Raw genomic sequence first — 55996 nt, forward strand, 5'->3', positions numbered from 1 at the left:
CAGTAAAAAATACTTGACACTTAGTGGATGAGTTTGTAGACTTATACTAGTTAGGTATCGTATAGAGGAGACTGACCAATATGGATTTCAGACTGGATGACGGTTGGCAGATCCATCCAATTGGCGGCAACACTGGTATGGCATATGTGGGGACGAAAGAGCAGGAAAAGCTTTTTATAAAGCGAAATACTTCGCCTTTTTTAGCAGCTCTTTCATTAGAAGAGATAACCCCACGGCTAGTATGGACCCGGCATATTTCAACAGGGGATACATTAACAGCTCAGGAGTGGCTTAACGGTCGGTGTTTGACTCGCGAGGAAATGAAAGATAAGCGAGTTACAGGACTGTTGCGGCGGGTACATGATTCTAATGTACTTAAGAAAATGCTGCTTCAAGTTGGGGGCTGTTATGTTTTCCCTGAGGATTTGCTAGCAGATTACTTTCGGGGGTTAAGCAGTTCTTTAAGGCAACACCCGTTACTAAAAGATGTCGCTAATAGGTTAAGATCACATCAACCAAAGTTTGCTCACCAAGACTATCGTGTTTGTCATGGTGATTTGAATCATAAAAATTGGTTATTATCAGATTCAAATCGTTTGTATTTAGTTGATTGGGAATCGGCTACTTTAGCTGACCCAGCTATGGATTTGAGTATGTTAATGTGTCAGTATGTCCCACGTAAGGATTGGAAAAAATGGTTGATGGTTAATTTTGAAAAGGATTTAACAGATTCTTTTCAACAGCGTATAACATGGTATTGTATGTTGAATTTATTATTATCAATCAAGCATCAGTGCGAGCGTGGTCATTTCATGGAAATGAACCAAGACATCTTAAAGCTTGCTGACATATCAAAAGAACAGGGATTTATCTAAGCTTTTAAGCAGATTTATCTCCTAGTTAAATTAAGAGTTTTAATGTTATAGTAGGCTGAAACAAACTATTTTTGTTCCGGCTTTTTTATTTTTAAGTAATTAAGTTATAGGAGGTAAGTTATGCGTTTACGCAATAAGCCTTGGGCAAAGCCTTTAATTGAGGCCAACCCACAGTTTATTACCACCAGCCCTCAAGATTACCGCGGTAGGTGGAATAAACGTTTTGGTAATAATGCTCCACTGCATATTGAAATCGGGATGGGTAAAGGTCAGTTTATTATTGAAATGGCCCAAAAGTATCCAGAATGGAATTTTATCGGGATTGAGATCCAAACTTCCGTAGCTGCGGTTGTTTTGAAAAAGCAGCTTGCACTACAACTAGACAATCTACAGTTGATTTGTGCAAATGGAAGTGGTATCAGTGAATACTTTGAAGATGGAGAAGCAGCTACTATCTATCTAAACTTTTCAGACCCATGGCCTAAAAAAAGACAAGCTAAACGGAGATTAACTTATCCAACTTTTCTAAAACAATATCAAGAAGTATTAAAAAAAGATGGTCATCTGGAGTTTAAAACAGATAACCAAAAGTTGTTTGAATACTCCTTGAAGAGTATGAATAATTTTGGGATGATTTTTGATAATATTTCATTAGATTTACACAAAAGTGAAGAAGCCATAGACAATGTTATGACTGAATATGAGAAAAAGTTCAGTCAAAGAGGGCAAGTTATCTATAAATTAGCTGCTCATTTTTAAACTATATAATTCAAAGGCGTTTTAGATCGATTACACCACCAGTTTTAGCATCAGCCCAAAAGCGATACTGAATAAGTTGATGGTCTTCAAAACGTGAGATACCGCCACAGTAAACATCGGTTTTAAGGGCGAATTTTTGAAATGGCTGAGTAAAGGTGTTGATCCATGCACCTTGAATAGGTATTTCTTTTTGAAAGGCAGTTTTAACTTTTTTTAATATTTTTTGTGGAGTAGCTTTCTTTTTCTGGCGCGTAAGTTTATTTATGTAAATACTGGTAGTAAAGCCGAATAACATTCCTAAAGTCAGCGGTAAGCTAAATGCTTGAAAAGTTTTCATTTCTCTTCTCCTGAAATTATTTTTTATGACTAGAGTATAGCACCAACAATGCTGAAAAAAAACGTTTACGATTGCATAATCTAAACAAAGGATTTTTTTTAATTTTAAAACACTGTATAATCATAAACATAGTATAAATTAGTAATTTTTTAAGGAGGATACTATGCAAAACTTAGAAAAAATGGACGTCAAAGAGTTAGAAGTAAAGTTGAGTAAAGGAACCTACGTACTATTCTTCACGGCAGACTGGTGTCCAGATTGTCGGTTTATTAAACCTGTAATGCCACAATTAGAAGAAGAATATAAGGATTATACTTTTATTCAGGTTGATCGTGATGAAAATATTGACTTATGCCAATCACTGGGGATTATGGGAATTCCAAGTTTTGTTGTTTATCGCGATGGAAAAGAAATTGACCGTTTTGTTAATAAAGATCGAAAAACAAAGGAACAGGTAGAAAGTTTCTTGAATCGGATCGACTAAATAGATTATTTTGTTTTACTGTAAAAAAATAATAAATGTTAGCTGATCTAGATAAAACTAAGATAGTTTTTAAATGGGTTAACTTATTGAAGCAGTTTAAAACATACTTAAGTAATAAGGTACTATTTAGGTTGCAGTAAGAAGGAGAAGAAAAAGTTAAATGGTGATTGCAAGTTATAATCCTAATGTTTGGGGGGATATCCTCGTTACAGTTGTTCATGCAGATGCAAAACAACAGAAGGTTGAAAAAAGGGGAAAAATTATTTGTATTAAAAATGCAGATGATGGAACTATACTAGGCTTTAATTTTTTAGATGCATCTAAGATGGTCAAGGGATTAGCTGGTCAAGGACAAGTAATATTAAATGGCGAACAGCTTATGGCATTAAATAGTATTTTGATGAAAGCCGGTTTTGAGTATAAACTTATTGCTGACGAGGCACCTAAGTTTGTAGTCGGTTTTGTGGAAGAACTAAGTAAACATCCCAACTCAGATCATTTGCATATTACCAAGACAAGAGTTGATAATGGCGAACTTTTGCAGATTGTATGTGGAGCGCCCAATATTGCACAGGGACAACTGGTAGTTGTCGCTAAAAACGGTGCTTTTATGCCAGATGGACAGGTTATTTGGCCTGGGGAATTACGAGGAGTAAAAAGTGATGGGATGATTTGTTCAGCAAGAGAACTGAATCTACCTAATGCTCCAGCTAAAAAAGGAATTTTGGTCCTTGATCCTGATAAATACACTACAGGTTTAGAATTTAATTTAAGAAATTAGGATATTTTGTGAGTACAAAAGATAGAATATGTTTTCTATGATAGAATGGGCTAGTAGAGATGATAAAACATTGATACTAGCCCAATTTTTAGTGTTAGGATGAGAAATAATGCAGCATTATGATGGTCCAGCTTTTTACCGAATGAATAAAAAAGCAGTAAAAAAGAAAAAAGATACAAAACGTGTAACAGAAGAAGTTGCTAAAAATAAAAAAATAAAACAAGTTACTAAAAATAAGCTTGGAAAAGAAAATGATCGTTGGTTTGGCGGACATGCTTTTCGACCAACATATGTTCCACCATCAATCACGAAGCTGCAGCTTTTCACTAGTGAAGAGGCAAAATATAACCATCTTTGTGAGCAGTTAAAAAAAGAAAGTGAAACATTTTTCCTTTTTGATGGTGAACCTGAAGTTGATTTAAGCAAAGTAATTATACTCGCTGATGAACAGAACAACGAAACACCAGAAACGCCAGAAACGCCAGAAACACCAGAAACACCAGAAACACCAGAAACACCAGAAACACCAGAAACACCAGAAACACCTAAAAAAGTAGAAAGTGAAAATCAAGTAGTATCAAATAATCTAATAGATAGTGCAGATTTATCAAAAAATCAGCATTTACATTTATTGGATAAAGAGAAAATAGATACTATTGCTATAAATGAAAAGAAACCAACAATCAAAAGTGCTTATCTTCTTCCACGTGATGAGCGGGACGTGCGAGATACTAGTGAGCAGAAAGATAAAGTAGAAAAGGATACCTCGTTTGAATCGGAATCTCTAACTGCTAAAAACAAAATAAATGACAGTGTGGTAGCTCAAAGCAATAATGGTTCATCCGTATTCCTGCAAAATAACCTCCAAGCTGAAGATAGTTCTTCTGGACCAATAGAAGAAACAAAAGAAGTCGAAGTCAAAGAAGAAGGTCAACCAGAAGCAGTTCGACGACTGCTTAGCAGATCGAGTCAAACACCGTTCTCGAACTCTGGTGTTAAGCAGACTGGTAAAGTAGTTGCAGCCGAAGAAAAAGAACATATCAAGGATAAAGAAACTTTTCAAACTGCTCCAATAGTTGAAGAGAGTTTAACCCATGAAACAGTGGGAGCTTCTGCAAATAGTCTTTATCAGAAACCACCAATTTCGTTATTACCATCACCAGTAAAAAAAGAAGACGAATCGATGGATGAATGGGTCCTTACTCAGATTGATGTTTTGAATGAAACTTTAAAATCCTTTAATGTTAAAGCTAGTGTAAAGGATTGGACGATTGGTCCTGCTGTGACCCAATTTGAGATTGTTTTGGGCAGAGGTGTTAAAGTTAATAAAATTACTAATCTTAGTGATGATTTAAAGTTGGCTTTGGCTGCGCGTGATATTAGAATTGAAGCACCTATTCCAGGAAAGAGCAGTGTTGGAGTTGAAATTCCTAATCTCCATTCACGGCCGGTTATGTTGGCTGAAGTCCTAGCAACGAAAAAATTTGATCAAAAAGATTCTCCGTTAACTGTTGCACTTGGAGTTGATCTGTTTGGTAGACCGCAAGTAACAGATCTAAGAAAAATGCCACATGGCTTGATTGCAGGAGCAACTGGATCAGGTAAATCGGTTTTTATTAACAGTATTTTAGTTTCATTATTGTATAAAGCCAATCCGACCCAGGTTAAACTGCTATTGATTGATCCTAAAGCAGTTGAATTAGCTCCTTATCATGATATTCCACATTTGTTGGCACCAGTTATTTCTGATCCAGCTGCCGCAGCCGCCGCATTGAAATGGGCAGTTGAAGAGATGGAAGAACGATATCAACGTCTAGCAGCAGGTGGTGCACGTAATATTGAGAATTATAATGAAAAGGCAGAGGCACATGGTGAGTATGGTTTGAAGATGCCATACATCGTTATTATAATCGATGAGTTAGCAGATTTAATGATGGTCGCATCATCGGAAGTCCAAGACTATATTGCACGTATTACACAAAAGGCGCGGGCCGCTGGAATTCATTTGATTATCGCAACACAGCGCCCAAGCGTCGATGTAATAACGGGGACAATAAAGAACAATATTCCAACAAGAGTTGCATTTATGGTTTCCAGTCAGGTTGATTCGAGGACAATTTTAGATTGCTCTGGTGCAGAACGCTTGTTAGGTCGGGGAGATATGTTGTATCTTGGGAATGGCGCAAGTCAACCAGTGCGGTTGCAGGGAACATTCGTTGAAAATGAAGTTGATCAAATTGCAGATTTTGTTCGTTCTCAAGGAAAGCCAAAATATGCCTTTGATCCGGACAATTTAAAAAAACAAGTTGAACGTAATGAACAAGAAGATGAGCTTTTTCCCCGTATTTTAGACTATATCGTGAATGAAGAAAATATTTCAACTTCTAAACTGCAGCGAGTCTTCTCAATCGGTTATAATCGTGCTGCTAATATTATTGATGAACTTGAGCAAAAGAGATATGTTTCACCTGCGAGAGGATCAAAACCGCGCGATGTCTTTTTAACACAGAGCGGTCTTGATAAGTTGAGAGCAGAATAAGATATTCAGAAATTTAAAACAAATACCAGATGTTTTGTGGTAAACTATGCAATGATTGCAATGATAGAAAAGAGGATAATAATAAATGGACACCACTTACTATTTTGTTGGGATCAAGGGTACAGGAATGAGTTCGCTGGCCTTGCTCCTGCACGACCAAGGGCTGAATGTTACAGGCTCTGATATTGAAAAGTATACTTTTACGCAACGAGGCTTAGAATTAGCTGGGATTAAAATATTACCCTTTGATAAAAGTAATATTAAAGAAGGAATGACGATCGTTGCGGGGAATGCTTTTGCTGACGATCAAGAGGAAATTAAGACGGCTCGCGAGATGGGGCTAACTGTAATCCGTTACCCAGAACTTGTAGAAAAACTAATTGAGAAAACAACTAGCATCGGAATTGCCGGTGCACATGGGAAAACTAGCACAACAGGTTTACTTGCACATGTTTTAGGCGGTGTCTCACCAACTAGTTATCTTGTTGGTGATGGTTCCGGTAAGGGTGTACCTAATGAGCGCTTCTTTGTCTTTGAAGCCGATGAATACCGGCGCCACTTTGTTGCGTATCATCCGGATTATGTCATTATGACGAATATTGATTTTGATCACCCAGATTATTTCACGGGTATTGAGGATGTTTGCGATGCTTTTTCAACCCTGGCTGCACAAACTAAAAAGGGAATCTTTGCTTGGGGTGAAGATCAAAATTTACGGAATTTAAAAGCAGAAGTGCCTATTCATTACTATGGGACTGAAGAAAATGATGAATTTAGAGCTATTAACATCAGACGAACAACTAAAGGATCATCTTTTGATGTTTACCGCCATGATGAATTTCTCGGTAATTATCAGATCCCATTATTTGGTGAGCATAATGTGTTAAACAGCTTAGCAGTTATCGCTGTTTCATATTTTGAAAAAGTTGATCAAGAGGAGATAAGACGTGAATTATTGAGCTTTAAAGGTGTTAAACGACGGTTCACTGAAAAATTTGTTGCTGATATGACAATTATTGATGATTATGCACATCATCCTTCAGAAATAAAGGCAACTCTTGATGCTGCCAGACAAAAATACCCTAAAAAGAAAATTATTGCAGTATTCCAACCGCATACTTTTAGCCGGACAATTGCATTAATGGATGATTTTGCTACGAGTTTGAGTATGGCAGATCAGGTCTTCTTAACAGATATTTTTAGTTCAATTCGTGAACATGGTGGGAATGTTTCTAGTGGTGATTTAGGAAATAAGATCACTAAGGGTGGAACAGTGCTGAAACTAGATAATATGTCACCTTTATTAGATTTTCATGATGCTGTAGTTGTATTTATGGGTGCCGGTGATATCCAAAAATATGAGTACGCATATGAAAAATTATTAAGTAGTTTAAGTTATAAAAATAATTAATTTATCTTATTGCATAGATATTGGCTGTGACAACCTAAGATAAGTATAAGCAATACACATATAGATTGAGCCTGTGAAAACGATATGCTAAAATATAGCTAAGACTATATGGAGGTGGCACGATCTATGTCAGAGGATACACACAGAAAGGGTAAAACAATTGATGAAATAACGGAGGGAGACTCGTTAACAGTCAATGAAAGTCTTTCTGATCGCGATATATTACTTTATCTGGGAATGACTAATGATAATAATCCCTTATATATTCAGCATGGATATGCGAAAGAAAATGGATACCAAGGTCCAGTTGTACCTCCAGTATTATTGACTGGTATTATTACAAGTTCTATCTCAAAACTTTTACCGGGACCTGGAAGCGAGGTTGTCAACTTATCAGTTAATTTTATACTTCCAGTGTATCATGAAGAAAATGTGACTTTTAGTTTTAAGGTCATTAAAGTGGATACCATGAAAGAGGTCATTACTTTTTCAATCACAGGGATGAAAAATGAAGATGAGCGTGTTGTTGATGCTATTGTAATGGTAAAACCTCCCAAGAAAAAACAAGAACCGCTTAATGGCGTAAATATTGAAGAGGTGAAAGCATAATGAATAATGAACAACAAGTGGTAAGTAATGCGGGCTTAAATAGTTTCTTAACAAAAATGTACGGTTTTATGGCTGGAGCTGTCGGAATATCAGCAGTAGTAGCGTATCTCATTTCGAATGTTTACTATCAGCAGACCCTAGCTTTTATGGCACAGAACCGTTTTGTGATGTGGATTTTAATCGCAGTTCAATTTGGAATTGCTATCGGGATGTCATTTAAGGCAGATCGTTCACCGGTCGCAAGTGGTGCAGGCTTAGTACTGTTTGCAGTGATCGAAGGATTATTCTTTGGAGTAATTTTAACGGCATATACTTCTCAAGATGTTACGATGGCTTTTGTTTCGGCAGCTGCTGTTTTTGTGGTTCTGGCGATTATGGGAACCGTAACTAAACATGACTTATCTCGAGTAGGAACTCATGCGTTAGCAGCTTTGATCGGTTTAATTATCGTATCTGTTATTAATATTTTTCTCCAGAGTCCGATGATTGCATTTGTTTTTTCATTTGTAGGTGTGATCATCTTTACAGCCTTGATCGCGTGGGATGCACAGAAATTTAAGTTACTATACCATCAAACAGCTGGTCAAGTTAATGTTAATAGTTTAGCTTTAATGGGAGCTTTACAATTATATCTTGATTTTGTTAACTTATTTATCAGCTTATTGAATATTTTTGCGGGATTTGGCAACAAAAACTAAGTTTTTAAAACTAACTGAGGAGGCTAGGGCGTATTATTATTTTGCCCTAGCCTTCTTTTCTTTTTTTTAGATCGTAGTCTTTTTAATGTAAGTTAAGGTGAGAGAAAACTAGTTTAGTGAAGGGGTTTTAAAGTATGGGAGAAAATAAGAAATTATTGTTAATTGATGGGAATAGTGTGGCTTTCAGAGCTTTTTTTGCATTACACCAATCATTAGACCGTTTTGTTAACCATAATGGTTTGCATACTAATGCAGTTTATGGATTTAAAACAATGCTGGATAATATTATTACGAGTGTTGAACCAACACATGTTTTAGTTGCTTTTGATGCTGGTAAGAAAACATTCCGCAATAAAAAATATGCTGATTATAAAGGCGGTCGTGCTAAGACCCCAACTGAATTATCGGAACAGTTTCCTTACGTAAAAAAACTACTGGAAGCGTATGGGATGAAGTACTATGAGCTGCAAAATTATGAGGCAGATGACATTATTGGTACACTCGCAAAACAAGCAGAAGAGCAGGATTTTGAGACAACAATTGTTACAGGTGACCGCGATCTAACTCAGTTAACAACTACTAAAACGATGGTTGCTGTGACACAAAAGGGTGTCACAGAAGTTGAAAGATATACTCCAGAGCATGTTGAAGAGAAGTATGGTCTGAAACCAGCGCAAATTGTTGATATGAAAGGACTAGTAGGGGACAGTTCAGATAATTATCCTGGTGTTACAAAAGTTGGTGAGAAAACAGCAATTAAATTATTAAAGCAGTTTAAATCAGTTGAAGGGATCTACGCTAATATTGATGAACTGAAAAAGTCAAAGATGAAGGAACATTTAGTTGCAGATAAAGATGTAGCTTTCATGTGTAAGGATTTAGCACAAATTAAGCGTGACGTTCCTCTTGAAATTACGCTAACGGATACTACTTGGAAGGGTAGCAATGAGAAAGAACTTATTGCGTTTTTTCAAGAAATGGACTTCAAACGTTTTCTTGAAAAGTTAAGAGCTACTACACCGGAAGCAAAAACTGCGCAAGTTATTGAGCAGATTAAATTTGTTAATTTAACAGCTGATAAGCTCGCTGAAATAGATTTCAGCAATCCAAAAGAAGTTGTTTTCTACCTGGAGATGTTAGGTGATAATTATCATAAAGCACCACTTGTCGGGTTTGCCTTTAAAATTGAGGGGAAATACTATGTAGCACGTAACACAGACTTACTAAGAGAGCCAAAATTGCGTGCTCTTTTAGAAAATGAGAACGTGGTAGTGGATCTTTTTGACGGTAAGAGAACTTTTGTCGGTCTCAATCGGCTAGGAATTCACTTGGCAAATATAGGATTCGATCTACTGCTTATTTCATATTTACTTGATACAAGTGACAACAGTAATGATTTAGGTAAATTAGCACGACAGCACAATTATGATCAAGTTCTTGAAGATGAGCAAGTTTATGGAAAAGGTGTCAAGGTAAAGATCCCAGAAGATGATACTTTGTATTACAGTCATCTATGTAACAAGGTGCGTACAATTCAAGCCTTAAGAAAAACGCTGCTGGAAGGATTGGCTAAAAACCGGCAAGAAGAACTTTACGATAAAATCGAGCGTCCGTTATCTTTGGTTTTAGCTGAGATGGAAATTGATGGGATAACCGTTGATCCACAGAAGTTAGAGGAAATGGGTAGTGAGTTCAAAGAAAGAATAAGTGAGATAAAAGAAATGATTTACCAGGAAGCTGGTGAAAAATTCAACCTTAATTCACCTAAACAGTTAGGCGTTATTTTATTTGATAAAATGAAGTTGCCAGTAATTAAAAAGACTAAGACTGGTTATTCAACGGCCGTCAGTGTTTTGGAAAAGTTACGCGGAATGGCACCGATTATTGATAATATATTAAAATATCGACAGATTGCCAAAATTCAATCAACGTATATTGAAGGGCTACTAAAGGTTATTTTTGAAAAAGACAGTAAAGTTCATACTCGTTATACACAAACATTAACAGCAACCGGTCGTTTATCATCAGTCGATCCTAACTTACAAAATATCCCTGTACGCTTAGCTGAAGGAAAGAAAATTCGGCAAGCGTTTGTGCCGCGAAAAAAAGGCTGGCAGATTTTCTCGTCAGATTACTCGCAAATTGAACTGCGTGTACTCGCGCATATTTCACACGATGACAATATGCAGGCGGCCTTTAGGGAAGGACAAGATATTCATGCCAATACAGCTATGAATATTTTTGAACTAGCATCACCAGAGGAAGTAACCAGTAACATGCGTAGACAAGCTAAAGCAGTTAATTTTGGAATTGTTTACGGGATAAGTGACTACGGTTTAGCACAAAATATTGGTATTACACGCAAACAAGCAAAAGAATTTATTGAGAAGTATTTTAGGATTTTCCCGGGAGTTAAAAAATATATGAAGGATATCGTTGAAAAGGCCCGTGTAGATGGCTATGTTGAGACCCTTTTTAAACGACGGCGGTATCTACCAGATATTAAGAGTCGCAATTATAATATTCGTTCTTTTGCAGAGAGAACAGCTATGAACACGCCTATTCAAGGAAGTGCAGCTGATATTATCAAGGTAGCAATGATTAATATGCAAAAGATGTTAAAAGAAAAAAATCTAAAGGCAAGAATGCTTTTACAAGTTCATGATGAACTTATTTTTGAAGCTCCAAATGAAGAAATACCTATTCTAGAGGAAATAGTTCCTCAAGTAATGGATGCAGCAGTCTCGCTTGATATTCCACTTAAAGTTGAAAGTTCATTTGGAAAAACTTGGTTTGATGCAAAATAAGAGGAAGTGTAGTTAGATGCCAGAATTACCAGAAGTTGAAACAGTCCGCCGCGGTTTAGAACAAATGGTTCTTGGCGCGACGATTCAGGAGGTAACAGCACCGTACCCTAAAATAATTAACGGTGACCTAAACAATTTTTGTCAGCTTTTACGAGGACGAAAGATTTTATCGATTGATAGACGAGGAAAATATTTGCTTTTTAACCTTAGTGGTGAGCTATCATTAATCTCGCATTTAAGAATGGAAGGTAAATACTTTGTCAAACTTAGTGATGAACCTGTTGAAAAGCATACGCACGTTATTTTCTCTTTAACAGATGGAAGACAGTTGCGCTATAATGATGTCCGTAAATTTGGGCGAATGGAGTTAGTACCGACAGCACAAAAATTTGAATTTGCAGGGATTAAAAAACTAGGACCAGAACCAACAGAAGACACTTTTCTCGTCAAAGCTTTTTTTGATAGCTTATGTAAAAAAAAGAAGGCCATTAAGACAGCATTACTTGATCAAACACTAGTAGCTGGTCTAGGAAATATTTATGCGGATGAAGTTTTATGGCTCAGCCGAATTCACCCAGAGACGCCAGCATGCCATTTAACTCAGGATGAAACTAAATTACTACATGATAATATTATTAAGGAATTAGCGGAAGCAGTTGAAGCGGGTGGAACAACTATCAGAACTTATACAGATGCTTTCCAGCACACAGGCTCTTTCCAATTTGATTTACATGTTTATGGAAAAAAAGGTAAACCCTGTGAACGTTGTGGAACAGCTATTAAAAAAATAGTAGTCGGACAACGAGGAACACATTTTTGTCCCTTATGTCAAAAGGTTGAATAGATGACATATATTTTAGGCTTAACGGGCGGTATTGCGAGTGGAAAATCAACCGTCAGTGCTTTTTTAAAGCAAAAGGGTGCAGTTATTATTGATGGTGACGTTATTGCACGTGAAGTGGTTGAACCCGGAACAACTGGTCTGACAAAATTGAAGAGTATTTTTGGTGAGTCGATAATTCGAACTGATGGGACACTGAATAGAAAATTGTTAGGAAAAACTGTTTTTAGAGATAAAACACAACTGGCGCGCTTAAATGCAGTGGTGGGACCTCTAATTAGGGAGAGAATTAAGGCGTTGATTGCACAATCACGCCGGTTAAAATATAAGCTACTTGTGTTGGAGATCCCACTTCTGTTTGAGGGGCATTATGAAAAGTATTGTGACAGTGTAATGGCGGTCTCTATACCGGCAAATATTCAGGTTGAACGGTTAATGAAACGAAATAACCTGAGTAAGGAAGAAGCAGAATACAGGATTAATTCCCAAATGAGCCAAGCAGAGCGTAATAAACGGGCTGATGTTGTGATCGACAACTCTAAACAAGTTGAAGAGACCTTGGCACAAGTGATAGAATGGCTTATAATGAATAAATTTGCATAGAAAAAGAAAAAGAATTCATTTTTAATGAGGTGAAGGATATGAGATGTCCCCATTGTCACCATAATGGTTCACGTGTCGTTGATAGCCGTCCAGCTGATGACGGGCATGTAATTAGACGTCGGCGCGAGTGTGAAGCCTGTGGATTTCGCTTTACGACTTTTGAACGAGTTGAAGCAACCCCTTTATTGGTCATCAAGAAAAATGGTACCCGTGAGGAGTTTAACCGTGAGAAAATATTACGAGGCGTAATTCGTTCGGCAGAAAAAAGACCAGTAGGTATGGATGAGATCACACGAATTGTTGATGAAGTTGAAAATAAAGTTCGTTCGTTAGGTGAAAATGAAGTTTCCAGCCAGTTGGTCGGCGAATATGTCATGGGTTTATTAGCAGATGTTGATGAAATAGCGTATATTCGCTTTGCAAGTGTCTACCGTCAATTTAAAGATATGAGTGTCTTTTTAAAAGAACTGCAAGAGATAATGGCACGTGACAAGAAGAATAAGAATAATACTGATAATAAGAAGAATTCAGAAAAGGGTAAGAAATAAAGGATGTGTTTTGGATGGACACGGGGTGGGAAAGCTTAGCGCCTAAAGATGGATTCATAGTTGTTTCAAATGAAAAAATATTTGATAGCGATCTGGATATTGTCTTGCATCTTTATCAACCGTTGATGGGTGTGGCAGCCTTTGGCCTCTACTCGTTACTGCGAACACAAATTGAAATGAAGCCACAGCTTGCCACACGTCAGATGCACATGAAGTTATTTGATCTGTTAGGGATCGGCTTACAGACTTTTTTTGAAGCCCGTTGTAAGTTAGAAGCACTTGGCTTATTAAGGACATTTGAGCAGCAAGATGAATTAGGCAAGCTTGCTGTTTACGTAATTCAAGCACCACAAAAACCGGCAGCTTTTTTTAATGATGATTTACTGCGGGCAGTTTTGTTAGAGACAGTCGGTGAAAATCATTTTACAGAACTGCAGAAGTTATATTTTCCTGCAAAATTAGCTAACTTTAAGGCTCGGGAGACGACAAAGCGTTTTCTGGATGTTTTTTCACTACAACCACAGGCACTACACAATGCTGCGGCTGTAGTTCAAGATCAGCCTGAAGAAAATAACCCTAAGATAACATTCATGGATAAGAACAGCAATTTCGATATGACATTTTTACAAAAAATGCTTACTAAATCTTTTGTTGATGCTAAACAGGTTTTGGCACAAAAGGAGCGACTTTTAGTAGCGCATACAGTTTATGGGCTCGATGAGCTTGAGGTAATGCGTTTACTTGAAGAGGCGGCTAATGTTCAGACAAATGAAGTTGACTTTAAGCTATTTATGTCTTTGCTACACAAAAAATATAGTAAGCAAGAACAACTACGGTTAAATATAGCTAGTACGCAATCTCAGCAAGAGGACAGCCCTAGAAAATATAAGCAGAATAATAACTTGAGTCAAGATGATGTTGCATTGTTAAATGCATGTCAAGCATACGCGCCTGCAGAATTTTTACAAGTTTTAAAGTCTGAGAAGGGGACGTTCGTTACTACCGCCGAACGAAATACACTTGAATGGGTGGCAGCCAAGCAACTATTTGCAAATGCTGTTATTAATATTTTAATTCACTATATGATAGTTGATCGTGGGATGTCCGTTTTAAACCGAGCTTTTTTTGAAGCTGTTATTGCCGATTGGGCACAGAAAAAAATTAAAGATCCTGAGGAAGCAATGGAGCAAGTTCGATCTTTTAATTCGCAAAAGCGACAAAAGACAGCTGCTTTTACAGGCTACTCTAAAAAAAGACGAGCAGGGATTGTTCAAAAAGAAGAACTGCCAGATTGGGCACAAGATGGATATAAACCCAAAAAAGGTTCGACGGTTAGTGAAGAAGAACGTAGGAAGATTAAAGAACAGTTAAGCCGATTTCGTAAAAATAAAAATTAAACTCGAAAGGAGGTTAGTCGGATGAAAGATGTCGGGGAAGAGTTAGCAGAACGTTTGCGAAAACTTAATTGGAATAAGGATTATCGCCAATTGATTCGGGATGCATTTAATGATGAGGAAGTTAGAGAGTTTATTAGAAAAAATAAAGCTGAGCTTTCACAAGAAGATATTGCCAAAAGTGCTAGTAAAGTATATGAGTTTGTTAGTATTAAAAATAAAATAAAACGTGGTGAAGAAACGCTGGCTCCTGGATATGATCCACAGTTGATTATTAATAATCATTTAATCGATGTGACATATGTCCCGAGTGAAACCCTTCTGTTACACAAGAAGCAACAGGCAATCTATAATCGCGTTCGCTCAATCAACATGCCTAAAGATATTCGCGACGCAGAATTAGCTGACTACGAGCTAGAAGGTCGCGAACTAGCAGCACAGGCAGCCGGTAGCTTTATAGATGAATATACTAGCGCCCCTAAAAAATTTCACCGTGCACTTTATTTGCAAGGTAGTTTTGGAGTTGGTAAAACCTACTTGTTAGGTGCTATTGCGAACGGCTTAGCAGAAGAAGGCTTTACATCGACATTGCTTCATTTTCCAAGCTTTGCAGTTGAAATGAAAAACTCAATTGGGAGCAATGGGACGATGAAGATGGTTGATGAAGTTAAGCGAACACCGGTCTTGATGCTTGATGATATCGGTGCGGATCAGCTATCAAGTTGGTTAAGAGATGATATTTTAGGCGTTATTTTACAATATCGTATGCAAGAAGAACTACCAACGTTCTTTAGTTCTAACTTAGATATGGTTAAGCTTGAAAAACAATATCTGACAACTAACAATCGGGGAGAGGCAGAGCCACTAAAAGCAAAACGCATTATGGAGCGGATTCGTTTTTTGGCGGAAGAGTATACAATTGTAGGGCGTAATCGCCGCCAATTTAAAAAATAATTTTTAGACTTGAACGCTTAGTTTATTAGTGGTTTAATATTAGATAGTTGATGTAGGAGATAAACGGTTTATCAATTCAGGGATGAGTGACCTTGACTGAAAGTCACTCAAGCAGTAAGCTTACCACTTCTATTTTTTTATCTGATGAAAAGTCAGATCGGATAGCATCCGTTAACAGCTTTTTAAGGAGGTTGCAAGCTTACTGCAATCTTGAATTTGGGTGGAACCACGTAAAAACGTCCCTAATGTATTTATTGAATACATTAGGGATCTTTTTTTATCTTATTACAATTTGGAGGAAAAGATTATGGAGAAAATCAAGATTAAATTTCCAGATGGCGCCGTTAAAGAATTTGATAAGGGGATTACAACAGAAGCAATCGCTAAAACCATTAGTACTAGTCTTGCAAAGAAGGCTGTTGCAGGAAACTACAATGATCAATTGGTTGATTACCAACAAGGTTTGTCTGAAGATGGGACATTGAAGATCATTACTAAAGATTCAGAAGAAGGTTTACAGGTATTATGGCAGACGGGTGCTATTTTAATGGCAAGTGCACTATCTGAATTATATCCAAAGATGCATTTTGGTAAAAGTGAAGTAACTGAACACGGTTTTTATTTTGATACAGATAATGCCGAAGGACAGGTTGCTGAAACTGAATTTGATAAGATCTCACAAAAAATGAAAGAGCTTGTGAAGGCAAACAAGGTAATCGAGTACAAAGTACTCAGTGAAAAAGAGGTACTAGCAGCTGTTGATGGTGATCCTTACCGGATGGAATTGGCGAAAGAGATAGCTGATGACAATAATGGGCAAGTTGCAGTACATGTTTTAGGTGATTTTGTTGATGTTTCAAAGGGTGCTAAGCTCGCAAGTACAAAAAATGCCAAAATTTTCCAATTACTCTCAGTAGCAGGTGCTTACTGGAAGGGTGTTTCAAGTAATCCAATGTTGCAACGTGTTTATGGGACAGTCTTTTTCAAACAAAAAGAGCTAGATGCTGAATTGAAACGCCGTCAAGAAGCACGCGAGCGCGATCATCGCGTTATTGGTAATGATCTTGACTTATTCTTTGTCGATCCCAAGGTGGGTGCGGGCTTACCATATTGGATGCCTAAGGGTGCAACGATTAGAAGGACGATTGAACGGTATATTATTGATAAAGAAGTCTCACGTGGCTACGAACATGTTTATACCCCAGTACTTGCTAATCTTGACTTATATAAGCAATCAGGTCATTGGGATCATTACCGTGAAGATATGTTTCCACCAATGGACATGGGGGATGGCGAAATGCTTGAATTACGTCCTATGAACTGTCCTTCGCATATTCAGATCTATAACCGCCATATTCGTTCATACCGTGACCTTCCGTTACGAATTGCCGAATTAGGAATGATGCACCGCTATGAAAAATCAGGCGCGTTGACAGGCTTATCTCGTGTTCGTGAAATGACGTTAAATGATGGACATACATTCGTTGCACCAGACCAAATTGAAGAAGAATTCAAACAAACTCTTCAGTTGATGGTTTCAGTCTACAGTGATTTTGATATTACGGACTACCGTTTCCGTCTTAGCTATCGTGATCCAAAGAATACACATAAGTATTTTGATGATGATGAAATGTGGGAAAAATCCCAAAAAATGCTAAAAGCTGCAATGGATGACCTTAAGCTTGATTACTATGAAGCTGAAGGGGAAGCTGCTTTTTATGGTCCTAAGTTGGATGTGCAAACCAAAACAGCGCTGGGTGGAGAAGAAACCTTATCTACAATTCAGTTAGATTTCCTATTACCTGAGAAATTCGATTTACACTATGTCGGTGCCGATGGTGAGGAGCATCGACCAGTGATGATCCATCGTGGGATCGTTTCGACTATGGAACGTTTTACAGCTTATTTGACAGAAATCTATAAAGGTGCCTTTCCAACTTGGTTAGCACCACAGCAAGTAACTATTATTCCTGTTAAGAATGATCTTCATTTGGCATATTGTGAACAGTTACGTGATCGCTTAGTTGCAAGTAATGTTAGAGTTAATATCGATGATCGCAATGAAAAGATGGGCTATAAAGTTAGACAGGCACAAGTCAGCAAGATTCCATATATTTTAGTTGTTGGAGATAAAGAAGTAGCTGAAAAGGGTGTTGCAGTTCGGCGCTATGGAGAAAATGATACCAAGGAAGTAAGTACAGCTGAATTTTTGGAAGAAATCTTAGCCGACATTGCAAGTTATAGTCGTGAAACAAAGCAAGACTAAGTTATTTGAAAAAAGATTTTAAAAATAAGACTTGACTAAATATCCTTTAGAATGTTATGATACCTAAAGTTGAGGAAAAAGCAGAAGCTCCCGCTTCTCGCCTTGAGGACTATTCGGTTCCCGGGCATTTCTAATGGATTTCGGAATAAATGAAGTGAAGGAAGCGGGGGGCTTAGTAATAAGTCTTCCGCTTTTTCTGTATTTTCTCTGATTATATTTGGAGGTGAAACACCATAGCAGTTGATAAAATGGTAAATGAAGGTATTCGAGCACGTGAAGTGCGTCTGATTGCTAGTGATGGCTCTCAGCTTGGTGTTAAGTCCAAGCAGGAAGCTTTAAGCTTAGCTGAACAGTCGAATTTGGATCTAGTTTTAGTTGCACCAAAAGCAAAACCGCCAGTTGCCAGAGTCATGGATTATGGAAAATATCGTTTCGAACTGCAAAAGAAGCAGCGTGAAGCGAGGAAGAAACAAAAGGTTATTAATGTTAAGGAAGTGCGTTTAAGTCCTACAATTGACACTAATGATTTTAATACCAAGATGAAGAATGCACGCAAGTTCCTTTCTAAAGGGGACAAGGTTAAAGTGTCTATTCGCTTCAAGGGCCGTGCAATTACGCATAAAGAAATCGGTTATGATGTTTTAAACCGTTTCTCAAAAGCAATTAGTGATATTGCAGCGGTTGAATCAAGAGCTAAAATGGATGGTCGTAGCATGTTTTTAATGTTAGCGCCTAAAGCCGAGAAATAGGCTTTATAACATAGGAGGAAAAAAGTATTATGCCAAAACAAAAAACACATCGCGCATCAGTAAAACGTTTCAAACGAACAGGAAATGGCGGATTAAAACGCTCAAATGCTTTTACTAGTCATCGTTTCCACGGAAAAACAAAGAAGCAACGTCGTCAATTGCGTAAGGCTTCAATGGTATCTAGTTCAGATATGAAACGTATCAAACAGATGCTTTCACAAGTTAAATAATAATTAATTAGAAAAGTTTTTTGGAATAATAATAAGATGAGGTCATCTATGTATGATTAGTGATATCTCTTACAGAGAGGTATCTGTTCTAAGGGTCATTCGTGTAGTGCGGATAATACTTTATTTATTAGCCCTTAGGTCAATTTAAGGAGGAATTTTCATGCCACGTGTTAAAGGTGGAACAGTTACACGCCAACGTCGTAAAAAAGTAATTAAATTAGCAAAGGGATACCGCGGATCAAAACATATCCAATTTAAGGTTGCTAAACAGCAGGTTATGAAGTCATACCAATATGCATTCCGTGATCGTCGTAAGACTAAATCTAACTTCCGCAAGTTGTGGATTGCACGGATCAATGCTGCTGCACGTGTTAATGATATTAGTTATAGCAAATTGATGCACGGGTTGAAGTTAGCAGAAGTTGACGTAAACCGTAAAATGTTAGCCGACTTAGCAATTAATGATAGTGCTGCTTTCAGCTCAATTGTTGAAGAAGCAAAGAGAGCTTTAGCTAAGTAAGTAACCTGAACAAGAAGATAGAGTCTAGGACAATTTTGTTCTAGACTTTTGTTATATCTGGGTTATTTTATAGTTGAGACTGTGGTGACAATAATTTTTGCGTAATTTGATAGAAGTAGCATATAATGAATTAGTTAAGAAAAATTAGGAGTGTATTGTATGTTTACACGTTTCAAACCAACTTGGATGCTTGAATCAATATATGATTTGAAACCAGCCGAGTTAAAAAAAAGGGGAATTAAGGTTGTTTTAACCGATTTAGATAATACTTTAATTGCATGGAATAACCCTAATGGGACAGCAGAACTAAAACACTGGTTAGAAATAATGCAGGAAGAAGCAATTCCGGTGGTCGTTGTATCAAATAACAGTAAAAAACGTGTTGCTCAGGCTGTTGCTCCATTTAAGCTGCTATTTATTTCCCGTGCATTAAAGCCATTTTCGTATGGAATAAATAAAGCTAAACGAGAGTTAAAGCTTAAAAACCATGATTTAATATTAGTTGGTGATCAACTAGTAACTGATGTTGCGGCAGCACATGCAGCCGGTATTAGAAGTGTTTTAGTCAAACCTATTATTGAGACAGATGCATGGAATACAAGAATAAATCGCTTTTTTGAAAGAATAATCAAGAAAAAGTTAATTAAAGATAAAGCTATTTCGGCTACATGGAGGCATTCACTAGATGATTAAAGAAAACGAAGAGCTGTATTGTATTGGCTGTGGGGCACCGATTCAGAGTTCTGATCCTAAGGGACTTGGTTATGTTCCGGCTTCGGCGATTCAGAAAAACACAGAGGAAGAGGATCTGTATTGCAAGCGCTGCTTTAGGTTGCGCCATTATAATGAAGTATCTGATGTGGCGCTGACAGATGATGATTTTTTAAAAATTTTGACACAGATTGGCGCAACTGATTCACTGATCGTTAATGTTGTTGATCTTTTTGATTTTAGTGGTTCTGTTATTCCGGGTTTGCAGCGTTTTGTAGGGAACAATCCTATCCTTATTGTTGGAAACAAAGAAGATTTACTGCCTAAATCATTAAAACGTTCCAAACTGCGGGATTGGATCAGACAAAGTGCTAACATGCAGGGGCTACGACCAGTAGATGTTGCGTTAATTAGTGCGAAAAAGAACCATATGATTGATTCACTATTAAAATTGATTGATAAATACCGCGAGGGTCGTGATGTTTATGTTGTGGGGGTTACTAATGTTGGCAAGTCAACTTTGATCAACCAAATTATTAAGCAACAAACGGGGATTTCTGAACTGATTACAACTTCCCGTTTTCCTGGAACGACGCTTGATAAGATTGAAATACCTTTTGATGATGAACATTCATTAATTGATACACCAGGTGTTATCCATCAGCAGCAGATGACACATTTTCTTGTCGGTAAAGAATTAAATATTGCTGTTCCTCAAAAAGAAATCAAACCTAAAGTTTATCAGTTAGGTTCTGGTCAGACCCTCTTCTTAGGGGCGTTAGCGCGTTTTGATTATTTAAAAGGTGAGCGTAAAGGTGTCGTCGTATATGTTGACAATAACTTAATGATTCACCGGACGAAGACGAGTAATGCTGCAATTTTTTATGAAAAGCATGCTGGTGAGTTATTGCAGCCGCCATTTGCAGAAAATATGAAAAACTTGCCACCACTTGTTCGCTTCGAATTTAAGATAGCTCAAAAAAGTGATCTCGTTTTTGCAGGCTTAGGTTGGATTACAGTTAATGCGGATACGATAGTTGCTGGCTGGGCACCTAAGGGTGTTGCGGTTACTTTGAGACGAGCAATGATATAAGGAGGAAATAATGTCACTAACAGGAAAAGAAAAACGCTTTTTAAGAGCACGTGCGCATTCAATGCGACCGCTATTTCAAATTGGAAAAGAAGGTTTAAACGCTATATGGATTGAACAGGTAAAAAGGGCTTTAAATAAACGTGAATTAATAAAGGTCAATCTTTTGCAAAGCGCACCTTTTGAAACAGATGAAGCACGTGCCTATCTGGAAGAAAAAACAGATTTTCAAGTTATTCAAGAAATTGGACATATTCTGGTTCTTTACCGACCAGCAGACAATGTTAAGAATCGCATTATCTCAGATGAATTAAAGAAATTATAGATTGAGATCTCGGAGGTGTAGACTTTGACCGTCCAAACGGTAAAAGAACCACAAGTTTTAACCACAACAGAACTTAATTTTAGTGGAAATAAAAAAAGAATTGGTATTTTAGGTGGAACATTTAATCCACCGCATTTAGGGCACTTGATTATTGCAGAACAAGTTGCTGATCAACTAGGGTTGGAAAAAGTTTTTTTTATGCCGGATGATAACCCGCCACACGTTGACCATAAGGAATCTATCGCTGCAGCTGAGCGGGAAAAAATGGTTGCTTTGAGTATAGCAGGAAATCCACTTTTTCGGATTGAAGAATGTGAATTAAGGCGTGGTGGGGTGAGCTATACTTACGATAGTATTAAATATTTGCAAGAATGTCACCCTGACTATGAGATTTATTTTATTATTGGTGGTGATATGGTAGCCTATCTACCTAAATGGCATAAGGTCGAGCAATTAGTAAAGATGGTCCATTTTGTAGGAGTGGCGCGCCATGGCTATCCACGTCAGAGTCCCTATCCAATTATGTGGATAGATATACCCTTAATTGAGATCAGTTCAACTTTGATCCGACAAAAACTACGGCAGCATTGTTCAATTAAATATTTAGTGCCGGATGCTGTTGAGAAGTATATCAAGGAAAGAGGATTGTACAATGGTTGAGTTAGAGTATCATCAAGGCTATTTTAATGGAACTCGTACTGAGCTTTGTGCTAGAGTTCAGCAAAGTGTAAGCCCCAAGCGTTATCAACATATTTTGGGAGTTGAAGAAGCTGCAGTGCAGCTTGCACAACGGAATGATGTTGAAGTTGAAAAAGCCAGTATTGCAGCACTTGTGCATGACTACGCTAAGGAACGCAGTCCAGAGGAGTTTAAAAGTGTTATTCAGCATAAAAAATTAAATTCTGATCTTTTGAATTGGAATAATTTTATCTGGCATGGTGTTGTTGGGGCTGAGATTATAGCAGCTGAGCTTGAAATAAATGATATTGAAATTTTAAATGCAGTTAGACGTCATACGGTAGGAGCAGTTACAATGACTCAGTTAGATAAAGTCATTTATGTAGCCGATTTTATTGAGAAAGGGCGTCTTTTCCCGGATGTTGCTTTTGCACGGACCATTGCATTTAATGACTTGGATCAAGCTGTTTCTTTTGAGACCAAACACACATTGCAGTATTTGTTAGCTGCAAATAAAATAATTTATCCAGCAGCAATAGCAACTTATAATCGCTGGGTAACTGAATAGTAAACGAAGGAGAATCAAATGAATAGTAAAGATATTTTGAAAGTAGTTGTTGAGGCTGCTGATAGTAAAAAAGCAGAGGATATTGTAGCACTGGATGTTCAAAAAATAAGTTACGTTGCTGATTATTTCGTTATTATGCAAGCTGATTCAGAACGTCAGGTTAAGGCAATTGCTGATGCAATCGAAGAAAAGGCTACGGAAAATAAAATTTCAATCAAACAAGTTGAAGGGAAAAATAGCGGTACATGGATACTGATTGATTTAGCTGATGTCATAGTTCATGTTTTCAAAACGGAAACACGTCATTTTTATAATTTAGAAAAGCTCTGGTCAGAAGCACCATTTGTTGAGATCACTAAATGGTTAACTAATTAGTAATGATTTATACAACTTTTGCTCAATTATATGACGAATTGATGGAACCAGAGATGTACCGCTGTTGGGAGCATTTTATCGAGCAGCAGGTTCCTAAACTTGAGACCGCTAGTATCCTTGACCTTGCATGTGGGACAGGCCGGCTAGCAATTTTACTTGCACAGAAGGGCTATCACGTTACTGGCTCTGACCTATCATCAGATATGTTGGCATTAGCTGAAGAACGAGCTAGAAACGCGCATGTTACTTTACCTTTGGTAGAAGCCAACATGTTGGTTTTAAATGATTTAGCACAATTTGATGTAATTACTTGTTGTCTTGACTCGTTGTGCTATTTAGAAAATAAAAAAGCGATGCAAACAGTATTTGAACAGGTATTTGCTCATTTACATCCCAACGGAACTTTCATCTTTGATGTAATCTCACCCCATCAGACGGATGTCGTCTATCCAGGGTATATGTACAATTATACAGATGAAGAACGAGCCTTCATCTGGGAGTCTTATAGTGGTGAAAAATCTCATAGTGTGGTTCATGACTTAACTTTTTTTGTTTATGACGAGCTAACTAATGGATATACCCGTTTAAGTGAGACCCATCATGAACGAACTTACCCGCTAGCTGATTATATGCAGATGCTTAATGCAGCTGGCTTTAAAGAAGTTAGCAAGTCGGCTTCTTTTGGGCAAAAAGAGATTTCTCAGTCAACAGATAGATGGTTTTTTGTCTGCCATAAAAAGTAGAAAGAGGGATGCCCATGACAGTAGTTGGAATAATCGCTGAATATAATCCCTTTCATAACGGACATCTATACCAGCTTGAGCAAGTTCGAGAACAGTTTCCCACTGCAACAATTGTTGTTGCAATGAGTGGGAATTTTTTGGAGCGAGGGGAACCAGCATGTCTTGATAAGTGGACGCGTACGCGCCAAGCTTTAACAGCAGGTGTTGATGTCGTTGTTGAGCTGCCCTTGGCTTTTTGCGTTCAACCGGCAGATCGTTTTGCATTAGGTGCGGTGAAGATCTTGAAAGAGATGGGAGTTGAGCAGCTCTTCTTTGGTGCAGAACATGCGGAGTATGATTTCAATCTAATGGCGGAAAAAACACTGAATATTCATGGAGACTTTTCTAAATATAATGAATCATATGCAGCTGCATATCAACGGGCCGTCTATACACAATTAGGGTACAGTGTAGATACTCCTAATGACTTGCTAGGATTAGCGTATGCTCGTGCCAATGTCCGTTTAAATGCACGTTTTAGGCTGGTACCGCTACAGCGAATAATTGCTGGGCATCATGATCTTATATTACAGAAAAAGCAAAATATTGCCAGTGCTTCAGCGATTAGAAAACAGTTGCAGGCACGAAAGATAAAAGATGTTAAGACCTATGTGCCTGAAATTACCTATAAGGCAATAATGAAACAGCCGTTGATTTCATGGAATGATTTTTGGCCTTTGCTGCGTTATCAAATTGAAACAAGTTCTTTACAAAAAATAAGAAGTCTGTATGGTGTTGGTGAGGGGCTGGAGTACCGGGTAAAACAGCAATTGGAAGGACTTCCAGAGGATGCTACTTTCGATGACTGGCTTAAAGCCGTCAAATCAAAACGATACACCTATACCCGGTTGGCTCGTTTAGCGGTAGCAATTTTGGTTCAGGTTACGTCTGGAGAAGTTGAAGAAGTTGAGAAAAATCCTTATTTGCGATTATTAGGCTTTAGTTTCCGAGGACAATGTCATTTAAATAAAGTAAAGAAAAGTAGCTGCTATCCGCTAATTACTAAAATAACGAAAGATAACAAAAAGAGCACTCTACAATTAGACTATCGTGCTGGTAATGTGTACGCTTTAGCTACTGGAGTTAAACAAGATTTAAGACACATACCGTTGCGGATCCACTAAAGTGCTGTCAAGGAAAAAACGTTGACATTACTTTGGGAGAAAGGTATAATTACGGTTGTTGCATTAGGAGGAGATTTGTATGAAATGGTCTCTGAGCGAACTGAGTCAGAACAGTTCCGAACCTCTTCAGGTTGATACGATGGTTGATATTGCTGTGTCAATCAAGGCTCGCGATGAAGACATCCTAGCTATTTCACCGGCACATGTAAAGGGTATTTTTTCCCAAGATACCCTTGGGCTATTAGGTTATTTGCGAGTAGCTGTGACAGTGACGGTACCATCAACCAGATCGCTAGTTCCAGTTGAGGTTCCGCTTAAGTTTGATATTAGTGAGTATTATGTTAGTCACCATGATAATAATATAGAACGTTTTGATGAAAATGACGTCGTTATTATTTTAGAAAATGATGTTATTGATTTAAACCAGATCCTTGAAGATAACATCTTACTACAGATTCCGACGAAAGTTTTGACAACAGAAGAAAGACAGCAAGCTGCTGATTTAAAGGGAAATGATTGGAATCTAATCGAAGAAGATCATAAAGCCAAAAACAGCAATGATGTTGATCCTCGGATGGCTAAATTGAAGGATTTTTTTAAAAATGACGATTAAAGCTTAAGGAATAGTTGCAAAACTAAGGAATACAAAGTACAATTCTTCTTGTTGAATAATTTTTAATTAATTTAAAGGAGGTGGCTGTCAGTGGCAGTACCAGCACGTAAAACTTCAAAGACACGTAAGAGATTACGTCGAACACATTACAAACTGCAAGTACCAGGTATGAGTGCTTGTCCAAATTGTGGCGAATTAAGAAAATCACATCATGTATGCTCAAGTTGTGGTTATTATGGTGATAAGGAAGTCGTTAAACTATCGAAGTAAGACGAACTCCAAATGCAATAAAGCAGCAGCATTCCAGACAGCCTATGTCATGGAGTGCTTTTTTATTATGAAAAAAAGTTTTCGATGAAACTTATTTTTAAAGAGTAGAGGGAAAAACTAAATCTGTGGTAAAATTTAACAAGGTCAAAGAGGAGGGACAACAACGTAAATGAAAGTACATAATGTTGAACTAACAATTAGTGCGGTCAGACCTGAACAGTATCCAGTTGAGGGACTTCCAGAAATAGCCTTGGTTGGGCGTTCTAATGTGGGCAAGTCATCACTTATTAATACGCTTATTAACCGTAAAAGCTATGCACGAACATCTAGCCAACCGGGGAAAACACAAACACTAAATTTTTATAATGTTGAGGATTTATTATATTTAGTTGATGTTCCAGGGTACGGCTACGCGAAGGTTTCGAAAAAAGAACGGGACAAGTGGGGCCGAATGATTGAAACTTATTTAACACAACGACCTAATCTAAAGGGTGTGATCGCGTTGATGGATGCACGTCATGAACCGACTGAACTTGATATACAGATGCTGGGGTTTCTTCATTATTATCAGCTTCCCTTCTTAGCGGTTGGAACCAAAATTGATAAAATACCGCGTTCAAAGTGGAATAAAATGGTAAGTAATGCAGTGAAGAAAACAAGTTTTTTAAATCACGATAATTATGCTTTATTTTCTGCTGTTAACAAAACGGGTAAAGAGCTTGTGTGGGATTGGATTGAAAAAATGGTTGAGTAAGATTGAAAGGAAGATGTTTAATGGAATTTAATGAATATCAAGAAGCTGCTAAACGGACATTGTATGGTAATGAGCAGGTTTTAACAAATTGTGCGTTAGGCTTGGCTGGTGAAAGCGGACAAGTGATTGATTTAATCAAAAATTATACGTTTAAAGGTAAGGACCTCAATCGTGCAGAAATGGTCCATGAATTAGGAGACGTTTTATGGTATTTGTCACAGATTGCAGCTTGGGCAGACATTCCTTTCGATGAAATAGCCCAAAACAATATCCAAACACTTAACCAGCGCTATCCACATGGTTTTGCGCAAGATAAGTAAAACGATACCAGTAAAGCTCTTATTAAAATATGAGTAAAATAAAAAAGTCTAAACAAGTAGTAAGTCAGCTTTCAAGGAGGGAACCGTAGATAAAGCCTTGAAAGAAGAATCAGCTTGTTTAGACTTTTTGACTATCATCAAATTATTTTTTTTTAGTCTCTTTTTTTTCAGTTTTAGTAGCGTCTGTTTTCTTTTTAGGTGGTTGAATAGGATCAACGGCAAACTTCTCAAAGAGTTTGTCTAATTGATTTTGGCGGTTGACTGTAAGCCCCATAAGGTAAAATCACTCCTTTGTTTTAAGGTATTAGTCTAGTTACTTCCAACAGGATAACAGATTTTACTGAAAATTTCAATTAACTAGCTTTTGTATAAAAAGAATATTATTAGCTTTTTTATGAATAAACAGTGCTTATTAATGGAATTTATTGCATAATAATTCTAAATGGGTTATACTGCTTCTTGTAGCAACAGATATTATTGTAGAAGGAGAAAATCTGTATGAAGAAAAAAAGCCTTTTTTTATTTATAATTGTTTTTCTATTAGCTCTTATTACACCTCTTACGCATGTGAATGCTGCAAGTGATAATTCTTTACAACAGGTCAAAGATAAGGGGACGTTAGTAGTAGGGACAAGTGCTGACTATCCTCCTTACGAGTTTACAGTTAAAAAAAATGGTAAAACTAAATATGTTGGGCTTGATATTTCACTCGCTCAGAAATTTGCCAAAGATATCGGAGTGAAGTTGAAAGTTAAAAATATGAACTTTGATTCACTTTTAGTAGCTTTAGAAACGCACAAAGTAGATATGGTAATTGCTGGGATGAACCCTACACCTGAAAGACAAAAAAGTGTTTCTTTTTCTAATATTTATTATACTGGTGATCAGTATATGCTGATCAATAAAAAAGATGCAGCTCAATTTAGAAAGATTAAAGATTTTAAAGGAAAGACGATTGGTGCCCAGACAGGTTCACTACAATATTCGCTGGTTAAAGACCAGATGAAAGGCAACGATGTCAAAGGATTGGCAAAATTAAATGATCTAGTCATAGCACTTCAGTCACAGAAAGTTAATGCAGTTGCAATGGAAGAAGCGACGGCTAAAGCTTTTGCATCAAATAATCATACTTTAAAAGTTATCAATCCGGGTTTTGATATTGATGAGAGTCAGACGGGATCAGCAATTGGTTTCTCTAAGGGGGCTGATAGTCTGGTTAACGCAGCCAACAAGACGATTGCAATGGTTAAAAAAGATGATCTTATTAATAAGGAGTACATTCCAACTGCGGCCAAAAATATGACTTCTAATAGTAAGACGAATTCGATGGCAAACTATTGGACGTACTTTGTCAAAGGGATTGAATATACCTTAATAATAACTGTTGTTTCAGTGTTCTTCGGTTTTATGTTAGGAACTTTATTTGCAATTATGCGTTTGTCGCGCAACAGATTGGCACATGCTTTGGCGGTTGCTTATATTGAATTTGTCCGTGGAACACCTTTAATGGTCCAAGTTATGTTCGTTTATTTTGGGATAGGGGCGATTATTCAATCTCTACCAGCGTTGATTGCTGGTATTATAGCTGTTTCCTTGAACTCAGCAGCCTATGTCGCAGAAGTTATTCGTTCTGGGATCGAATCGATTCCGGCAGGACAGACCGAGGCATCAAGAAGTTTAGGGATGTCACAAAGAGAAACGTATCGCTATATTATTATTCCACAGGCTTTAAAAAACATCTGGCCGGCTCTCGGAAATGAATTTGTTACATTAATCAAAGAGAGTTCAATTGTTTCAATTATTGGTGTCACAGACTTGATGTATCAAATGCAGTTAGTTCAGTCAGCAACTTATAAGGGTGTCATTCCAATTTTTATCGCAATGGTGTTGTACTTTATAATGACATTCGGGTTGTCTAAAGTTTTAGGTTATTTTGAAGGGAAGATGAAACATGCCTAATTTAATCGAAGTTCAAAATCTAGGAAAATCTTTTGGTGACAATGAGGTTCTGAAGAACATTAGTGAAGAAGTAACAAAAGGGCAGGTAATCTGTGTTATTGGACCCTCTGGCTCAGGAAAGAGTACTTTTCTGAGATGTTTAAATGTTTTAGAAGACCCTACAACGGGAAAAGTTCTTTTTGAAGGAAGCAATCTTACTGGAATCAGTGAAAATGAGTTAAACAATTTACGTGAAAAAATGGGAATGGTATTTCAAAGTTTCAATCTTTTCCCAAATATGAATGTGATTGAGAACATTAAGCTGGCTCCACTGAGAGTAAAAAAAATGTCTGATGCAGCGGCAACTCAACAAGCTAAGGAGTTGCTTGAAAAAGTTGGTTTAGCAGATAAAGCGGAGCAATATCCGCAAAGTTTATCTGGCGGACAGCAACAGCGGGTTGCAATTGCTAGAGCTTTAGCAATGAATCCTGAAGTAATGCTTTTTGACGAACCTACTTCAGCGCTTGATCCTGAGATGGTGGGTGAGGTATTAAAAGTTATGCAAGACCTAGCAGAGTCAGGAATGACTATGGTTGTAGTAACACATGAAATGGGCTTTGCTAAAAAAGTTGCGGATGAAATTTGGTTTATGGCGGAGGGAACAATTCAAGAAAAAGGTACGCCAGAAAAGTTCTTTACAGCACCTAAAACAGAGCGTGCACAGGACTTTTTATCAAAGATTTTAAGCTAATATTAATGACAAGATGAATGTAGTGACTAGGATAAGAAGTCGTTTCTGAAGTGTCCCATAATAATTAGGTTTTTGTCTAACTATTATGGGGCACTTCATTCTAACTTAGTCACTTTTTTATTTTGTGCTGGTTAGTCACGGTTAATGACAGGTAATCAGAGACTAATTAAGTAATATTTAATGTTTGTAAGTGGGGAGTTACTGTAAGACTTCTTTATTTAATGCTTTTTCATCCTATAAAGTAATTGCAGGCTGTAATATAATATGAGAGTGATTTACACAGCGAAAGGATGTTCTTAAAGTGGCAACACCGCATATTGAAAGAAAACTTAAATTACTACCTGATTTACCCGGTTGCTATGTAATGAAAGATCTTAATAGTCAGATTATTTATGTTGGGAAAGCTAAAAATCTGAAGAACCGAGTACGCTCTTATTTTAAGAGTGCTCATGAAGGGAAAACAGCTAAGCTGGTTTCTGAAATCAGGGACTTTGAAACTATTATAACTTCAACAGACAAAGAAGCTTTTTTATTGGAAATAACGCTCATTCAAAAGCACAAACCATACTACAATATTAAGTTAAAACGCGGAACCGGTTATCCATATATCAAAATAACTAATGAAAAAGACCCAATGATCAAAATCGTTAGTCAGGTAAAAAAGGATGGTGGCTATTATTTTGGCCCATATCCAAATGTATATGCAGCGGAAGAAACAATGCAACTATTGCAGAAAGTTTATCCACTTCGTCGCTGTAATGGTTATCAGAAACGTCCGTGTTTGTATTACCATATGGGACAATGTTTAGGTGCATGTTTTAAAGAGGTCTCAGCTGCTGAATATGATGTGCAGATAAAGAAGATCAAGTCTTTTTTGAACGGGAATGTGGGTCGTATTAAACAAACCCTGACTAAGAAAATGAAGCAAGCCGCCGCTGGTTTGGATTTTGAACGAGCAGCTGAAATTAGGGATCAGATTCATTATGTGGAAATTACAGTCGAAAAGCAGCAGATTATTTCAAATGATAATACTCCACGTGATCTCTTTAATTTTTATATGGATAAAGGTTGGATCTCTATTCAGGTTTTCTTTATCAGACAAGCGCGGTTAATTAAGCGCGAAAAACGTATTTTCCCATGTATTGATACACCTGAAGCAGAGTTGGAGTCCTTTATTTTACAGTTTTATAATCGTAAAAACAATGTTATGCCAAGAGAGATACTAGTTCCAGAAACTTTAAGTAAGGAAATTTTGGCTGATATTTTGAAGAGACCAGTTCGGACACCCTATCGGGGACAAAAAAGAGAATTGTTGAGACTTGCTCAAAAGAACGCTCGCTTGATATTAGAAGAAAAGTTCAGGCTACTAGAATTGGATGATCGTAAAACAATAGGCGCAATGGATGAGATTACACAAGCACTTAACTTACCTAGAGGGCATCGAATAGAGGCTTTTGACCATTCACATATTCAGGGGGCAGACATTGTTTCAGCAATGGTTTGTTTTGTTGATGGGCGACCGCGGAAAAATGAATACCGTAAATATAAGTTGCGGACAGTCGATCATGCAGACGAAGCTGCGAGTACACGTGAGGTTATTAGACGTCGATATACCCGGCTATTAAAGGAACATGCTCAGCTGCCAGATTTGATTTTAATGGATGGGGCAGCGATTCAAATAGAAGCTGTTAAAGATGTGCTTGAGAATGAATTGAGTTTGACTATCCCCGTTGCAGGGATGGTCAAAAACGAATACCATAAAACTGCTGATTTAATGAACGATAGATTTATGAAAGTTCCACTTGACCCCAAGAGTGAAGGTTTTTATTTGCTTCAAAGAATCCAGGATGAAGTCCATCGCTTTGTTATTACTTTTCATCGCAAGACACATTCTAAGAATTCACTAGCATCAAGATTGGACTTGATCCCAGGCGTTGGGCCAAAATCACGAGTCAAACTGCTACGACATTTTGGATCAATGAAAAAAATTGAGCAGGCGACTGTTGTGGATCTTCAAGCATTGGGTATTTCTAAAAAAGTTGCCCAAACTATTAAATTAAGCCTAAAAAATAGTCATTAGTAAATAAAAAGTCCTCCCAAGTTGAACTGAGATCTTGGAGGATTTCTTAGCATAACGTGTGTGCGAAAGTATTAGTGACTATTTAATTCGTTGGGTTGCATAGGTTCATAGTCTACATCCCATGGTTCGACGTGAACATCGGTATCAAAAACACCGTATTGACGGCGAAGTAAACTTTCAACTTTTTCAGTGATATGATGACTTTCACGGACTGACATTTGTGGATCGACCCAGATAATAATATCTACAAAAATGTTGGCCCCGTATGACCGTCCTTGAATGTTGTGAACTAATTCAACCCCAGGGAGTTCATTAACTGCTGCGGAATATTCGGCTAAGAGAGTATCGTCAAAGCCATCAGAGAGTGAAAAAGCACTGTCAGCAAAAATGCTATAAGCTGTTTTTAAAATAGTAAGTCCAATTAGTAAAGCAACGATACTATCCAGCCAAGGCATTTTAAAATTAGCTCCCACAATTGTAACGGATGTTGCAAAACTTGTTAACGCATCATTACGCGTATCTTTGGCAATAGCAAGCAGCGAGGCCGAATCGATTTTTTGTGCTAGGTGTGAATTGTGCAAGTAGACACCAAACATAATAAAACCACTAAATAGACCAACGAAAAGAGCATAGATATCGGGGACTTCATTTCGCCCAAGTATAAAGTCATTAATTGAGGAATAAAGGACACTCAATCCCACTAGGAGCATGATAAATGAAGTTATCAGTGTTGCCAGTGTCTCAGCTCGCCAATGCCCATATTGATGGTTTTCATCGGGAGGACGACGTGCTAAACGCAGTCCAATCATAATGGCACATGAAGAAAAAATATCAGTAACATTGCCTGAACCATCGGCTAATAACGTTTCAGAGTGGCTGAGACGTCCGATAATAATTTTTAAGAGTGCTAATGTAATATAAGCCGCAAGACTAATAAGAACACCTTTTTGGGCGATTTTCAAGTTGTAATATCGTTGTTGCATAGAAAGACTCCCTGATAAGCTGGTTGGCTGACATGGCCAACCATATTTTTTAGATATAGCATCTATATTTACACAAGTTGTTAAGGCTTGCAAGTCTGTTAGATAGTTAATTATAGAATAGTTTTAACTTAAAGAAAATATATAGCTATTTTGTTTGTGAAAAAAGATTTAAAGTACTATTATATTGGTATACAAATTTTGACCAAAAAGGTTAAAACTGGTATAGTGATGCAAGGCGGGAGAATATTTAATGACCGTTAAGAGTAATATTTGACATGGTTAAATTAAACAAAAATAACGATATATTGTTTTTTTATTAAATGCCCCATCTAGAGAAAGGTGAGTTGGTTAAGTGTTTGTAGATCAGGTGAAAATAAACGTTAAAGCCGGAGATGGTGGCGACGGCATGGTTGCTTTTAGAAGAGAAAAATATGTTCCTAACGGTGGACCGGCCGGCGGTGACGGTGGTAAAGGCGGAAGTGTTATATTAAAGGTCGATGAAGGTATGCACACGTTGATGGACTTTAGATATCACCGCCATTTTAAAGCAAAAAGCGGCGGTAAAGGTATGATCAAGGGAATGTATGGCAGGGGAGCGCAAGATTTATATGTTTCCGTTCCTGAGGGAACGACTGTGACCGATGCCGAAACAGATAAGATTTTAGGCGATTTATTACATGAAGGTGATGAATTAGTCGTCGCACAAGGCGGACGTGGGGGACGTGGTAATATTCACTTTGCAAGTCCCCGTAACCCAGCCCCTGAAATTGCTGAGAATGGCGAGCCAGGTGTTGAACTGCTTTTGAAGCTCGAATTAAAGGTTTTAGCGGATGTTGGTTTAGTTGGGTTCCCATCAGTTGGAAAATCAACGTTACTTGCAGCAGTTACTAGTGCTAAGCCCAAAATTGCAGAGTATCATTTTACAACGCTTGTTCCCAATCTAGGAATGGTTCGTTTGGAGGATGGGCGTGATTTTGTGATGGCTGATTTACCTGGATTAATTGAGGGTGCTTCACAAGGTGTGGGGTTAGGGATTCAGTTTTTACGTCACGTTGAAAGAACAAGAGTTATTTTGCATGTTATTGATATGAGTGGTTTAGATGGTCGAGAGCCATATAGCGATTTTCTTAAAATAAATCAAGAATTAAGCAATTATGATCCTAGCCTACTTGAAAGACCACAAATTGTCGTTGCAAGTAAGATGGATTTACCAGAAGCAAGTAAAAACTTAATAGAATTTAAAAAGAAGATCCAAAATGATCGAACCTTAAAGAAAATACCAGAGGTAATCGAAATCTCAGCTGTAACTCATACAGGTTTAAAAGCATTATTGTTGCGGACGGCTGATGTTCTTGAGCAGACACCTGTCTTCCCGACACTGGCAGAACGTGAATTGCAGAAGCAAGAAGAAGTTTCAGAGTATGTTTATCAAGAGGGCCCAGCTGCTGACTTCAAGATTGAACGTGATCCTGATGCTGTCTGGATTTTGAGTGGTGGAAAGCTTGAAAAACTATTTAAGATGACAAATCTTGACCACGATGAAAGTGTTATGCGATTTGCACGTCAGCTTCGAGGGATGGGCGTTGATGAAGCCTTAAGACAAAAGGGTGCTAAACAGGGCGATTTAGTAAGAATTGGCAAATTTACGTTTGAGTTTGTTGAATAGGAATAATACTTTCCGAAATGTTTTAAAATTTTGAGGTTGATTAAAAGAATGAATAGAAATTTAAAAAAGCGCCGTTATATTAACGGTTTTGATGGTATTCGAACTTTAGCCGTAATAGGGGTAATATTATTTCACTTAATGCCCTACAGTATCCAAGGAGGATATTTAGGGGTTCCTATTTTTTTCGTTTTGTCAGGGTATTTGATTACTGATTTATTGAACCAAGAGATGCAGCAAAATGGTCGTATTGATATTATCAGTTTTTATAAACGTCGGATTAAAAGACTCTATCCGGGATTAGTGACCATGGTTTTAGTTACCGTTTCGTATATCACACTTTTTCAGCGGGAACTATTAACGAATATTCGGCAAGTTATGGTAACGAACTTTATATATGTTTATAACTGGTTTCAAGTAGTACACCGTGAGTCTTATTTTGATCGGTTTGGGCCACAGTCACCTTTTACTCATCTTTGGTCGCTTTCGATTGAGGGACAATTTTATTTATTCTGGCCTTTATTGTTGATCCTTTTGTGGACTCTTGTTCGGAGGAAACAGCCAGTTTTTGATATTATCTTCATTGCTGCATTTATTTCGGCACTATTGATGGCACTGCTTTACAAAGAGGGGCAGGATCCATCAAGAGTTTACTATGGTACTGACACACGGATGTTTTCTATTTTACTCGGCGCTTCTTTATCTATTGTCTGGCCAAGTACTTCTTTGAAAAAAGAATTAACGAATATGGCTAAGCATACCTTGAATATTGTCGGAATCGTTTCGCTGATTCTTATCATCTGGATGTTTTTCACCATGCCAGGTGAGAGTAGTTTAACTTATCATGGGGGGATGTTTTTCTTCTCTTTACTTGCGATGATTTTTATCGCTACGGTTGCTCATCCTGGTGCAGATATGAATAGACTGATGACTAATCGCTACTTTTCTTGGTTAGGTAAAAGGAGTTACGGAATATATCTTTATCAATATCCAGTAATGATTTTTTATGAAGCACATGTGACTAATATTGCAGCACACCCGTGGCTGCACGCGTTAATTGAAATTATTATTATCGTCGTTATCAGTCACCTTTCTTATACGTATATTGAGCGTCCACTACAGCATTTTGATTATGCTCATTTCAGGGATTTTGTTTTAGAATTCTTTAAACAGAAGTCTCGCTACGGCTGGAAACGCCTTTGGGCAACAGGAGCAGTAGCAGTTATCTTTTTGACCTTGATTGGAGCAGTTCAGCAGCCTAGTGCAACTGCTTCTAAAAGTGACCAACAGTTGCAAGATGCTTTGCAGGCAAATAAGGAGAAGGTTGCTAAAAATAATAAAAAAGATATCCAAACAGGTGAAAAAAGTCAAGCTTTGAAGCAAGATAAAAAGACTGTGGCTACAGTTCAAGAAAAGGGAAAACAAACTGATAGTAACACAGCTGCACAGACAGACGGTTTGAGTGAAGCAATGGCCAAAAAAGCACAGACACTAAGAGTAACAGCTGTTGGTGATTCTGTACTGGCTGATGGCTCAGTTAAATTGCAGAGCATTTTTCCGCAAATGTATATCGATGCTAAAGTCGGTCGACAGATGCAGGATGCAATTGCAGTTTTACAAAGTCTGGCAAATAGTGGGAAGTTGGCCAATATTATTTTATTGAGCATAGGGACCAATGGACCTTTTACAGATGATCAGTTAGATTCAGTTATGAGTGTTGTTGGTAAGCGAAAAGTTTATTGGATTAACACGCATGTTCCAACACGTCGGTGGCAAGGACAAGTTAATGATTCATTGACTGCGGCTGCAAAGAAATACCCTAATCTAAAAGTTATTGACTGGTATACTTACAGTCAAAACCATCCAGATTGGTTTTACGATGATAACGTTCATCCCAATGAATATGGGTTGAAGTATTACAGTACTTATATAGCTAAGGATATTTTAAAATAAGGGTTGTAGGTTAAAAAGGTAAATTAAAATACAGTATTTTTAAAAGGCTGAGCAATTAAAGGATAATTGCTGGCCTTTTCTATTGTCTAGTAAGTGGCGCCACGGTGATTTAGGAAAGTAGAATTTGAGTGGAAGTCAACCTATAGCCAAAAATAAGCCTTTCTTGATCATTTAGGGTGATAAAAAGCGGGGCATAATCATTTGAAAGTTCAAAAAAGGATTTTCGTAATTCATTTAGGGTTAATGGAGTTCCCTGATCGGTGGAAGTAAAGATAATTTTTTGGTGGATATTTCTGATCGAAACAATGGGTCGTAAGCAGCCGTCTGCTTCGAAAAAGATTCGGAAGGAACCACTTAAATCCATAGATGAAAGTTTAAAATCAGCTAACCGCATATTCAATGCTCCTTAAAAATAATCTTCTTTTATTTATGCTAATATTATAATATGTGTGAGAGAACCAAACAAGTTGCGCGGATTTTTAACAACAGATTAGCGTATAATTATGAATGTAGTATAATCTTTCATGTAGGAAGGTTACTTGAATTAATAAAAAAATAGTCGGTACTTTTAAGAATGAGTCATGACTAATAGATTGGACTAGAGGATGGAATTAGAATTTTTAGGAACAGGTGCTGGATCTCCAGCCAAGACACGCAATGTAACAGGAATTGCATTAAAACTACTCGAAGAGATTAATGAGATTTGGCTCTTCGATGTTGGTGAGGGAACACAGCATCAAATTTTACGGACAACAATTCGTCCACGTAAAATAAGACGTATTTTTATTACACATTTGCACGGAGACCATATTTTTGGGTTGCCAGGCTTTTTGAGCAGCCGTTCTTTTCAGGGAGCACAGAAAAATGAACCTTTAACGATTTATGGGCCAAAGGGTCTCCAAGACTTTGTGCAAGCAAGCCTGCGGGTATCACAAACTAAATTATCGTATCGAATTAATTTTGTCGTACTTAATAGTGAAGAGACTATTTTTGAGGATGATCATTTTCGTGTTGTTACTAAATATCTTGATCATCGAATTGAATGCTTTGGGTTTCGGGTTGAAGAAAAAGATTATCCTGGTGAATTGATGGTCGACAAGTTGCGTGCAGAACATGTTCCGGCTGGTCCCCTATATGGGCAATTGAAGGCGGGACAAACTGTAACACTCGCTGATGGTCGGATCATCAGAGGCCAGGATTATTTAGGAGCGCCCAAAAAGGGACGTACGATTGCTATTTTAGGTGATACGCGACAGACTGCTAATATTGCTTTATTAGCACAAAATGCGGATGTTTTAGTACATGAGAGTACTTTTGCTAAGAATGAGGAACAACTTGCACATAACTACTATCATTCAACCTGTGTCCAAGCAGCTAAGGTTGCTAAGAAAGCAAAAGTAAAAAAACTTATTTTAACCCATATTTCAGCGCGTTATGTTGGTAAAAAGGCAAACATGCTTCAAAAAGATGCGCAAAAGGTATTTAAGAATACTAAACTAGCAAATGATTTTGATGTTTTTAAAGTTCCCTTTTCAAAAAGATAGGAGATTAGATTAAATGCAAAATTACCGCTACTTAAAGGACCTGCGTAACCGAGTTGCATTAGTGACCGGGGCATCCTCAGGCTTAGGAGAACAGATTGCTTATCAACTAGCCCAAAGAGGAGCTATCGTAGTTGTCTGTGCACGGCGGTTGGATAAGCTGATAACTGTTAGCCGGCGGTGTCAAGAGCTGTCAGGCAGGCTTTCACTGCCAATCAAGCTAGATGTTGCACAACCCGAACAGGTTGAACGAGTGGTTAATAAAGTTGAAGATAAATTGGGCCCACTTGATGTTTTAGTGAATGATGCCGGCTTTGGTTTAATGGAAGAAGTATTGGATTTTGACATGGCAATCGCTGAAAAGATGTTTAGAGTAAATGTCCTTGGTTTGATGTATCTAACTAAGTATGCAGCGTTAAAGATGGCGAAACGAAAACGCGGTGCGATTATCAATGTGGCATCTGTGGCTGGAAAGATAGCAACACCCAAAGCAGCTATTTATTCAGCTACTAAGGCAGCTGTTTTAGGTTATTCAAACGCATTGCGGTTAGAATTGAAGACTTTAGGGATTAGTGTTCTGACAGTTAATCCTGGACCAATTAAGACCGACTTTTTTAACATTGCAGATAAGAGTGGTCATTATCTAGAAAATGTTGGTTTATTTGTACTGGATCCTGAAAAGACAGCTCAAAAGATTGTCAAAGCAATTGGCACAAACCGGCGAGAATTGAATTTACCGTATGTTTTTCAAATTATGTATCACTGTTATCAAGTCTGCCCGTGGGCGGGAGATTATTTGGCTGGAAATATATTTAACAAAAAGTAAGAGGAGTGAAAGTCATGAAAAATCAAGGACGTCTTATCGCAGCCTTAGTTGTTACACTACTAATCGTTATTTTCGCATTGCTTAACACACAAGCAGTTGAGATTAGTCTAGGTTTTTGGAAGTTTAGCCTACCCTTAGTTTTAGTGCTGATTGTCTCTGTTTTGTTAGGGGTGTTGATCGCATTTTTAATGGCAACAGTTACAACCTTACGGTTAAAGTCAGAACTTAAAGAAAGCCGTCAAAGGACCGCTGATATCAAGGATGAGGAAAGAAAACGGTATGAGAAACAGCTAGCTGAGGTAACAGCAAAGTACCAACGTCGAATGAATAAACGCAGTGTAAAGGGATCGTCAACAGAACTTAAGTAGGAGTTGGTTTTTTGTTTGGAGCGCGGTGTACTTGGAATTTTGCTCCCATTGAGCACCAAGATAAAGTGACAGAAATAGCACAAGAATTAAATTTAAAACCGTTAGTCATTCAGTTATTAATAAATAGAGGTTTTGAAACAGTTGAACAGATTAAAAAGTTTTTAAACCCAAGCGACGCTGATTTAAATGATCCTTTTCTTATGCATGATATGCAAAAAGCTGTAGAAAAGATTCAGGCAGCTATTGTTGCTGAGAAGAAGATTGTTGTATATGGGGATTATGATGCAGACGGCATTACCAGTACAACGCTGATGTATGAGACGCTAGAGCAGCTAGGGGCTGAGGTAGAATATTATATTCCGGATCGTTTTAAAGACGGCTACGGCCCAAATAAGGATGCATATCAACGGCTGATAGATGGTGGAGCTGAATTAATCGTGACTGTTGATAATGGTGTTTCGGGAATTGAAGCAATTCAGTATGCGAATGAACGTCATGTTGATGTTATCATTACAGATCACCATGAATTACCGCAGAAATTACCTGCTGCTTACGCTATTGTTCATCCACGGTATCCAGGACAAGACTATCCTTTTGGCGAGTTAGCAGGCGTTGGCGTTGCTTTTAAATTAGCCTGTGCGTTGCTTGATGAGGTTCCACAAGAAATGCTGGATTTAGTCGCAATTGGAACTGTTGCCGATTTAGTTCCTCTTGTGTCCGAAAATAGAGCATTAGTTACTTTCGGTTTGAAAATGCTGCAAAATACGCAGCGCCCGGGACTGATAGCTTTATATCAGGTCGCGGGCTTGACCCAATCGTTAATTAATGAAGAAAATATTGGTTTTGGAATAGCTCCGCGATTAAATTCATTGGGAAGATTAAAAACGGGTTCTATTGGAGTTAAGTTGTTAACAACATTGGATGAAGAGAAAGCACAAAAAATAGCGCAAGAAGTGCAGCAGTTAAATCAAAAAAGGCAGCAGTTGGTTGAAGAAACTACGGTAGCGGCTCTCACGGAGTTGGAGAGTAGAAGAAACAATCACCTAGTTAATTTAGTTTGCCATAAGGGATGGCACGAAGGTGTACTGGGAATTGTTGCTAGTCGTTTAGTTGAAAAAACAGGCCGGCCGTCAATTGTTTTAAGTGCTTTTGATAATAATGCTAAGGGTTCAGGGAGATCGGTGGTAGCTTTTCAACTTTTTGATGCTTTAGATGGTCATCGTGACTTGATGGAAAGCTTCGGTGGACATCACATGGCTTGCGGTTTGACTGTTAAGCTGGCTAAGTTGGACGAATTGCAAAGCATACTTGACCAAGAAGCTAAAAAACAGAAACTGGATACTATTATTAAACCATCTTTAAAGGTTGATGCTAAATTATCATTTAATGAACTTGATACAGAATTGCTTACGGATTTAAAGAAGCTTGCACCTTATGGTAATGGTAATTCAAAACCAGTTTTTGCTTTTTCTGATTATAAGGTCTATGGTGCGAAATTGATTGGTCAAAAGAAAAATCATCTAAAAATATCTCTTGGTATAAAGGGTAAAAAAATTGATGCACTTGCCTTTTCGATTGGTGAGAAAGGTAATGCAATTGTCGCAGACAGTGGTCCTTTAAAATTTGTAGGTCAGCTGGGGCAGAATGTGTGGCAAAATAAAGTTAGACCGCAAATTATTATTTCAGATTTACTGTATCAGGGACTAGCAGTAATCGATCAGCGGGCAAAAAAATTAAACCAATCAATGTTTACTACTAAGGGGACGTATGTTTTCTTTAATGAAAAATTGTACTACCAGGTAAAAGATTATTTACCTGCATCGGCTGGGATAATAATTGGTATGAATACCCCGTTGGGTAACTTGAAAACAGAAAATCTAATTTTTGTTGATTGTCCACCGTCATTGGAAGTATTTGTGGCCGTTTTAAGGAAAGTACCGGTTGCGCTAGCAACACTGATCCTGTATCCCTATCATCCTGTTTATGCAGATGGGATGCCAACAAGAAGTGATTTTGCAAAAACTTATCGCTTTGTAATGACGCATCCCAAAATTGATATCAGAAATAAACTACCACAGTTAGCTGAATACCTTGCAGTAAAAAAAGAGTTGCTGATTTTCATGTTACAGGTGTTTTTTGAAGTCGGATTTGTTAGAATGGATAATGGATTAATGACGGGATGCAGCAGTAACCAGGTTGTTGATTTAAAAGAGGCACCCAGTTATCACTCTAGGCAGCAGTTAATGGAGGCTGAAAAGCTTCTTATAACAAGTAAAACCGATGAGCTGAAACATTGGGTTCTCCAGCATATAATAGTTGAAAACTAAAGGAGCGTTCTTAATGGCATTAGATTTAACGAAGTATGTGGCTAGTATACCTGATTATCCTGAAAAAGGAATTGTTTTTCGGGATATCTCTCCACTGATGGCTGATGGTGAAGCTTACAAGCAGGCAACAGCACAGATTGTTCAGTTTGCGCGTGATAAGGATGTTCAGATGATAGTTGGTCCTGAAGCACGAGGATTTATTGTTGGGTGTCCAGTAGCATATGAACTGGGTGTAGGTTTTGCACCAGCGCGTAAAAAAGGAAAATTACCTCGTGAGACAGTCAAAGCAACCTATAACTTGGAATACGGAATATCAGAACTTTACATGCATAAAGATGCTGTTAAACCTGGTCAGCATGTTTTAGTAACCGATGACCTGCTTGCAACGGGAGGGACAATTGGAGCTACGATTGACCTTGTTGAACAGTTAGGTGGTATTGTGGTAGGCTGCGCATTTATTATTGAACTTGATGCTTTAAAAGGACATGAAAAAATAAGAAACTATGATGTGCTGACCTTGATGCATTATTAATTGGAATAATTGCCAGCTTGAAATATTAATTATAAAGGCAACACTTAAAATATATTGCTACGTATAAGCTCATGTTAAAGTAAGGGGGTAAGTCAAACAAATTGGCTTATCCTTTTATTATTTAAAAAGGCTATTTTTACGTAAGTTATTGTACTTTTAAGTTAATAAAGAACTTAACCGCAGAAAGGGGTATAAAGTTATGGTGAAACAAAACTTTGCAATCATTGGATTAGGTAGGTTTGGCGGAAGTATTTGTCAGACATTGATTTCCGCGGGCGCTGAAGTTTTGGTGATTGATAAAGATGAAGCGCGGATCAATGATTATAAAAATATTGCGACACAGGCTGTTATTGCGGATGCGCAAGATGAGGACGCACTAAAAGCGCTTGGGATCCGTAATTTTGATCACGTCGTGATTGCAATTGGCGAAGATATCCAAGCGAGTATTTTAGTGACATTGATGGTGAAGGAACTGGGTGTAAAATATGTTACAGCTAAAGCACAAAATGAGTACCATGCACGTGTTTTGACCAAGCTGGGGGTGGATAAGGTTGTTCACCCTGAAAGAGATATGGGTGTGCGAATTGGAAAAAACTTAATCTCAAAGAATATGTTGGATTACTTGGATCTTTCATCTGACATAAAGGTTGCTGAGATTAGGATCACCAATCAAAAATTTGCTGACAAGTCGCTAGAATCCCTTAATTTTCGTAGTAAATACGCACTGAATGTGATTGCTATCAGACGTAAAAAAAAGGTTGAGATAGCACCACAAGCAGGCATGGCGTTACAGTTGGGCGATAGCTTACTTGTTGTTGGACGTAAAAGGGACGTAGAGCATTTTGATGAATTAATGGAGAAATAGTAAATTATTATTTTTTTCTACGCCGTTTAGGCTTTATCCACCAAGAAACTAAGAAAGTTCCAAAGAGGCTAACTAATGAAATTAATAGACCAATTCCAAAATAAGGTGGCCAGTAACTTAATTGGATGCGACTTTTTCCATGTGGAAGATCGAAACTCAGGAAAGTTCCTTGAATTTTATAAGTTGAAACCTGCCGTCCATTGATTTTTACATGCCAGCCCTTACTATAAGGAATAGTTGTTGCAAAAAGCTGATGGGGTCTAGTGACATTAACCTTAGCAGTTAATGAACGCTGTGAGTGCTGTGTAAAGCTGACTGGTTGTTGCTTTATGCGGCGGATCTGTTGTTTAGCTAATTTATTATTTAGTTGATATAGGACAAAATTATTCAACCATAATAATTGTTTCTTAAACTTAGCAGTTAAGATGACTTCAGTTCCTTTAGAATGGTTAGCAATATTTACGATCGTTGCATGTCTGAAAGTATTGTATTGATTAAGTTGACGGTTGTTAAGAAAGAAACTAACGTTATCCGAATCTAATGATGGACCAAGTGTCAGGTAATAAGAGTTATTAGTCTTGGGAGTAAATTTAAAAACAACTTGAGCCTCTTTTGAAAGATCATTCCGCCGCAGTGTTGCATCTGTAAGATTGACCTGCTGGTTGACATTTTGAAAGATAACTTCGTTGAAATCAACCGCTTGGAAATACCGGGTATTTTCTGTGGCCCCAACAGCAGCTGACAACCACTGTGTCTGATAATTAATAGGATTATCTGAAAAGTCTTTCAATGTCTTGAGCTTCCGATTAGCAACGTAACCCAAGCCTAGGGCGTTGGAATTACGGTAAGTTTGAGTTAATACATTGCTGGTAACAGAACGATAGGTCCTCAAATCTGGTTTTTCTGTTAGAGGTGTAAGTGGTTGCCTAGAGGTGATCTCTCCTGCACCCTTAGCTGTAATAAAGTATTTCATCCCTAAGAGAGCATCAGAAACAATCGTTCCATTAGAGTAAGTAACGTAATTATCACCATCAGGATTACCCATCATACCGTAAAAATCAGGGATAGATTTTTCAAGGGCAGAACTAAAATAAGATCCACTATTCAAACCATTGGCTAAACCATCATTTTTAGTTCGACTGTATACTTGGCCTGTGCGATATAAAGAAGAATCTAGTGTCTTGAGTTCGCGGCTATTTTTAGCCAGTGCAGTAGCGGGCTGGCTATAATCCAACTGCGTTAAATAACTGAGGTTATTTAATGAATAAACGGCATTAGTGCCTAATTCAGCGATGGAAACTAATAAAAGTAGACTGGCAGCGAGTTTGAGGTGTTTAGGATATGAATATGCAAAAATTCCGAGAATAATAGTTATAAAAAGTGCGAAAATAACTGTTAGGAAAAGTGTTTCTTTTGAAAGAAAAGTAAATTTTTTAATGTTGATTAAAACGTAACAGAGTAGACTGCCGTACAAGACGGCTGCTACGGCTAGCTTGCCAATCGAAGGCAGTGGCATCTTTTTAAATGAGCGGGCAGCAAGAAAAAGCATCCAAAAACTGACAATAAAAGAAAAACGATATGGGTACCAAACAGGAAACTGAAAACCATGCCAAAATAGGTCAAGCGGTTCAAAACAGAGTGAGAAGAAAAGGAAAACTGTTAGGATCATACTTGCCAAACGTTCTTTTAGTTTAAAATGATTATTTAGAAAGTAGAGTAAAAAACCTATTAGTGCTAAAGAGCCAATAAAAAGATTAGGATAGCCTGAAGGCATTTGTTCAAAGTTAAATGAGCCAATAACAAATTTGGATAGCATCTTCAACGGCTGATATTCAAATTTAAAGCTGATAGACTGTTGGGTATATTGACCCTTGCTATCTAGCAATGAGAAGAAGGTTGGGACTAAAATAACCGCGGCAATCCCCACAGCTGCCAGGGAGTGCAAACAAAAATGCCACAGATTTTTAAGAACATTTTTGAAATTTTGATAGTAGACTGTCTCGTGCCAGCAAAAGAAAAAGACTAGAAAAAGACAGATCATGTAACCCATGTAATAATTGTCAATCAGCATTAGTCCAAGTAGCCAAATGTACAAACGGCTTTTTCCGTTAGTCAGCAGTTGAATTAAACCATAGATAATAAGAGGTAAGAAAATTGCTGCATCTAGCCAGAGAAGGTTAAGCTGATTGGCGATAAACCACCCCATGAGAGCATAGCTAGTTGAAAAAAGCGGAATTAAAGGGCCACGTTGAAACTGAGTCTTTCGTAAAAGGAAGGCAAATGATAGTCCAGCACACCCATATTTCAGCAGTGTGAGAAATAAAACCCCTGCTGTAAGGGCCTTTCCAGGGAAGAAAAGCAGCAGTAAGTTAAAAGGGCTCATTAAGTAATAGGCCCATTCGCCTAACATTCCCCCTCCTAAGGCCTTTGAAAATGAATAGAAGAAGTTGCTGGGGTCATGGAGCAGTGTCCTTCTAAAAAAAGCAAAGAAATCAATGTACTGTTGGCCTAAGTCAACTGTTAGTAGACTGCTTTTTCCAAAGGGATACATTTGGCGAAAAATAAAATACCCCAGCATTATAATCAAAGGCAGCAGAAAGCTAAGTATTAGAGGATAATTCCGTTTTAAAAAACTGGTAGATTTCATTGTATAGATAACTCCTAAGTAAAAGTATTTTAAGCCTTGATTGATTTAATCTAGTTTAATACAAATGCTATTTAAAGTTTAGCATAAGGACATAAGTTTTATTAAATTTTACATGTTAGTTATTCAATTTATAGTTGTTTATGGTAGGATATAACTTGAGCTATGATAAGCTGCTTTTAATCTTAAAGGGATTAAAAAAGACACGAGTATTTTAGAGTCATTTATGAATTTATAGTTATAGTAAGGGGAACGGATAGTGAAGTTTTTAAGGAAAGTATCTAAAAAAAATAAACAGGGTAAGTCGCAAATTCCCTTCCGGTTGAATTTTCTTTTTTTTATTGTTTTTCTTCTCTTTGCAGCACTGATTGCACAGCTTGCTTATTTGCAGATAATCAATGGAACAAGATTCCAATCAGAGGTCAGCAGTACGGATACTAAAACGGAAACAAAGAATGTTCAGCGTGGAATGATTTATGACACCACAGGGAAGGTATTGGTCGCTAATAACGCTTCACGAGCTATTACATATACCAAACCCTTGAGTGTGTCTGCCTTACAGATGTATAACATTGCAAATGATCTAGTTAAGTATACTAATATCGAAATCAATACCTTAACTGCTTCGAATAAAGCAGATTATTATCTGGCTGTACCGCAGCATCTAAAGGATGTTCAAAAACGAATTCCTAACTATAAGAAATTAAGTGATAGTGAACTGTACCGTACTTCAGTCGAATATGTAAAGAAACATAAACTAGTTAAAGAAATGACTCAGAAAGAGAAAGAAGCAGCGCTTGTTTACTCGAAAATGAATGGAGCGTATTCTTTATCAACAGTTTATATTAAGTATAGTGGTGTCACTGATACTGAGATGTCACGGGTGGGAGAAAACTTAGCAGCAATGCCGGGGATCAAAGTTGGAACTAGCTGGTCACGTAACTATCCTAACGGTGAAGCAGTTAAAAGTGTTATTGGAACTGTGACGAGTGAAAAGCAAGGACTGCCAAGTGATCAGATTAATAGTCTATTAGCACAAGGATATTCACGAGATGACAGCGTTGGTTCCAGTTATATTGAATCGCAGTACGAAAATATCTTGAAGGGAACCAAGTCAGTCACGACTCTGGAAACCCAGAATAACAAAATTACCCGTGAAGTTAAAACATATGGCGGTAAAAAGGGTGACAATGTCGTTTTAACTATTAATTCGGAATTTCAGAAAAAAGTTCAAGATATTATGAAGAGTTCAGTTGAAAGTGTTGGTGGGGGAAACCCATATTTACCAGGTGCTTATGCTGTTGTTATGAACCCGAATACAGGTGGAATTTACGCCTTAGCGGGAGTTAGCCGCGATTTAGGAACAGGCAAGGTTTCTGAAAATGCTTTAGGTGCGATCAACCAGTCGTTTGTTATGGGTTCTGTTGTCAAAGGTGCGACAGTTATGGGTGGTTTAATGTCCGGTGCGATCACACCCAATAATAATGTGATGGTCGATGAACCGATTAAGTTGCAAGGAACGGCAGCTAAGTCATCGTGGTTTAATAGTTCAGGTGGTAATAATATGTCATTAACGGCTTCGAATGCGTTAATGGTTTCATCTAACTCATATATGATGCAGTTAGCAATGAAGGAAGGCGGCTTTAAGTACAGCTCGGGTGCTGCTTTAAGTATGCCGACCTCGATTTTCAGTAAGCTGCGCGGCTTCTTTAATCAGTTTGGTTTAGGCGTAAAAACCGGGATTGATATCCCGGGTGAGGCGACAGGGTATGAAGGTCCTGCTAATCAGGCCAACATAGGTAAATCGCTTGATTTGTCTTTTGGAAACTATGATTCGTATACAACAATCCAACTGGCGCAGTACATTGCAACTGTTGCTAATGGTGGTTATAGACTGCAGCCACATGTTCTTCAGTCTGTTCATGGAACTAACAAGGATGGAACCTTAGGACAAGCCAAAGCAGAATTCTCACCAAATGTTTTGAATGTTGTAGGTGCCAGCCAAGACCAATGGGATGTTGTCAAAACTGGTTTGTGGCGTGTTGTTCATGGTTCCAGTACCTATAGAACGGGTGGGACGATGTCAGGTGTTAAGCCGCAAATTGCTGCCAAAACCGGGACAGCGCAGACTTTTCACGGTGAAACACCAACTGAAACGCTTAGTGCGGTCTCCTATGCACCTGCTAAAAATCCACAGGTTGTAGTTGCTTTAGTCTTTCCTGGGATGGCAGACAGCACAACTAGCCATGTTAATACTCAAGCAGTAGCATCTATTTATTCAGCCTTTTGGAAATATGTTAAATCAAGTGACGGACTCGAATAAAAGATATCAATTAACTGTCAAGGCTTTTTCCTTAACAAATCCGAAAAAAAGCTGGCATCATATCGAAAAAAATGATATGATATTAACGTTAAAGTCTGAGTTGCTTTATTGAATGAGAGTATTGGAGGTTTAAAGAATGCGTGTACACATTACATTAGAATGTACTGAATGTCATGAACGGACATATTTATCAAGCAAGAATAAGCGTAATAGTCCAGATCGCTTAGCACTTAAGAAGTTTTGTCCCCGTGATAACAAAGTAACATTACATCGTGAAACCAAGTAGCAACAGGATTTTTCCTGTTGTTTTTTATTATAAACAGAAAGGGTTGGACTAGTTGGAGACTAAAAAATTAATTAGGCAGCTGCAGTTAGAAAAACTTTCAAGTTTAAAGGAAACTTGGGAAAAAGAAAGTAATGAGTTAAGCTTATATAAGGCTCTTTTTGCTACTTCAGCTTGGAAAGAAGCTCGGCAAATTGGGGTAACGATTAGTTCAAGCATCGAAATTGATACCAAACCGATTATTCTGCAAGCACAGCTGCAAGGTAAAAAAATTTGTTTTCCGCGTACATTGCCGCGACGTCAGATGGCTTTTTTTGAATTAACGGTTAACACCATTATTCGAAAAAATAACTTTGGTATTTATGAACCCCAGCCTGGCTCCTTGCTTGTTCCCAAGGAAAAAATCGATCTTTTACTTATTCCTGGGCTGGCGTTTTCTTTGGCAGGTGATCGTGTTAGTTTTGGTGGTGGCTATTACGACCGCTATCTAGCTGATTATACGGGTAAAAAAGTTGCATTGGCTGATCCTGCACGTTTATACCCAGAAACTACATGGGAAACAGAAGAAACAGACCAACAAATAAGTGAGTTAATAACGGTAAAAAATAGTAGTAAATAATTATGACAGTTAATTTGAGTTCAGATTGAACAAGGTTAGTTAGTGAAAAGGGAAAGCTGAATCTGGGTTGGAAAGCCTGCTAGAGGTAGGATACTTAGTTCCGAAAATTAAAGACTGGTTGTTAAAGATTTAAAAGCAGAACAAGTTCTTTAGTCAAAATTGTTGTAATAAGGCGCACGAAGGCCTAAATACGCAAGAATCTAGTAGTATTAAGATCATAAAATTGAATAATACTATTTTTAGCAGTTGATCTAATGAATACAATAAGTCGCAAACCAAATGTCACGTATGGTCTAATCGTCATTAATGTAATCGTTTTTTTATTAATGACTTTGAATGGCGGAAGTACTAGCCCACGTGTTTTAATCATGTTTGGAGCTAAGGTAAACAGCCTTATCCTTGCTGGGCAATGGTGGCGCTTTGTCACACCAATGTTTCTTCATATTGGATTTGAACATATTCTTCTTAATATGATAACGTTATATTTTATTGGAACACAAATTGAAATGTTTTTTGGAAGTACTCGTTTTAGCCTTATCTATTTAATTAGTGGCATAGGGGGAAACATTGCCAGCTTTACTTTCAACCCCACGGCACTTTCTGCTGGGGCAAGTACAGCTCTTTTTGGTCTCTTTGGTGCTTTTCTAATGTTAGGGGAATCCTTTCGAGAAAACCCTTATATCAAAGCGATGGCGCGACAATTTCTCTTGCTTGTCATTTTAAATATTCTTTTTAGCTTTTCGGGTAATATTGATCTAGCAGGGCATTTAGGGGGATTAGCGGCAGGCTTTTTAGCTGCTTACATTGTTGGGGTCCCCAAAATTGGGAAGGTACCGTTTCTAAAAAGGCTCTTTAGTTTAGTAGCGCTCATTTTTATTGGCGGGCTATTATTGATAATGGGTTTTAAAATATAAAGATATCCCTTATAATTAGTTGGAGAGGTTTTGATGAAAACACTTTATGATGTACAACAATTATTAAAAAAATTTGGAGTATTTGTTTATGTTGGCAAACGTTTGTGGGATATTGAATTAATGGCGCTTGAAATTGATCATTTACATCAAGCAGGGGTCATCGATAATCGTCTTTTTATCGCTGCCAAATTAGTTTTGGAACGTGAGCACAGAATTGAAGAAAGAAAAGAATGAAGATATAGTTGATGACGGAGGACTATTATGGATAGAAAAATAATTGGTGTTGACCTTGGTGGAACGACTATTAAGTTTGCAATTTTGACTGAAAATGGGGATGTGCAGCAAAAATGGAGTATTGAAACTAATATTCTCGATGATGGGGCACACATTGTTCCTGATATTGTCTCTTCTATTAATCATCACCTACACTTATATCAAATGAAGCCAGAACAATTTATCGGTATTGGAATGGGATCGCCTGGGACAGTTGACCGTGACCGGGGAACTGTCACTGGTGCTTACAATTTGAATTGGAAAGATACGCAAGAAGTTAAGAAAATAATTGAACAAGATACTAAAATCAAATTTACAATCGATAATGATGCAAATGTAGCTGCACTGGGAGAACAGTGGAAGGGTGCAGGTGAGAATGACACTGATGTTGCTTTTATAACTTTGGGAACCGGTGTTGGTGGCGGAATTGTCTCTAATGGAGCCTTAGTACACGGTGTTGGTGCTGCTGGGGAAGTTGGACATATGAATGTTGAACCTGATGGATATTTATGTACTTGTGGGAATCGGGGGTGTCTTGAAACGTATGCCTCCGCAACTGGGGTTGTCAGAGTTGCGCGTGATATGGCAGAAGAGTTTTCGGGTGACTCACAATTAAAAAGTCGGTTAGATGATGGACAAGAAATTACGGCCAAAACAGTGTTTGATTTAGCAAAGCGTAATGACTTATTAGCCAAGATGGTTATTGATCGTGTTTGTCATTACCTGGGGATAGCATGTGCTAATATCGGCAACTTATTAAACCCTTCCTTCATCGTGATTGGCGGGGGTGTTTCTGCGGCAGGAGCATTTTTATTAAATAATATCGAAAAGTATTTCGAAAAATATGCATTTCCATCAGTTCGCAAAACGACCCATTTACGATTGGCACAGTTAGGAAATGAAGCGGGGGTAGTAGGAGCTGCATCGTTAACGTTGTCTTGATAGGCAAAGGCTAAAAAAGTAATTGATCTTAAATGAGGAGAAGGAATAGCTAATGATGTTACAGAACATATCAATTTGGGGAATTTTAAATATTGTATTAGTAGTACTTATCTTAGGTATTATTGGTAACCAATTATACTTATGGTTTAAGGGAAGAAGCGTTGCTAAGCTAGTTGAAAATGAAGAGTTTAAAAAAGGAATGCATCGCGGACAGATAATTGATCTGCGTGAAAAAGACAATTTTAACGCTGGCCATATTATGGGTGCAAGGAATATTCCCTTTGGTCAGTTTCGTGTAATGAAGAATTCAATTCGTAAAGATATGCCGGTCTATCTTTATGATCAAGGAAAATCTTTGAGTACAAGAATTGCAATTAAGCTGCATAAGGAAGGTTACCAAGATATTTATATTTTAAAAGCTGGTTTTGAGCGTTGGGATGGTCGAATCAAAAAAAGTAAGTAATTTGAGTTGAAGAAAATGAGAGTGGGATAAAAGGATGTTTAGTTGGTAAGTACTAACATCGTAAGGCGATTAATTTCAGAATTAGTTTTGTCTATTTTCTTTAAGTGCGACCAGCTATTTTTTGACATACGTTTTAGCATTGGATGTTCGAAAATAAAGGACACAAAAAAGAGTTCGAGACTTTTGTCCCGAGCTCATTTTTATTTTAGATATCGCAAAGATTAATATTGATGAGCTGAATGGCGTTTGCGAATAGCGCGGCGGCGGTGTTCATCAATCATAGCTTCTTTTTCTTCAACAGGATCAACAACAGTCTTTTTAAAAGCATAAAAACATCCAGCGGCAACACCAACTGTAGCTGCGGCCCCAACAAAAATTCCCTTAACAAAATTTTTCATATGTTATCCTCCTCACCCTAAGATTACAGTTTTTATTATGAATGATTTAAGAACAAATATCCAGTGTTATGTATTATTGTTAGTACGGGATAGATTAAAATATAACTTACATAAAGAAGGTTGAAATGGTGCAAAAAAAATTACTCCTTATCGTTGGTCCAACCGCAGTTGGAAAAACTGATCTTTCAATTAGTTTAGCCCAGCATTTCAATGGGGCAATTATTTCTGGTGATTCAATGCAGGTTTATCGTAACTTAGATATTGGAACAGCTAAAGTTAGTAGGGAAGAGATGCAGAATGTTAAACATTATATGCTTAACATCAGAAATGTTGATGAGCGTTTTTCAGTAGCTGATTTTATTCAAGAATGCCGTCAGAGAATTACAGTTATTTCAAATGCTGGGAAACTGCCGATTATTGTAGGTGGAACAGGTTTTTATCTGCAAGCACTACTTGATAACTTCAAATTAGGGGATCACTCATATGACCGCTCACAACTAATTCGGACAAAGTGGCATCAATATGCACAAGTACAAGGCAAAGATGCGCTCTGGAAAAAGTTAGCAGATATTGATCCACAAGCAGCTGCTAAAATTCCTGTCAATAATGAACAGCGGGTAGTAAGGGCACTAGAAGTATTTGAAAAAACAGGTCAACTTTTTTCTAGCCAGGATGATCAAGCAGACGCAGAATTTGATCCGTTGATTATAGGTTTAACGTCAGAACGCCAACTATTATACGAACGTATCAATAAGCGAGTTGAATTGATGCTGAATGCGGGGTTACTCGATGAAGCACGTTGGCTTTATGAAAAAGGCGGAGAACAGCTTCCTGCTGGAAGGGGGATCGGGTACAAGGAATTTTATGCCTACTTTAACGGAGAAAAGGACTTTGCGGAAGCAGTATCCGATGTAAAGAGAAACTCACGGCGCTATGCTAAGCGGCAGTTAACGTGGTTTAGAAATAAAATGGATGTAAGATGGTTTGATCTTTTAAAAAATGAAGAAGATAAGCATAAAATAATGAAAGAAATTTTAAAATGGTTAGATAAGGAGTAGATAGGATGTTTTCGTGGAAAGAAACGTTACCAGAGATACTGCAACAGGAGATAACAGAAGTCGAAGAACAAATTGCCCCAATGCTAAAAACGATAGATGAAAGAGTTGCATATAATCAAATGCGGGTCTTAGCGGGGTTTAGGGAACACCGAGTTGCTGAGGAAGATCTGGCGGGTTCTACAGGATATGGGTATGATGATGTAGGTCGAGACAAATTAGATGCACTTTATGCTGATTATTTTCAAACAGAAGATGCGATCGTGCGGCCACAATTAATTTCGGGGACACATGCGATAACAACAAGTCTCTTTGGGGTTTTACGCCCTGGGGATACTTTATTTTATTTAACGGGGATGCCTTATGATACAATTCAGCAAGTAGTTGGGATTGTGGGTAATGAGCCTGGAAATATGAAAGAATACCAGATTAATTTTGCTTATTCGCCACTATTGAAAGATGGCGAAGTTGACTTTGAAGATGCAAAGGAGAAGTTACTGACAGATAAAACAATTAAAGTGGTAGCTATCCAACGTTCGCGAGGGTATGCACTGCGAAAGAGTTTTACCGTAGCCAAGATTAAAACGATGATCTCTTTTCTTCGTAAGCTCGTACCTAATGTGATTATCTTTATTGATAATTGTTATGGAGAGTTTTCAGAGATACAAGAACCCACAGCAGTGGGGGCTGATCTAATGGCAGGCTCGCTGTATAAAAATGCGGGTGCGGGGATTGCTAAGACAGGGGCCTATATTGTAGGTAAAAAAAGTTTAATAAGAGAAGTTGGCAATCGCTTTAATGTGCCAGGTTCTGGTAAATATGAAGGGGCAACGATTGGGCATATGCGAGATATGTATCATGGTTTCTTTATTGCTCCTAGTGTTACAGGTGCTGCGATCAAAGGCGCGATCTTTACAAGCGCATTATTAGAAAAAATGGGTTTAACTGTGTCACCTAAGTGGAATGAGGCTAGAACCGACTTGGTTCAGACAGTAAATCTTGGTAATCCACAGGCCATGATTGCCTTTTGTAGTGCAATCCAACATTATTCACCTGTTAATTCGTTTGTTGATCCTATTCCAAGTGAAATGGGCGGCTATGAAGATCAAGAAATAATGGCTTCAGGTAGTTTTACGGAAGGATCAACGATTGAACTTTCTTCAGATGGACCGATGCGTCCACCGTATACACTCTATATTCAAGGTGGACTAACATACGCACATGTTAAAATAGCAATTAGTAATGCCGTTAAAGAAACTTTTTTTAAGAAATGATGTAAGAAAAAGTAACATTGAATATTGACAATTAATTTATGGCTTGCTATGATAGGATCGTAGTTTGAAGGAGGGTTGTTATGAAAGAAAAGGAACTCAGACGCTCACTAGCTGTTTTGCCTATCGGAACTGTTATGAAGCTTACCAATCTTTCGGCTAGGCAGATTAGATATTATGAAGAGCAACAACTGGTTACCCCGCAGAGAAACGAGGGAAACCGGCGAATGTATTCTTTGAACAATGTTGATCGTCTGCTTGAAATTAGGGATTTTCTTGATGAAGGAATAAATATGGCTGGAATTAAGCATATTTATGATGAAAAAGCAAAAAAAAGAGCTCAAAAAAGGGCACAGTTAGAAAAACCGCTGACAGATACCGATGTTCGCCGTATCTTGCGGGATGAATTTATGTCTGTTAGCGGCTTAGTGCGAGATGATGAGATTTCTTTTAAACATAACAAAAACTTCTAATTCCAGATGAGGAGTGATTCATAATGGTAAAGCCTAGTTATACAAAAGATGACATTCGGAAAATCGCAAAGGATGAGAATGTTAAATTCTTACGCCTGATGTTTACGGATCTGTACGGTGTTATTAAAAACGTTGAGGTACCAGTTAGTCAGTTAGACAAGCTTTTGGATAATAAATTGATGTTTGATGGTTCCTCGATTGATGGGTTCGTCCGTATCGAAGAAAGTGATATGTGGTTATATCCGGATCTTTCAACTTGGATGATTTTCCCATGGGGAAGCGAACATGGAAAGGTTGCGCGTGTTATTTGTGAAGTTTACAATGCAGACCGGACTCCTTTTGTCGGTGATCCACGTAATAATTTAATTCGTGTTCTTTCAGAAATGAAGAAATTAGGCTTTACTGAATTTAATATTGGGCCTGAACCAGAGTTCTTCTTGTTCAAGCTTGATCCTCAGACTGGAAAACCAACAACTAATTTGAATGATAAGGGTAGCTACTTTGATTTAGCCCCTATTGATCTTGGTGAAAACTGCCGTCGTGATATTGTACTTGAACTTGAAAGCATGGGCTTTGACGTTGAAGCATCTCATCATGAAGTGGCGCCAGGACAACATGAAATTGATTTTAAATATGCAGATGCATTACATGCCTGTGATAATATCCAAACATTTAAACTAGTTGTTAAAACTGTTGCACGTAAACATGGCCTGCATGCAACTTTCATGCCAAAGCCATTGGATAGAATCAACGGTTCAGGGATGCATATTAATATGTCTCTCTTCAATGAAGCTGGTAATGCTTTCTTTGATGAAAAAGACGAAATGCAACTTTCACAAAAGGCACGTTACTTCCTCGGTGGACTCTTGAAACATGCAAGAAGCTTTACAGCTGTTACAAATCCAACCGTTAATTCATATAAACGATTAGTTCCTGGTTATGAAGCACCTGTCTATATTGCTTGGTCAGGTCATAATCGTTCACCACTTATTCGTGTACCGATCGCACGCGGATTATCAACTCGATTAGAATTACGTAGTGTCGATCCATCGGCTAACCCATACTTAGCTATTGCAGCAATTCTTGAAGCTGGACTTGATGGATTGCGCAATAAGATCGAGCCGCCTAAACCGGTTGACCGTAATATTTATATTATGGATAAAGAAGAACGTGAAGCTAATGGAATTACCGATTTACCATCAACCTTGCACAATGCATTGAAGGCATTTGAACAAGACGAAGTTGTTGCTAAATCGTTAGGGCCGCATCTTTGCCAAAGTTTTGTTGAAGGCAAGCGCCTTGAATGGGAAGCATATCGTCAGGAAGTTTCTCAATGGGAAAGAGATCAATACTTAGAACTCTATTAATTAAAAGTTAAGTTTCCAAAATGAATAAAAAAATAGAACCAGGTCATATTTATTGACCTGGTTCTATTTTTTAGGGTCAAAGTCAAATCGTATTGATGGAGATCTTGGCATCACCTTTGGGTGGTGTTT

The 55996-nt window shown here is 37.8% G+C and carries 59 protein-coding genes and 1 other annotated feature (1 of these 60 running past the window's edge); of the genes, 53 read left to right on the forward strand and 6 right to left on the reverse strand.

Annotated elements, in window-relative coordinates; genetic code table 11:
* From FC81_RS00940 to trmB, 3 genes are all read left to right on the forward strand, one after another.
* Window positions 1-17: the 3' portion of an ABC transporter permease gene (locus tag FC81_RS00940; protein ID WP_057742090.1), read on the forward strand. It extends 1198 nt beyond the left edge of the window; only the last 17 of its 1215 coding nucleotides appear in the window; its start codon lies off the left edge, out of view; it ends in the stop codon at window positions 15-17.
* A 63-nt stretch (window positions 18-80) separates the two neighbouring features.
* Window positions 81-875 carry a phosphotransferase family protein gene (locus FC81_RS00945; RefSeq protein ID WP_057742092.1) on the forward strand — a complete coding sequence of 265 codons (795 nt, stop codon included), beginning with the start codon at window positions 81-83 and terminating at the stop codon, window positions 873-875.
* 120 nt (window positions 876-995) lie between these two features.
* Window positions 996-1634, forward strand: a complete 639-nt coding sequence (trmB, locus tag FC81_RS00950) for a tRNA (guanosine(46)-N7)-methyltransferase TrmB (RefSeq protein ID WP_057742095.1) — start codon at window positions 996-998, stop codon at window positions 1632-1634.
* 10 nt (window positions 1635-1644) lie between these two features.
* Here trmB and FC81_RS00955 read toward each other — a convergent pair whose 3' ends face one another.
* Window positions 1645-1971 carry a hypothetical protein gene (locus tag FC81_RS00955; protein ID WP_057742097.1) on the reverse strand — a complete coding sequence of 109 codons (327 nt, stop codon included), beginning with the start codon at window positions 1969-1971 and terminating at the stop codon, window positions 1645-1647.
* Window positions 1972-2134: 163 nt separating this feature from the next.
* Between FC81_RS00955 and FC81_RS00960 the strand changes: the two genes are divergently transcribed.
* The 28 genes from FC81_RS00960 (at window position 2135) to FC81_RS01095 (ending at window position 27015) form a co-directional block, all read left to right on the forward strand.
* Window positions 2135-2455: a thioredoxin family protein gene (locus tag FC81_RS00960; protein ID WP_057742100.1), complete on the forward strand. Its 321-nt coding sequence runs from the start codon at window positions 2135-2137 to the stop codon at window positions 2453-2455.
* Between the two features lie 160 nt (window positions 2456-2615).
* Window positions 2616-3236, forward strand: coding sequence for a YtpR family tRNA-binding protein (ytpR, locus tag FC81_RS00965; RefSeq protein ID WP_057742103.1), 621 nt, complete (start codon window positions 2616-2618; stop codon window positions 3234-3236).
* Between the two features lie 109 nt (window positions 3237-3345).
* Window positions 3346-5775: a DNA translocase FtsK gene (locus tag FC81_RS00970; protein ID WP_057742106.1), complete on the forward strand. Its 2430-nt coding sequence runs from the start codon at window positions 3346-3348 to the stop codon at window positions 5773-5775.
* An 85-nt stretch (window positions 5776-5860) separates the two neighbouring features.
* Window positions 5861-7186, forward strand: coding sequence for a UDP-N-acetylmuramate--L-alanine ligase (gene murC, locus FC81_RS00975; protein WP_057742109.1), 1326 nt, complete (start codon window positions 5861-5863; stop codon window positions 7184-7186).
* Window positions 7187-7312: 126 nt separating this feature from the next.
* The gene (locus tag FC81_RS00980; protein WP_057742113.1) at window positions 7313-7795 is read left to right on the forward strand and encodes a MaoC/PaaZ C-terminal domain-containing protein; all 483 of its coding nucleotides are present in this window, start codon (window positions 7313-7315) and stop codon (window positions 7793-7795) included.
* A complete protein-coding gene (locus FC81_RS00985) occupies window positions 7795-8493 on the forward strand; it encodes a Bax inhibitor-1/YccA family protein (RefSeq protein ID WP_057742115.1) in 699 nt (232 codons plus the stop codon). Before FC81_RS00980 ends, FC81_RS00985 begins: the two co-directional genes overlap by 1 nt.
* 134 nt (window positions 8494-8627) lie before the next feature.
* Complete coding sequence (polA, locus tag FC81_RS00990) at window positions 8628-11300, forward strand: DNA polymerase I (protein ID WP_057742118.1); 2673 nt, start codon at window positions 8628-8630, stop codon at window positions 11298-11300.
* 16 nt (window positions 11301-11316) lie between these two features.
* Window positions 11317-12144 carry a DNA-formamidopyrimidine glycosylase gene (gene mutM, locus FC81_RS00995; protein WP_057742121.1) on the forward strand — a complete coding sequence of 276 codons (828 nt, stop codon included), beginning with the start codon at window positions 11317-11319 and terminating at the stop codon, window positions 12142-12144.
* Window positions 12145-12744 (forward strand): dephospho-CoA kinase, encoded by a 600-nt coding sequence (gene coaE, locus FC81_RS01000; protein WP_057742126.1) that lies wholly within the window; start codon window positions 12145-12147, stop codon window positions 12742-12744.
* 38 nt (window positions 12745-12782) lie between these two features.
* A complete protein-coding gene (gene nrdR / locus FC81_RS01005) occupies window positions 12783-13292 on the forward strand; it encodes a transcriptional regulator NrdR (RefSeq protein WP_057742129.1) in 510 nt (169 codons plus the stop codon).
* A gap of 14 nt (window positions 13293-13306) precedes the next feature.
* Window positions 13307-14689: a replication initiation and membrane attachment family protein gene (locus FC81_RS01010; RefSeq protein WP_057742132.1), complete on the forward strand. Its 1383-nt coding sequence runs from the start codon at window positions 13307-13309 to the stop codon at window positions 14687-14689.
* A 21-nt stretch (window positions 14690-14710) separates the two neighbouring features.
* A complete protein-coding gene (gene dnaI, locus FC81_RS01015; RefSeq protein WP_057742135.1) occupies window positions 14711-15640 on the forward strand; it encodes a primosomal protein DnaI in 930 nt (309 codons plus the stop codon).
* Between the two features lie 307 nt (window positions 15641-15947).
* On the forward strand, window positions 15948-17906 hold the full coding sequence (gene thrS, locus FC81_RS01020) for a threonine--tRNA ligase (RefSeq protein ID WP_057742138.1): 1959 nt from the start codon (window positions 15948-15950) through the stop codon (window positions 17904-17906).
* Between the two features lie 72 nt (window positions 17907-17978).
* Window positions 17979-18111 (forward strand) — a sequence feature (ribosomal protein L20 leader region).
* 43 nt (window positions 18112-18154) lie between these two features.
* Window positions 18155-18655: a translation initiation factor IF-3 gene (gene infC, locus FC81_RS01025; RefSeq protein ID WP_057742141.1), complete on the forward strand. Its 501-nt coding sequence runs from the start codon at window positions 18155-18157 to the stop codon at window positions 18653-18655.
* A 29-nt stretch (window positions 18656-18684) separates the two neighbouring features.
* Entirely contained in the window at window positions 18685-18885 is a 201-nt protein-coding gene (rpmI, locus tag FC81_RS01030) for a 50S ribosomal protein L35 (protein WP_057735940.1), read from the forward strand.
* 160 nt (window positions 18886-19045) lie between these two features.
* Complete coding sequence (gene rplT / locus FC81_RS01035; RefSeq protein WP_057742143.1) at window positions 19046-19405, forward strand: 50S ribosomal protein L20; 360 nt, start codon at window positions 19046-19048, stop codon at window positions 19403-19405.
* A gap of 159 nt (window positions 19406-19564) precedes the next feature.
* Complete coding sequence (locus FC81_RS01040; RefSeq protein ID WP_057742146.1) at window positions 19565-20098, forward strand: YqeG family HAD IIIA-type phosphatase; 534 nt, start codon at window positions 19565-19567, stop codon at window positions 20096-20098.
* Window positions 20091-21209 carry a ribosome biogenesis GTPase YqeH gene (yqeH, locus tag FC81_RS01045; protein ID WP_057742149.1) on the forward strand — a complete coding sequence of 373 codons (1119 nt, stop codon included), beginning with the start codon at window positions 20091-20093 and terminating at the stop codon, window positions 21207-21209. The genes FC81_RS01040 and yqeH overlap by 8 nt, the downstream gene beginning before the upstream one ends.
* 10 nt (window positions 21210-21219) lie before the next feature.
* Window positions 21220-21531 carry a ribosome assembly RNA-binding protein YhbY gene (yhbY, locus tag FC81_RS01050; RefSeq protein ID WP_057742153.1) on the forward strand — a complete coding sequence of 104 codons (312 nt, stop codon included), beginning with the start codon at window positions 21220-21222 and terminating at the stop codon, window positions 21529-21531.
* Between the two features lie 24 nt (window positions 21532-21555).
* Entirely contained in the window at window positions 21556-22191 is a 636-nt protein-coding gene (locus tag FC81_RS01055; RefSeq protein WP_057742155.1) for a nicotinate-nucleotide adenylyltransferase, read from the forward strand.
* Window positions 22184-22777 carry a bis(5'-nucleosyl)-tetraphosphatase (symmetrical) YqeK gene (gene yqeK, locus FC81_RS01060; protein WP_057742158.1) on the forward strand — a complete coding sequence of 198 codons (594 nt, stop codon included), beginning with the start codon at window positions 22184-22186 and terminating at the stop codon, window positions 22775-22777. Before FC81_RS01055 ends, yqeK begins: the two co-directional genes overlap by 8 nt.
* Window positions 22778-22795: 18 nt before the next feature.
* The gene (gene rsfS, locus FC81_RS01065) at window positions 22796-23152 is read left to right on the forward strand and encodes a ribosome silencing factor (RefSeq protein WP_057742161.1); all 357 of its coding nucleotides are present in this window, start codon (window positions 22796-22798) and stop codon (window positions 23150-23152) included.
* A 2-nt stretch (window positions 23153-23154) separates the two neighbouring features.
* Window positions 23155-23895 carry a class I SAM-dependent DNA methyltransferase gene (locus FC81_RS01070; RefSeq protein ID WP_057742163.1) on the forward strand — a complete coding sequence of 247 codons (741 nt, stop codon included), beginning with the start codon at window positions 23155-23157 and terminating at the stop codon, window positions 23893-23895.
* Window positions 23896-23909: 14 nt separating this feature from the next.
* A complete protein-coding gene (locus FC81_RS01075; protein ID WP_057742166.1) occupies window positions 23910-25058 on the forward strand; it encodes a nucleotidyltransferase in 1149 nt (382 codons plus the stop codon).
* 79 nt (window positions 25059-25137) lie between these two features.
* Window positions 25138-25671 (forward strand): YceD family protein, encoded by a 534-nt coding sequence (locus tag FC81_RS01080; RefSeq protein ID WP_057742167.1) that lies wholly within the window; start codon window positions 25138-25140, stop codon window positions 25669-25671.
* 90 nt (window positions 25672-25761) lie between these two features.
* Entirely contained in the window at window positions 25762-25941 is a 180-nt protein-coding gene (rpmF, locus tag FC81_RS01085) for a 50S ribosomal protein L32 (RefSeq protein WP_057742170.1), read from the forward strand.
* A gap of 169 nt (window positions 25942-26110) precedes the next feature.
* Entirely contained in the window at window positions 26111-26695 is a 585-nt protein-coding gene (gene yihA / locus FC81_RS01090; protein ID WP_057742173.1) for a ribosome biogenesis GTP-binding protein YihA/YsxC, read from the forward strand.
* Window positions 26696-26715: 20 nt separating this feature from the next.
* Window positions 26716-27015, forward strand: a complete 300-nt coding sequence (locus FC81_RS01095; RefSeq protein WP_057742176.1) for a nucleoside triphosphate pyrophosphohydrolase family protein — start codon at window positions 26716-26718, stop codon at window positions 27013-27015.
* Between the two features lie 142 nt (window positions 27016-27157).
* Here the strand turns inward: FC81_RS01095 and FC81_RS11210 are convergent, their stop codons facing one another.
* On the reverse strand, window positions 27158-27289 hold the full coding sequence (locus FC81_RS11210) for an SPJ_0845 family protein (protein WP_268871900.1): 132 nt from the start codon (window positions 27287-27289) through the stop codon (window positions 27158-27160).
* 224 nt (window positions 27290-27513) lie between these two features.
* Between FC81_RS11210 and FC81_RS01100 the strand changes: the two genes are divergently transcribed.
* The 3 genes from FC81_RS01100 to uvrC all read left to right on the forward strand — a co-directional run bounded on the left by FC81_RS01100 (window position 27514) and on the right by uvrC (window position 31784).
* Window positions 27514-28974, forward strand: coding sequence for an ABC transporter substrate-binding protein/permease (locus tag FC81_RS01100; RefSeq protein WP_057742178.1), 1461 nt, complete (start codon window positions 27514-27516; stop codon window positions 28972-28974).
* The gene (locus tag FC81_RS01105) at window positions 28967-29704 is read left to right on the forward strand and encodes an amino acid ABC transporter ATP-binding protein (protein WP_057742181.1); all 738 of its coding nucleotides are present in this window, start codon (window positions 28967-28969) and stop codon (window positions 29702-29704) included. The genes FC81_RS01100 and FC81_RS01105 overlap by 8 nt, the downstream gene beginning before the upstream one ends.
* Before the next feature lie 301 nt (window positions 29705-30005).
* Window positions 30006-31784 (forward strand): excinuclease ABC subunit UvrC, encoded by a 1779-nt coding sequence (uvrC, locus tag FC81_RS01110; protein ID WP_057742183.1) that lies wholly within the window; start codon window positions 30006-30008, stop codon window positions 31782-31784.
* 71 nt (window positions 31785-31855) lie between these two features.
* Here uvrC and FC81_RS01115 read toward each other — a convergent pair whose 3' ends face one another.
* Complete coding sequence (locus tag FC81_RS01115) at window positions 31856-32767, reverse strand: cation diffusion facilitator family transporter (RefSeq protein ID WP_057742186.1); 912 nt, start codon at window positions 32765-32767, stop codon at window positions 31856-31858.
* Between the two features lie 352 nt (window positions 32768-33119).
* On the opposite strand from FC81_RS01115, the gene obgE reads away from it, so the two are divergent.
* Complete coding sequence (gene obgE / locus FC81_RS01120) at window positions 33120-34433, forward strand: GTPase ObgE (RefSeq protein ID WP_057742189.1); 1314 nt, start codon at window positions 33120-33122, stop codon at window positions 34431-34433.
* 48 nt (window positions 34434-34481) lie between these two features.
* The gene (locus FC81_RS01125; RefSeq protein ID WP_057742191.1) at window positions 34482-36383 is read left to right on the forward strand and encodes an acyltransferase family protein; all 1902 of its coding nucleotides are present in this window, start codon (window positions 34482-34484) and stop codon (window positions 36381-36383) included.
* Between the two features lie 109 nt (window positions 36384-36492).
* Here FC81_RS01125 and FC81_RS01130 read toward each other — a convergent pair whose 3' ends face one another.
* Window positions 36493-36777 carry a hypothetical protein gene (locus tag FC81_RS01130; RefSeq protein WP_057742194.1) on the reverse strand — a complete coding sequence of 95 codons (285 nt, stop codon included), beginning with the start codon at window positions 36775-36777 and terminating at the stop codon, window positions 36493-36495.
* A gap of 211 nt (window positions 36778-36988) precedes the next feature.
* Here FC81_RS01130 and rnz point away from each other — a divergent pair, with 211 nt between their 5' ends.
* The 6 genes from rnz to FC81_RS01160 all read left to right on the forward strand — a co-directional run bounded on the left by rnz (window position 36989) and on the right by FC81_RS01160 (window position 42842).
* Window positions 36989-37927 carry a ribonuclease Z gene (gene rnz, locus FC81_RS01135; protein WP_057742196.1) on the forward strand — a complete coding sequence of 313 codons (939 nt, stop codon included), beginning with the start codon at window positions 36989-36991 and terminating at the stop codon, window positions 37925-37927.
* Between the two features lie 13 nt (window positions 37928-37940).
* The gene (locus FC81_RS01140; protein WP_057742199.1) at window positions 37941-38750 is read left to right on the forward strand and encodes an SDR family NAD(P)-dependent oxidoreductase; all 810 of its coding nucleotides are present in this window, start codon (window positions 37941-37943) and stop codon (window positions 38748-38750) included.
* Between the two features lie 14 nt (window positions 38751-38764).
* Window positions 38765-39118: a lipopolysaccharide assembly protein LapA domain-containing protein gene (locus FC81_RS01145; RefSeq protein ID WP_057742201.1), complete on the forward strand. Its 354-nt coding sequence runs from the start codon at window positions 38765-38767 to the stop codon at window positions 39116-39118.
* Window positions 39119-39129: 11 nt separating this feature from the next.
* The gene (gene recJ, locus FC81_RS01150; protein WP_057742203.1) at window positions 39130-41445 is read left to right on the forward strand and encodes a single-stranded-DNA-specific exonuclease RecJ; all 2316 of its coding nucleotides are present in this window, start codon (window positions 39130-39132) and stop codon (window positions 41443-41445) included.
* Window positions 41446-41458: 13 nt separating this feature from the next.
* Entirely contained in the window at window positions 41459-41977 is a 519-nt protein-coding gene (locus FC81_RS01155; protein WP_057742206.1) for an adenine phosphoribosyltransferase, read from the forward strand.
* A gap of 202 nt (window positions 41978-42179) precedes the next feature.
* On the forward strand, window positions 42180-42842 hold the full coding sequence (locus tag FC81_RS01160; protein ID WP_187327398.1) for a potassium channel family protein: 663 nt from the start codon (window positions 42180-42182) through the stop codon (window positions 42840-42842).
* A gap of 7 nt (window positions 42843-42849) precedes the next feature.
* On the opposite strand, the gene FC81_RS01165 is transcribed toward FC81_RS01160, so the two are convergent.
* Window positions 42850-45489: a YfhO family protein gene (locus tag FC81_RS01165; RefSeq protein ID WP_057742213.1), complete on the reverse strand. Its 2640-nt coding sequence runs from the start codon at window positions 45487-45489 to the stop codon at window positions 42850-42852.
* A 256-nt stretch (window positions 45490-45745) separates the two neighbouring features.
* Here FC81_RS01165 and FC81_RS01170 point away from each other — a divergent pair, with 256 nt between their 5' ends.
* The 7 genes from FC81_RS01170 (at window position 45746) to FC81_RS01200 (ending at window position 51303) form a co-directional block, all read left to right on the forward strand.
* Complete coding sequence (locus FC81_RS01170; protein ID WP_057742217.1) at window positions 45746-47809, forward strand: peptidoglycan D,D-transpeptidase FtsI family protein; 2064 nt, start codon at window positions 45746-45748, stop codon at window positions 47807-47809.
* A gap of 136 nt (window positions 47810-47945) precedes the next feature.
* A complete protein-coding gene (gene rpmG, locus FC81_RS01175; protein WP_057742219.1) occupies window positions 47946-48095 on the forward strand; it encodes a 50S ribosomal protein L33 in 150 nt (49 codons plus the stop codon).
* A gap of 52 nt (window positions 48096-48147) precedes the next feature.
* Entirely contained in the window at window positions 48148-48711 is a 564-nt protein-coding gene (locus FC81_RS01180; protein WP_057742221.1) for a 5-formyltetrahydrofolate cyclo-ligase, read from the forward strand.
* Window positions 48712-48965: 254 nt separating this feature from the next.
* Window positions 48966-49625: a rhomboid family intramembrane serine protease gene (locus tag FC81_RS01185; RefSeq protein WP_057742224.1), complete on the forward strand. Its 660-nt coding sequence runs from the start codon at window positions 48966-48968 to the stop codon at window positions 49623-49625.
* Window positions 49626-49658: 33 nt separating this feature from the next.
* Entirely contained in the window at window positions 49659-49859 is a 201-nt protein-coding gene (locus tag FC81_RS01190; RefSeq protein ID WP_057742226.1) for a YqgQ family protein, read from the forward strand.
* A gap of 27 nt (window positions 49860-49886) precedes the next feature.
* Window positions 49887-50840 carry an ROK family glucokinase gene (locus tag FC81_RS01195; RefSeq protein ID WP_057742229.1) on the forward strand — a complete coding sequence of 318 codons (954 nt, stop codon included), beginning with the start codon at window positions 49887-49889 and terminating at the stop codon, window positions 50838-50840.
* 52 nt (window positions 50841-50892) lie between these two features.
* Window positions 50893-51303, forward strand: a complete 411-nt coding sequence (locus FC81_RS01200; RefSeq protein ID WP_235804608.1) for a rhodanese-like domain-containing protein — start codon at window positions 50893-50895, stop codon at window positions 51301-51303.
* A 221-nt stretch (window positions 51304-51524) separates the two neighbouring features.
* Here FC81_RS01200 and FC81_RS10705 read toward each other — a convergent pair whose 3' ends face one another.
* Complete coding sequence (locus FC81_RS10705; protein WP_083478710.1) at window positions 51525-51701, reverse strand: DUF3042 family protein; 177 nt, start codon at window positions 51699-51701, stop codon at window positions 51525-51527.
* A 128-nt stretch (window positions 51702-51829) separates the two neighbouring features.
* On the opposite strand from FC81_RS10705, the gene miaA reads away from it, so the two are divergent.
* From miaA to glnA, 4 genes are all read left to right on the forward strand, one after another.
* Window positions 51830-52759, forward strand: a complete 930-nt coding sequence (gene miaA / locus FC81_RS01205; RefSeq protein WP_057742232.1) for a tRNA (adenosine(37)-N6)-dimethylallyltransferase MiaA — start codon at window positions 51830-51832, stop codon at window positions 52757-52759.
* 5 nt (window positions 52760-52764) lie between these two features.
* Window positions 52765-54030, forward strand: coding sequence for a methionine gamma-lyase family protein (locus FC81_RS01210; RefSeq protein ID WP_057742234.1), 1266 nt, complete (start codon window positions 52765-52767; stop codon window positions 54028-54030).
* Between the two features lie 80 nt (window positions 54031-54110).
* Window positions 54111-54500, forward strand: coding sequence for a MerR family transcriptional regulator (locus FC81_RS01215; RefSeq protein ID WP_057742237.1), 390 nt, complete (start codon window positions 54111-54113; stop codon window positions 54498-54500).
* Between the two features lie 23 nt (window positions 54501-54523).
* Window positions 54524-55867 carry a type I glutamate--ammonia ligase gene (gene glnA / locus FC81_RS01220; protein ID WP_057742239.1) on the forward strand — a complete coding sequence of 448 codons (1344 nt, stop codon included), beginning with the start codon at window positions 54524-54526 and terminating at the stop codon, window positions 55865-55867.
* The last annotated feature ends 129 nt before the right edge of the window (window positions 55868-55996 follow it).

This window comes from Liquorilactobacillus capillatus DSM 19910, from assembly GCF_001434915.1.
Taxonomy (GTDB): Bacteria; Bacillota; Bacilli; order Lactobacillales; family Lactobacillaceae; genus Liquorilactobacillus; species Liquorilactobacillus capillatus.

Excerpts from the sequence above, each read along its gene's own strand:
- FC81_RS00945 (WP_057742092.1), top strand. The coding sequence starts at position 81 with ATGGATTTCAGACTGGATGACGGTTGGCAGATCCATCCAATTGGCGGC.
- trmB (WP_057742095.1), top strand. The coding sequence starts at position 996 with ATGCGTTTACGCAATAAGCCTTGGGCAAAGCCTTTAATTGAGGCCAAC.
- FC81_RS00955 (WP_057742097.1), bottom strand. The coding sequence starts at position 1,971 with ATGAAAACTTTTCAAGCATTTAGCTTACCGCTGACTTTAGGAATGTTA.
- FC81_RS00960 (WP_057742100.1), top strand. The coding sequence starts at position 2,135 with ATGCAAAACTTAGAAAAAATGGACGTCAAAGAGTTAGAAGTAAAGTTG.
- ytpR (WP_057742103.1), top strand. The coding sequence starts at position 2,616 with ATGGTGATTGCAAGTTATAATCCTAATGTTTGGGGGGATATCCTCGTT.
- FC81_RS00970 (WP_057742106.1), top strand. The coding sequence starts at position 3,346 with ATGCAGCATTATGATGGTCCAGCTTTTTACCGAATGAATAAAAAAGCA.
- murC (WP_057742109.1), top strand. The coding sequence starts at position 5,861 with ATGGACACCACTTACTATTTTGTTGGGATCAAGGGTACAGGAATGAGT.
- FC81_RS00980 (WP_057742113.1), top strand. The coding sequence starts at position 7,313 with ATGTCAGAGGATACACACAGAAAGGGTAAAACAATTGATGAAATAACG.
- FC81_RS00985 (WP_057742115.1), top strand. The coding sequence starts at position 7,795 with ATGAATAATGAACAACAAGTGGTAAGTAATGCGGGCTTAAATAGTTTC.
- polA (WP_057742118.1), top strand. The coding sequence starts at position 8,628 with ATGGGAGAAAATAAGAAATTATTGTTAATTGATGGGAATAGTGTGGCT.
- mutM (WP_057742121.1), top strand. The coding sequence starts at position 11,317 with ATGCCAGAATTACCAGAAGTTGAAACAGTCCGCCGCGGTTTAGAACAA.
- coaE (WP_057742126.1), top strand. The coding sequence starts at position 12,145 with ATGACATATATTTTAGGCTTAACGGGCGGTATTGCGAGTGGAAAATCA.
- nrdR (WP_057742129.1), top strand. The coding sequence starts at position 12,783 with ATGAGATGTCCCCATTGTCACCATAATGGTTCACGTGTCGTTGATAGC.
- FC81_RS01010 (WP_057742132.1), top strand. The coding sequence starts at position 13,307 with ATGGACACGGGGTGGGAAAGCTTAGCGCCTAAAGATGGATTCATAGTT.
- dnaI (WP_057742135.1), top strand. The coding sequence starts at position 14,711 with ATGAAAGATGTCGGGGAAGAGTTAGCAGAACGTTTGCGAAAACTTAAT.
- thrS (WP_057742138.1), top strand. The coding sequence starts at position 15,948 with ATGGAGAAAATCAAGATTAAATTTCCAGATGGCGCCGTTAAAGAATTT.
- infC (WP_057742141.1), top strand. The coding sequence starts at position 18,155 with ATGGTAAATGAAGGTATTCGAGCACGTGAAGTGCGTCTGATTGCTAGT.
- rpmI (WP_057735940.1), top strand. The coding sequence starts at position 18,685 with ATGCCAAAACAAAAAACACATCGCGCATCAGTAAAACGTTTCAAACGA.
- rplT (WP_057742143.1), top strand. The coding sequence starts at position 19,046 with ATGCCACGTGTTAAAGGTGGAACAGTTACACGCCAACGTCGTAAAAAA.
- FC81_RS01040 (WP_057742146.1), top strand. The coding sequence starts at position 19,565 with ATGTTTACACGTTTCAAACCAACTTGGATGCTTGAATCAATATATGAT.
- yqeH (WP_057742149.1), top strand. The coding sequence starts at position 20,091 with ATGATTAAAGAAAACGAAGAGCTGTATTGTATTGGCTGTGGGGCACCG.
- yhbY (WP_057742153.1), top strand. The coding sequence starts at position 21,220 with ATGTCACTAACAGGAAAAGAAAAACGCTTTTTAAGAGCACGTGCGCAT.
- yqeK (WP_057742158.1), top strand. The coding sequence starts at position 22,184 with ATGGTTGAGTTAGAGTATCATCAAGGCTATTTTAATGGAACTCGTACT.
- rsfS (WP_057742161.1), top strand. The coding sequence starts at position 22,796 with ATGAATAGTAAAGATATTTTGAAAGTAGTTGTTGAGGCTGCTGATAGT.
- FC81_RS01070 (WP_057742163.1), top strand. The coding sequence starts at position 23,155 with ATGATTTATACAACTTTTGCTCAATTATATGACGAATTGATGGAACCA.
- FC81_RS01075 (WP_057742166.1), top strand. The coding sequence starts at position 23,910 with ATGACAGTAGTTGGAATAATCGCTGAATATAATCCCTTTCATAACGGA.
- FC81_RS01080 (WP_057742167.1), top strand. The coding sequence starts at position 25,138 with ATGAAATGGTCTCTGAGCGAACTGAGTCAGAACAGTTCCGAACCTCTT.
- yihA (WP_057742173.1), top strand. The coding sequence starts at position 26,111 with ATGAAAGTACATAATGTTGAACTAACAATTAGTGCGGTCAGACCTGAA.
- FC81_RS01095 (WP_057742176.1), top strand. The coding sequence starts at position 26,716 with ATGGAATTTAATGAATATCAAGAAGCTGCTAAACGGACATTGTATGGT.
- FC81_RS11210 (WP_268871900.1), bottom strand. The coding sequence starts at position 27,289 with ATGGGGCTTACAGTCAACCGCCAAAATCAATTAGACAAACTCTTTGAG.
- FC81_RS01100 (WP_057742178.1), top strand. The coding sequence starts at position 27,514 with ATGAAGAAAAAAAGCCTTTTTTTATTTATAATTGTTTTTCTATTAGCT.
- FC81_RS01105 (WP_057742181.1), top strand. The coding sequence starts at position 28,967 with ATGCCTAATTTAATCGAAGTTCAAAATCTAGGAAAATCTTTTGGTGAC.
- FC81_RS01115 (WP_057742186.1), bottom strand. The coding sequence starts at position 32,767 with ATGCAACAACGATATTACAACTTGAAAATCGCCCAAAAAGGTGTTCTT.
- FC81_RS01125 (WP_057742191.1), top strand. The coding sequence starts at position 34,482 with ATGAATAGAAATTTAAAAAAGCGCCGTTATATTAACGGTTTTGATGGT.
- FC81_RS01130 (WP_057742194.1), bottom strand. The coding sequence starts at position 36,777 with ATGCGGTTAGCTGATTTTAAACTTTCATCTATGGATTTAAGTGGTTCC.
- rnz (WP_057742196.1), top strand. The coding sequence starts at position 36,989 with ATGGAATTAGAATTTTTAGGAACAGGTGCTGGATCTCCAGCCAAGACA.
- FC81_RS01140 (WP_057742199.1), top strand. The coding sequence starts at position 37,941 with ATGCAAAATTACCGCTACTTAAAGGACCTGCGTAACCGAGTTGCATTA.
- FC81_RS01145 (WP_057742201.1), top strand. The coding sequence starts at position 38,765 with ATGAAAAATCAAGGACGTCTTATCGCAGCCTTAGTTGTTACACTACTA.
- FC81_RS01155 (WP_057742206.1), top strand. The coding sequence starts at position 41,459 with ATGGCATTAGATTTAACGAAGTATGTGGCTAGTATACCTGATTATCCT.
- FC81_RS01165 (WP_057742213.1), bottom strand. The coding sequence starts at position 45,489 with ATGAAATCTACCAGTTTTTTAAAACGGAATTATCCTCTAATACTTAGC.
- rpmG (WP_057742219.1), top strand. The coding sequence starts at position 47,946 with ATGCGTGTACACATTACATTAGAATGTACTGAATGTCATGAACGGACA.
- FC81_RS01185 (WP_057742224.1), top strand. The coding sequence starts at position 48,966 with ATGAATACAATAAGTCGCAAACCAAATGTCACGTATGGTCTAATCGTC.
- FC81_RS01190 (WP_057742226.1), top strand. The coding sequence starts at position 49,659 with ATGAAAACACTTTATGATGTACAACAATTATTAAAAAAATTTGGAGTA.
- FC81_RS01195 (WP_057742229.1), top strand. The coding sequence starts at position 49,887 with ATGGATAGAAAAATAATTGGTGTTGACCTTGGTGGAACGACTATTAAG.
- FC81_RS01200 (WP_235804608.1), top strand. The coding sequence starts at position 50,893 with ATGATGTTACAGAACATATCAATTTGGGGAATTTTAAATATTGTATTA.
- FC81_RS10705 (WP_083478710.1), bottom strand. The coding sequence starts at position 51,701 with ATGAAAAATTTTGTTAAGGGAATTTTTGTTGGGGCCGCAGCTACAGTT.
- FC81_RS01210 (WP_057742234.1), top strand. The coding sequence starts at position 52,765 with ATGTTTTCGTGGAAAGAAACGTTACCAGAGATACTGCAACAGGAGATA.
- FC81_RS01215 (WP_057742237.1), top strand. The coding sequence starts at position 54,111 with ATGAAAGAAAAGGAACTCAGACGCTCACTAGCTGTTTTGCCTATCGGA.
- glnA (WP_057742239.1), top strand. The coding sequence starts at position 54,524 with ATGGTAAAGCCTAGTTATACAAAAGATGACATTCGGAAAATCGCAAAG.